The organism is Dyella sp. RRB7 (assembly GCF_022761115.1).
Classification (GTDB): Bacteria; Pseudomonadota; Gammaproteobacteria; order Xanthomonadales; family Rhodanobacteraceae; genus Dyella.
This window is the reverse complement of sequence record NZ_JAKWJS010000006.1, coordinates 57,672-115,342: the sequence shown is the minus strand read 5'-3', so window position 1 is coordinate 115,342 and position 57,671 is coordinate 57,672. Positions and strand designations below refer to the sequence as shown.

Below are 57,671 nucleotides of genomic sequence, written 5' to 3'. Positions count from 1 at the left end.
ACATCAAGGGCACCTGCCCCAACTGCGGCACGCCCGACCAGTACGGCGACAACTGCGAGCACTGCGGCGCCACCTACGCGCCCACCGACCTGGTCAACCCCTATTCGGTGATGTCCGGCGCCACGCCGGTGCTGCGCGATTCGGAACATTACTTCTTCGAACTGGGCAAGTTCGAGCCGCTGCTGCGCGACTGGTTCGCCGGCAAGCTCACCCATGGCCAGCCGGTGGCCAACAGCGGCGTAGTGGCCAAGCTGCGCGAGTGGCTGGACGGCGGCCTGAAGGACTGGGACATCTCGCGCGACGCGCCCTACTTCGGCTTCCCCATTCCCGATGCGCCGGGCAAGTACTTCTACGTATGGCTGGACGCGCCGGTGGGCTACCTGGCCAGCTTCAAGGCGCTGTGCGACCGCGCCGACCTGAAGTTCGAGGATTTCCTGGCGCCGGACAGCCGCGCCGAGATGCACCACTTCATCGGCAAGGACATCATCAATTTCCACGGCCTGTTCTGGCCGGCGATGCTGCACGGCGCGAATTTCCGCACACCCACCGCGCTGCACGTCAACGGCTATCTCACGGTCAACGGCGCGAAGATGTCCAAGTCGCGCGGCACCTTCATCCAGGCACGCACCTACCTGGATGCCGGGCTGCACCCGGAATACCTGCGCTACTACTTCGCCAGCCTGCTGAGCGATACGCCGGTGGACGTGGACCTGGACCTCAAGGCCTTCGAGGAGCGCGTCAACTCGCACCTGGTCGGCAAGTGGGTGAACATCGCCAGCCGCACCGCGGGCTTCGTGCACAAGTATTTCGACGGACGCCTGGCGCCCGCCTTCAGCACCCAGGAACAGGAACTGTGGCGCGAGCTGCTGTCGCTGTATGGCGACGTGCCTGGGCTTTACCACAGTGGCGAGTTCGCGGAAGTCTCCCGTCGCTTCGTGACCATGGCCGACCTGGTCAACGGCCATATCGCCGCCAAGGCGCCATGGGCCATCGCCAAAGACGAAACGCGCCGCGACGAACTGCACCAGGTGTGCTCGTTCGCGCTGGCCGCGTTCCGCCTGCTGGCCGGCCTGCTCAAGCCGGTGCTGCCGGCCACGGTGGAGGCGGCGGAGCGTTTCCTCGCCGCGCCGATCGCCGGCTTCGACGACGCGCGCGCCGAACTGCACAACCACACCATCAATGCGTTCGAGCCGCTGCTCGGCCGCATCGATCCCAAGCACGTCGAGGCCATGGTGGAAGCGTCGAAGGATTCCCTCGCGCCCGCCGAAACCAAGCCCGCCCCCAGGAAATCCAAGGAATCGAGCAAGACCATGAGTGAAGCCAGCACCAGCGCACCGTCAGCTGCCGTCGACGGCGCCGCCATCATCGCCATCGACGATTTCGCCAAGCTCGACCTGCGCATCGGCAAGGTCACCGCCTGCGAATTCGTGGACGGCTCGGACAAGCTGCTGCGCTTCGAACTGGACGCCGGCCCGCTGGGCACGCGCCAGATCTTCTCGGGCATCCGCGCCGCCTATGGCGAACCGGAGAAGCTGGTGGGCCGCAATGTGGTGTTCATCGCCAACCTGGCGCCGCGCAAGATGCGCTTCGGCTTGTCCGAAGGCATGATCCTGTCGGCCGGCGACGGTGGCAGCGATCTGTTCCTGCTGGACGCCGACCAGGGCGCGAAGCCGGGCGCTACCGTTCGCTAAAGATCCCCATGACGCTGGCCGACCGCATCGACGCGCTGCTGCCACAGACGCAATGCGAACAATGCGGTTACCACGGCTGCCGCCCCTATGCGGAAGCCATCGCGCGCGGCGAGGCGAAGATCAACCAGTGCCCGCCGGGCGGTGCCGCCGGCATCGCCCGTCTCGCCGCGCTGCTGGACGTGTCCCCTTTGCCGCTCGATCCGCAACACGGCATCGAGAAGCCACGCATGCTGGCGCGCATCGTGGAAGCCGACTGCATCGGCTGCACCAAGTGCATCCAGACCTGTCCGGTGGATGCCATCGTCGGCGCGGCCAAGTTGATGCACACGGTGATCGCCGACGATTGCACCGGCTGCGAACTGTGCGTGCCGGCCTGCCCGGTCGATTGCATCGTGCTTGAGCCCATGCCGCTGGCGCAGGTGAATGATCCGGCCCATGCCGATGCCGCCCGCGCGCACTTCCAGCGACGCGAGGCGCGACTTGCACACGAGCAGGCGCAGCGCGACGCGGAACTGGCCGCGCGCAAGGCAGAAGTCGCCGCCGCTGCCGAAACCAATCCCGTGCTTGCGGCACTCGCCCGTGCGCGCGCCAGGCAACAAGGAAAATCCACGTGAAGAAGGCCGACGTCGTCGAGCTGTTCACCCGCCTGCGCGAGCTGGATCCGCACCCCACCACCGAGCTCGACTACACCACGCCATTCGAGCTGCTGGTGGCGGTGGTGCTGTCCGCGCAAGCCACCGACGTGGGCGTGAACAAGGCGACAAAAAAGCTTTATCCCGTTGCTAACACGCCGCAGGCGATCCTCGATCTGGGCGAGGACAAGCTCAAGCAGTACATCAGCAGCATCGGCCTGTACAACAGCAAGGCCAAGAATGTGATCGCGCTGTGCCGCATGTTGGTCGAGCAATATCACGGCGAGGTGCCGCGCACGCGCGAGGCGCTGGAGGCGCTGCCCGGCGTCGGGCGCAAGACCGCCAACGTCGTGCTCAATACCGCGTTCGGCCATCCGACCATCGCCGTGGATACGCACATCTTCCGCGTGGCCAACCGCACCGGCCTCGCACCCGGCAAGGATGTGCGCGCGGTGGAGGACAAGCTGGAGAAAGTGGTGCCGGCCGAGTTCAAGCAGGATGCGCATCACTGGCTTATCTTGCATGGCCGCTACGTGTGCAAGGCACGCAAGCCCGATTGTCCGCAGTGCGTCATACGCGACCTGTGTCGTTACAAGGACAAGACGGTCGCCGCATGACCAACGGCACGGTACGGACCATTGGCGCGGCAAAGCCTCATGATTTCCTCAGCGTTTCGCGCGACTTCCTCAAGTCTTGAGTGCGCGTGGAGTCTATCTTCGAGCCTCCCCCGGAAGACCATCCCCGTTAGGAGGCTCTACCATGAAGCGCTTGATCATCCCCGTCGTCATCGCGCTTGGCATCGCCTGTGTGGGTCAGGCCAATGCCGCCGTTGAAACCTATACCGTCGATCTCAACGGCTATGCCGTCATTGGTTTCGTCGGAAACTCTCCCGAAGATTTCGCGCGGGCGCAACGCCAGGCCGATAGCTGGGAAGTGCAGCGCCACCTTATGCTCAAACCGCAGTCGATCAAGGCCGTGGCGATCAATCAGTCGCAGGGTGCCGCGATGAGCCAGGCCGATCTCAGGAATGCCATTCTGACCGCCGCGCTGGCGAAGAGTCCCTGAATAGCCACGCGCAAACCACCTTCACGGGCGCCGCACAACTGGCGCAAAACAGGGAGAAAGACGGCGGACCAACCATCCGCCGTCTTTCTTTATGCGGCACGCCCCATTGACGTTGGCGTGTCTCACGCGCCAACGTGACGGCTGCGGCAGCCGCTCCATCGGCAAAAGTTCCACAAAAGGATGGCCATGGATGATGCGCCGGGCGGTGGACCTTCCTTCATCGCGCAACCCCAGGACCGACACGGGTGGTATGGCATGCATATTCTGCTGGTTGAGGACGATGCCGAGCTGGGCGCCGCCATCAAGCACGCATTGGAGCACCAGTCCTACGCCGTGACCTGGCTGCGCGACGGTCGCGAGGCGACCGAGGCCCTGCGTGGCGATCCGGTCGACCTGGTGCTGCTCGATCTCGGCCTGCCCGGCAAGGACGGCCTGGACGTGCTCGGCGAAGCGCGTCGCGCCGGCGTGAAGACGCCGGTGCTGGTGATGACCGCACGCGATGCGCTGGAAATGCGCATCCGCGGCCTCGACCTGGGCGCGGACGATTACCTGGTCAAGCCGTTCCACCTGGGCGAGCTGTCCGCTCGCATCCGCTCGCTGACGCGGCGCACCCAGGGGCTGGCCGACAATCTCGTCGAAGTGGGCGGGCTGCGCCTCAACCTGGCCACCGCCGAAGTGGAGTTTCGCGGCGAACGGGTCAGCCTTACCCGCCGCGAGTTCGCGCTGCTGCGCGTGCTGATGGAGCGCGCGGGACGCATCGTGCGGCGCGAGACGCTGGAGAATTCGGTCTACGGCCTGGACACCCTCGTCGAACGCAACGCCATCGAAGTGCAGGTGCACTGGCTGCGGCGCAAGCTCAGCCCGGAAGTGATCCACACCGTGCGCGGCATCGGCTACATGATTCCCCGCGAGCCGCAATGAGCACAGGCTCCCACCCCGCCAGCCTGCGCACGCGCCTGACCTGGCTGATCATCGCGGTGATGGTGGCCGTGCTCATTCCGCTCGGCTGGATCAGCTACCGCCGCGAGCTGCGCGAGATGAACGAGTTGCTGGACGGACGCCTGGCCCAGGCCGGCCGCACGCTGGGCACGCTGATCGCGCATGGCCAGTTGCCGCTGCACGATGCCGACCTGCCGGGCATTCCGCAGGCCGCCGACGCCCAGCACAAGGGCGTGGTGGTGTCGGTACATCCGCACAACTACGAGCCCGAAGTGGGTTTCCAGGCCTACGACCCGCAGGGCGAGCTGATCGCCGCCACCTCGAACCTCACCGACCTGCCACCGCCCACCCGCGATGAGCGCGGCTTTCGCGACATACAGCACGACGGTGGCCTGTGGCGCACCTTCACCCTGCAGAACCGCGCCAACCTGGTGATACGCATCGGCGAGCGCTCGGACAATCGCCGCGATATCGCGCGCGGACTGGTCATCGAACACACCTTGCCGCTGCTGATCGGTTTGCCGTTGCTGGCGCTGCTGGTCAGCCTCGCCGTGAAACGCGGCCTGCGCCCGGTAGCCCTGCTCACCGAGATGCTGGATCGGCGCACGCCGGGCAGCCGCAAGCCGATGCCGGCAAACTACGCCCCACAGGAGATCAAGCCGCTGATCGTGGCGCTCAACCAGCAGCTGGAACGGCTGGAGGATGCGCTGGAACGCGAGCACCGTTTCGCCACCGACGTAGCGCACGAGCTGCGCACGCCGCTGGCCGCGACCATGATCCACCTGGAAAGCGCGATGATCACCGACGATCCCGCCGAGGTGGCGTTCACCGTGCGGCACGCCCAGCAAAGCATGGCCCGTCTTGCGCGTCGCATCGAACAGATCCTGGCCATGGCCCGCCTGGAGGCCGGCGCCGCCTCGCAGCAGCGCACGCGGCTGGACGTGGCGCGCATCGCCACGGAAGTGATCGAAGAGCTGGCGCCGCTGATCGCCGAAAAAGACATCGCGGTCAGCCTCAGCCACGACGACGCCCCCATCGCCGTGCTCGGCCACGAGGTCGCGCTCACCGCGATGCTGCGCAACCTGATCGAGAATGCCCTGCGCTACACCGAGGCCAGCGGCCAGGTCGAGGTGGCCATCCGCCGCGAGGGCACGCAGGCGGTGATCGATATCTGCGACAACGGCCCGGGCATTCCCGAAGACCGCCGGCAGGCCGTATTCCAGCGCTTTCATCGCGAAGTGGAAAGCGCCACCCGCGGCTTCGGGCTGGGCCTGAGTATCGTGCAGCGCGCGATCGAACTGCACGACGCCTCGATCGAGCTGCTGGCATCGCCGCTGGGACGGGGATTGCTGGTGCGTATTCGCATGGCAGTCGTGCCTGGTTGAGCCGCTTTGTCCTTCCCCCCGCTCGCAAGAGGAGGTTGGGAAGGGGAGCTATTCCGTCAGCGTGAAGCACCCCTCCCCAACCCTCCCCTGCATGCAGGGGAGGGAGCAGCGCGGGGGGCAAGCTTTCAGTCATCCAAAAGGTTTCCACAAGACTGCCTTGCCATGATGGCCGCATCGGGCCCACGCCCCGCATCGAGCCATGCCATGACCATCTGCCGCTACCTGCCGCACGGTTCCGGACCGCCCCGCTGATTCCAGCCGTTTCCCGTACTTCATCGATGTGACGGCCCGCCGTCACGCCGCGGCGCCCTGCGCGCCGATGCATAGCCGGAACCCCTCTCATGCTTGGCCTTGTCCGCATCGCCCTTTCGCGACCGCTCACCTTCATCGTGCTGGCGCTGCTTATCCTGATCGCCGGACCGCTGGCGGCGTTGCGCACGCCCACCGATATCTTCCCCAATATCGGCATCCCGGTGATCAGCGTGGTGTGGTCGTACAACGGCCTGCCGCCGGACCAGATGTCCGGCCGCGTGGTCTATTACTACGAGCGCCAGCTAAGTACTTCAGTCAACAACATCGAGCACATCGAATCGCAGTCGCTGCCCGGCATGGGCATCGTGAAAATCTTCTTCCAGCCCGGGGTGGACATCCGCACCGCCACCGCACAGGTCACTTCGATCTCGCAGACCGTGCTCAAGCAGATGCCGCCCGGCATCACGCCGCCGCTGATCCTCAACTACAACGCCTCCACCGTGCCGATCCTGCAGATGGCGTTGTCGAGCAAGGAGCTGTCGGAGGCGAAGATTCTCGACCTCGGCCTGAACCTGATGCGTCCCACGCTGACCTCGGTGCCCGGCGTGGCGGTGCCCACGCCCTATGGCGGCGCGCAGCGCCAGGTGACGCTGGATCTCGATCCGCAGTCGCTGGCCGCCAAGGGCCTGTCGGCGCAGGACGTGAGCAACGCGCTGGCGGCGCAGAACCAGATCATTCCGGTGGGCACGGCCAAGATCGGCACCTACGAATACCACGTGCAGCTCAACAACAGCCCCGAGGCCATCGCCGAACTGAACCAGCTGCCGGTGAAGACGGTGCACGGCGCCACCATCACCATCGGCGAGGTGGCCCACGTGCGCGACGGCGCCGCGCCGCAGACCAACGTGGTACGCGTGGATGGCCATCGCGCCGTGCTGATGCCGGCGCTGAAGGTGGGCGATGCATCCACGCTTTCGGTGGTGGCCGGCATCAAGCAACTGCTGCCGCTGCTGAAGGAATCGCTGCCGCCGGCGCTGAAGATCTCCCTGCTCAGCGACCAGTCCCTCTTCGTGAAGGCCGCGATCACCTCGGTGGCGCGCGAAGGCATCATCGCCGCGCTGCTCACCTCGGTGATGATCCTGGTGTTCCTGGGCAGCTGGCGCTCCACCGTGATCATCGCGGTGTCGATACCGCTGGCGATCCTCTCGGCCATCGCGCTGCTGTCGGCCACCGGACAGACCCTCAACGTGATGACGCTGGGCGGCCTGGCACTGGCGGTGGGCATCCTGGTGGACGACGCCACGGTGACCATCGAGAACATCAACTGGCACCTGGAGCAAGGCAAGGACGTGCATACCGCGATCATGGACGGCGCCAGGCAGATCGTGACGCCCGCCTTCGTGTCGCTGCTGTGCATCTGCATCGTGTTCGTGCCGATGTTCATGCTCGACGGCATCGCCGGCTTCCTGTTCCGCCCGATGGCGCTGGCGGTGATCTTTGCCATGGCCTCGTCGTTCATCCTGTCGCGCACGCTGGTGCCGACCATGGCGATGTACCTGCTCAAGCCGCACCAGGTGGAGCCTGGCCCGGGCGATCATCCGGAAGACGAGTACCTCAACCATCACGAGGGCGACCAGCACCTGCCGCGCAGGCGCGGGGCACTGGTCGCGTCGATGGTGGCGTTCCAGCAGGGTTTCGAGCGTCGCTTTGCCCAGCTCCGCGACGTCTACCACGCTACCCTCACGGTGGCACTCGATCAGCGGCGCCGTTTCGTGACCGGCTTCCTGGCCTTCGTGCTGGCCTCGTTCGCGCTGGTGCCGCTGCTGGGGCGCGACTTCTTTCCCGAGGTGGATGCCGGCGCCATCGCCATGCACGTGCGCGCCCCGATGGGTACGCGCGTGGAAGAAACCGCGGCGGAGTTCGACCACATCGAGGCGGCCATCCGCCGGGTGATTCCGCCCGACCAGCTGGACACGGTGATCGACAACATCGGCCTGCCGCTCAGCGGCGTGAACATGGTCTACAACGCCAGCGGCACCATCGGCCCGCAGGATGGCGACATCCAGGTCGTGCTGAAGGAAGGCCACGCGCCCACCGCGGAGTTCGTCAAGCAGCTGCGCGCGCGCCTGCCGCGTGAGTTCCCGGGCACCCAGTTCGCTTTCCTGCCGGCGGATATGAGTTCGCAGATCCTCAACTTCGGCGCGCCAGCACCGCTGGACGTGTCCATCGCCGGTCGCGACCTGGCGGCCAACCAGGCCTATGCGATGGAAATCATGCAGCATCTGCGCGACGTGCCCGGCATCGCCGACGTACGCCTGCAGCAGAGCACCAGCTACCCGCAGCTGGACGTGCAGGTGAACCGCACGCGCGCCGATGAACTGGGCGTCACCGAACGCGATGTCACCAACAGCATGGTGGCTTCGCTGGCGGGCAGTTCGCAGGTGGCGCCGGCGTTCTGGCTCAACCCGAAGAACGGCGTGTCGTATCCCATCGTCGCCGCCACACCGCAGTACAAGATGGACAGCATGGCCGACCTCGCCAGCCTGCCGGTGACGCCGGCCGGCAACGGCGCCAGCCAGATCCTCGGCGGCCTCGCCACCTTCACGCGGGTGCCGAGCGCGGCGGTGGTGACGCACTACAACATCATGCCGTCGTTCGATATCTACGCCGCCGTGCAGGACCGCGACCTGGGCGCCGTCGCCGGCGGCGTGCAGAAGGTGCTCGACCAGTGGGCCTCGGCGCGCCCCAAGGGCACCGTGGTGAGCCTGCATGGCCAGGTCGATACGATGAACGAGGCGTTCGGCGGCCTGATCTTCGGCCTGGTCGGCGCGATCGTGCTGATCTATCTGCTGATCGTGGTGAACTTCCAGTCGTGGCTCGATCCGTTCGTGATCATCACCGCCCTGCCCGCCGCGCTGGCCGGCATCGTGTGGATGCTGTTCATCAGCCATACCACGCTGTCGGTACCCGCGCTCACCGGCGCCATCATGTGCATGGGCGTGGCCACCGCCAACTCGATCCTGGTGGTGAGCTTCTGCCGCGAACGGCTGGCCGAGCACGGCGACGCGGTGAAGGCCGCGCTCGAAGCCGGCTTCACCCGCTTCCGCCCGGTCTGCATGACTGCGCTGGCGATGATCATCGGCATGCTGCCGATGGCGCTGACGCAGGAACAGAACTCACCGCTGGGCCGCGCCGTGATCGGCGGCCTGCTGTTCGCCACGTTCGCCACCCTGCTGTTCGTGCCGGTGGTCTTCAGCATCGTGCATGGCCGCGAACAGGGCCACACCGCTTCCGAGTCCCTGATTGGAGAACCCATCCATGTCGCATGACGCCCCACCTGCCCTGCCGCAGCGACCGCCGAAGCTGGGTCGCGCTGTGCGTCTCGGCCTGGGCCTGGGCCTGGTCGCCACCATCGCCGGCATTTCGGTGCGTGCCTATGACTATCACCGCGTCGTCACATGGACCGACGCGCAGGTCATACCCAGCGTGCAGCTGATCACGCCGGTGATCGGTGCCGGCCAGCAGGCCATGACCCTGCCCGGCCATCTGGATGCATGGATCAGCGCGCCGATCCATGCGCGCGTCGGCGGCTATCTGAAAAGCTGGGAGCGCGATATCGGCAGCCAGGTCGGCGCGGGCGAAACACTGGCGGTGATCGACACGCCCGAACTCGACCAGCAGTTCGAACAGGCCAAGGCGGGGTTGGCCCGCGCCAAGGCCAATGCGCGCCTGGCCGCGCTCACCGACAAGCGCTGGAAGAACCTGCTGGCCTCCAACTCGGTATCCAAGCAGGAAGCCGACGAGAAAGCCGGCGAAGCCGAAGCCGCCCAGGCCAATGTGCTGGCGGCGCAGGCCGACGTCGATCGCATCGCTGCGCTGGAATCGTTCAAGAACCTTACCGCGCCGTTCGCCGGCACCGTCACCGCGCGCAACACCGATATCGGTGACCTGATCAGCGCCAACAGCGAGAGCAGCCCTGCCCTGTTCACCATTTCCGATACTCGCCGCATGCGCCTGTATGTGGAGGTGCCGCAGGGCTATGCCGACGCGATCCGCCCGGGCATGAGCGTGCAGCTGGATGTGCCCGATCGTCCGGGCGAGCAGTTCAGCGGCCGCCTGATCGGCAACTCCGGCGCCGTCAACCCGGCCTCCGGCGCGCTGCTGGCGCAGTTCGAAGTGGACAACCCCAAGGGCGAACTGCTGCCGGGTGCCTATGCCGAGGTGCATCTGCCGATGGACAACCACAGCCACACCATGACGGTGCCGGCCACCGTACTGATCTTCCGCGCGCAGGGGCCACAGGTGGCCGTGCTCGGCGCTGACGGCAAGGTGCAGCTGCGCGACGTGCATATTGCGCTGGACCTTGGCGATCGCCTGCAGATCGACCGGGGCCTGCAGGCTGGTGAGCGCATCGTCAATCATCCGTCCGATTCGCTGATGCAGGGCGACCGTGTACAGGTGGCGAAGAACGCCGACACGGCGACGGGCACCGCCAAGGCGGAGTAGCGATATGACGCGCACCTCTCTCCCGACATACCTGCGCCGACTGTTGTCACTGGCGCTGGTCGCCGTGCTGCCGGCCTGCTCGCTCGCACCGACCTACCAGAAACCCAATGTGGGCCCATTGCCGACGGCCTATGCGGGACAGACGGCGGACGGCCTGTGGTCGCCGGCGCATCCCGCCGACACCGCACCGCGCGGACCGTGGTGGTCGGTGTATGACAACGCCGAGCTGGATCGCCTGGAACAGCAGCTCGATGCCGCCAACCCCAGCCTCTCGGTGGCATTGGCCCGTTATGACGCGGCGCGCGCCCTGGTCGGCGAAGCTCGCTCGGATCTCTATCCGCACCTGGGCGTCGGCGCGAGTGACCTGCGCAATCGCCAGTCCAATAATCGTCCGTTGCGCGGCAGCAACCAGCCCAACGAATACAGCGCCGATACCGTGGGTTTGGGCGCCGAATACGAGCTGGACCTGTGGGGCCGCGTGCGCAATGAGGTCGCCGCGGGCAAGGCCGATGCCGCGGCCAGCGCCGCCGACCTCGCCTCCACCAGGTTGAGCCTGGAGGCGCAGCTGGCCGATCTCTATATCCAGCTGCGCGGCTACGACGTGCAGGAACGCATCCTCAAGGACACGCTCAACGCATACCAGCAAGGCCTGGATCTTACCCAGCGACGCTTCGAGGGCGGCGTGGCCTCCGGCCTGGATGTCAGCCGTGCCAAGACGCAGCTGTCCGATGCGATGGCGCAGGTATCCGAAGTGGAAGCGCAGCGCGCGCTCACCCAGCATGCCATCGCCAGCCTGGTGGGCGTGCCGGCATCGAGTTTCTCGCTGCCGCCGAGCCACGCGCCGATGGAGGTGCCGGCGATGCCGCTGGGCGTGCCTTCGCAACTGCTTGAACGTCGCCCCGACATTGCCGCCGCCGAGCGGCGTGTGTTCGCGGCGAACGCGCAGATCGGCGTGGCACGCGCAGCCTTCTTCCCGCGCTTGAGCCTGTCTGCCGCCCTCGGCTGGCAGGACACCGGCATGGGCGAGCTGCTTACCGCAGGCAATCGTTACTGGGCGCTGGGGCCGGAGCTGGCCATGAGCCTGTTCGATGGCGGCCTGCGTCACGCCAAGGTACGGGAGGCGCAAGCGGAACTCGACGCGGCCGCAGGCCAGTATCGGGGCATCGTGCTGGGTGCCTTCCAGCAGGTGGAAGACAACCTCACCCTGCTGCAACAGCTCGGCAAGGAAGCCCACCAGGAAGACGATGCCGCCCGTTCGGCGCGCGATTCACAAACCATCGCCACCAACCGTTATCGCGAAGGCGCGGTCAATTACCTCGACGTGGTCAGCGCGCAAACCGCCGCCCTGCAGGCCGAACGCAGCGCCGAGCAGGTGCGCACGCGCCGCCTGCAGGCCAGCGTGGACTTGATCCGTGCCGTGGGTGGCGGCTGGGATGCCAGCCAGTTGCCGAGCAGCGATACCGCCATGCTCGAGCGCACCGCCCGGGCCCGCTGACGCAACCCGTTGCGCCCGCCCGGGGCCTTGGAGCCTGCTCGCGAGGAGAGGGAGGGGCGCGAACAGGCTCGGCTTGACGGGTCGGACTACGCCGCCCGTCCTACGCCTTCGACACGCTGGTTGAGCTGCTGCCAGTCCACGACCAGTTCGCAACCGCGCGACGAAGCATTGCGACTCCATTCGCGTAGCAATTCCAGGCAAGCCTGGTCCACGTGATGAAGACGATCCACCACCAGCTGCAGGCGCGTATTCGGCGGCACGCGTTCCAGCGTGCGGGCCACCGAGGGCACGCGCAGGAACGTGGCGGAGCCTTCCAGGCGCAGCGATGCCCTGCCCGGCTCGTCATGATGATCGAGCCCGACCTTCAGTCGCGACGAATGCAGCGCCAGACGGAACAGCGACAGCGCGAAGCCCACCAGCACACCAGCCAGCAGATCCGTAGCCACGATCGCCACGGTGGTCGCCACGTAGATCCACGCCGTGCCCTTGCCGTAGACCGCCAGCGCCTTCACCTGCCGGAAGTTCACCATCTTGATGCCGGTATAAACCAGGATGCCGGCGAGGCATGCCACCGGTGTCATGCGCATCAACCACGGCAGCAGCAGCGCGAACACCAGTATCCACGCACCATGCAGGATGGTCGCCATGCGCGTCGCCGAACCGGCCTGCACATTGGCCGCGCTGCGCACGATCACGCCCGTCATCGGCAACGCACCCAGCAGGCCGCACAGCATGTTGCCCATGCCCTGCGCGGTCAGTTCACGGTCATACCGGGTACGTGCGCCTTCGTGCATGCGATCCACCGCGGCGGCCGAGAGCAGCGTCTCGGCACTGGCGATGAACGCGAAGGTCAACGCAGCGATCAGCAACGAAGGTTCGAGCAGGCCGGACAGGCTGCTCCACGTAGGCATGGACACGGCGGCGAACAGGTTGGACGGCACGTCCACCTTCTTCACGGACAGCTCCATCACCTGCACGATGGCGGTCAGCGCAACCACGGCGAGCAGCGCGCCGGGCACAAAGCGGAGCCTGGCCGGACGCAGCTTTTCCCAACCCAGCATGATCGCCATGGTGCCCACGCCCACGGCCATCGCGGCAAGGCTGCCACCATCGCCCCGCAGCGCATCGATGATCGCGCCCGGCAACGCGGCGAAGTTTTCCAGGCCGCGTGCCTTGGGCACGGCATCGATCAGCACGTGCAGCTGCGAGGCGACGATCAACACGCCAATGCCCGACAACATGCCGGCCACCACCGCCGGCGAGCACATGCGAAACCACACGCCGACCCTGCACAGGCCCGCCGCGATCTGGATCAGGCCGGCGAGCAACACCACCGGCCCCAGCGCCGCCACGCCATGCTGGCTCACCAGCTCGAACACCAGCACCGCCAGGCCGGCGGCGGGGCCGCTGACCTGCAACGGTGAGCCGGCGAACACACCGACGACCATGCCGCCGATGATGCCGGTCATCAGGCCTGCGGCAGGCGGCATGCCCGAGGCGATGGCGATGCCCATGCACAAGGGCAACGCCACCAGGAACACCACGATGGAACCGAGCAGGTCGCGCCCGAACAGTCCTTGTGAAAAATAACGACTCATCGCCACCGCTCCTCAGGCAGCCGACGCCGCGGGCATGGAGAAACGCGCATGCGGCGTGGCGGCCGGTACGCCCTTGCCCGGTTCGACCGGCACGAAGCGGCCCTGCTGCGCGTCGAACGCCTGCAGCTCCGCATGGGCGATGTCATAGACCCAGCCATGGATGCTGAGCTGCCCGCACGACATTGCCGCCGCCACTGCCGGCAGCGTGCGCAGATGTTCGAGCTGGCCCACCACGTTCTCTTCGGTCAGGCGGCGCAGGCTATCGGCCCCATGCAGGCCCGGGCCGTTCTGTTCCACCACGTAACGCGCCACATCGGCGTGCTTCATCCACGCGGCGACCGAGGGCATGTCCTGCACCCGCTCCGGATGCTGCAACGCTTTCATGGCGCCGCAATCGGAGTGTCCGCAGATCACGATATGGCTGACCTTGAGCACCTTCACCGCGTACTCGATCGCCGCCACCACGCCGCTCACGTGCTGTGCGTACGGCGGCACGATGTTGCCGATGTTGCGATAGACGAACAGCTCGCCCGGCTGGGTGGAGAAGATCATCTCGGGCATCACGCGCGAGTCGGCGCAGGTGATGAACATGGTGCTGGGGCTCTGGCCCTCGGCCAGTTTGCGGAACAACGCGCGCTGACTCGGGAAGACCTCTTTGCGAAACTGCTCGAAACCCTGGATTAGACGATTCATGGCGATAACCTCAATTGCATAGGGGGCCGTCGGCGGGTCGAGCCCGCCGATGTCATTCGGAAAGGAACACGGAGACTGGAAACGGGCGGCCGCCCGTCGGCGGACGTGCGTCCGTCGAGATGAAGCGGATCAGGCGTTCAATAGCCCGGCACTCGCTCCGGCGAACATGACCATGCGGTCATGCGGCGGTGCCAATGGGCGGCGGCCGCGTCAGGCCGCTTCAGGAGGGCGCAGCAGCAGCGCGATGTCGCGCTGGCGCACCGCGTAGGGACCCGCCGCGGGTACGGCGGAGGCTGCGGGAACAAGGCTTGCATCGAGCGCGGCGGGCAGATGCAGCAGGTCGTCCATGCCGCCGTTGTCTTCCAGCAACAGCGACGCACTGTCGTCGTCCGCGCCGGCGTCCGGGACGTCATCGTGCATGACGACCATCGCGTGCGTTGCCGATGCCTTGTGCGCCAATTCCGCGCTGTGCGCCGCGCGCGGCCATGCCATGGCCAGCAACAGCAGGCCAAACAGGCACGACAACATCACATGCAGAGGATGGAAACGATGACGCGGAGACATGGCGTCAAAGCTATCGGAACATGGACGTCCATCGCAAGTGTTTGCGATGGACGTGATGCGCTTTCGATGCCGCAGGCAGGCCGGCATTCATCTTCGTCGCGATGAATGCACGGCCCGCAAAAAACGAAACGGCGGGCAAAGCCCGCCGTCTCTCCATCCCTGGGTCGAACTCCCTTCCGATAAACGTGCTGCTTAGAACGGGTAGTAGCGGAAAGACGTGAAGAACATGTTCTCCGTGGCCTTCGGCGAGGAGATGCCGTTGGCAACCGGGCCGCTCACGCCGTTGATGAAGCCCTGGCCCGGGAACGCTTCCTTCTGGGTGTACGAGTACTGCGCACCGAACTGCATCTTGCCGAACTTGCCCTGGTAGAACTTCCACCAGAAGCCAGCCGTGCCCTGCCAGATTTCGCGAGCGTTGCCCACGCAGGTGCCGCCGGCGATGTCGCAACCACTGTTGTTGTAGGCCGGGTTGCCGTAACCGAGCTGCACGAGGCCCTTGTTGTAGGCCTGGAAATCTTTCTTGCTCGCCGCTTCGCGGCCGCCGAACAGATAGACGTCCACGTCGGAGTTGGCGTGCCAGGTCAGACCGGACAGCATCATGTTCTCCTTGATCGGAGCGATGTTGCCGTTCGGGCTGAAGGTCACGTCGGAGAGCTGGGCACTGCCGTAACGGCCGATGCCCTTGCCGTCCATGCCGGAGAACTGCCAGTCGAGGGTCTTGTCGATCAACGGCAGCACAACGCCGAGACCCCAGCCGCCGCCATACGTATCGTGGTTCTGGTAGCTACCGTTGACGGCGTAGCGGTTGTAGAAGGCACGGCCCAGGCCGAACACTTCGTAATGGCCAAAGCCCGGATCAGCGGCGAACTTCACGATCACATCGGGGATGTGGTTGAGCGACAGGGTGTTGGCCGAGTCGAAGCCTGAGCCGGCACCGATGTTGTAAGCCGTCTGCTGCACCGGCGCATTGGCCTGGTTCGGGCTGGCGTAGAACGTGGTTTGCGGGTTCTCCAGCGAGATACCCAGCCAGTAGGTCTTGTCCCAATCCTTGACCAGGCGGATCTGCGCCTGACGTGCCCAGGTGAAGCCCGGGATGTACTGAGCGTCGATCTGCGGCGGGGTCAGCTCGCTGCGCGGCGTGATGCCCTTGCTGTTGAGCGTGAGCAGCGACCAGTTCTGGCCGGCCAGCAGGTGCAGGCCCGAGTTGTCCCAGTCAGAGGTCATGTAGACGTTGCGGATGCGCGGGTTGAACGAGTTGCTCTCGTTCGAGTTGGCGGTCTGCGCGCCACCCAGGAAGTCCAGCTCGACGTAGCCGGCCAGATGCGTATCGGGGTTCACGTCACCCTGCACGAGCGCCGAGAGGCGGCTCTGGCGTGCGGTCATGCGGAACTCGTTCATGTGCGCGGTCTGCACGTTCTTGAACGGAATCGCGCTGTAGTTCGAGGCGATGTCCGCGCCTTCCTGGGCCGAACGGTAGATCGATTCGGCCGCGAGGAAGCCGCCCAGCGTGATGTTCACGCCCTTGTAGGACAACTTGTCGGACGACTTCTTGACCTGTGCGTCGGTGGCAGCCACCTGCTTCTGCACGTTTTCCACGGCCTGGCCGGTGGACACATTGATGTCCGACTGCGCGTCCGTACGCTGCTCCAGCTCGACCACCTTGGCCTGGAGAGCCTGCAACTGGGCCTTCAGCGCCTCGATTTCGGCAGCCTGGGTCGACGACTGGCTGGTCTTCGTGGACGAAGCCGGCGCCGGATCGGCGGAGGCGTAAAGGCTGGTAACGCCCAAACCGGCAGCAATCGCTACCGCGAGCAACTTGGAACGCATGGAAATTCTCCGCATGTAGGTAGGAATCACCTGGACCGCCCCCTTCGATCTCCGGCCGTCCAAGTCGAAGCGCAGGATGCGGCTGCGCTTTTACCGTTATGTGGATGTTATGTGACAGAACGAAGACATCCGCCCGCCCAGGCCGTCCCGCAGTGCGCTGACGACACCGGTCCCGGGCCTGTGACGTCGGCTGATATGCTTGGCCCATGGAAAATCTCTGCAACAGCATGGCTGGCCGCATGGCCGAACGGTTTCGCGGCTTTCTGCCCGTCGTCGTGGACGTGGAAACCGGCGGCTTCGACGCTGAGCGCGACGCGCTGCTGGAAATCGCCGCTGTCATATTGCGCATGACGCCGGAGGGTTACCTGCAACCCATGCCGGCCGTCGCCGCGCACGTGCAGCCCTTCCCTGGCGCCAATATCGACCCGCGCGCGCTGGAGATCACCGGCATCGATCCGGACAATCCGCTGCGCGGCGCGCTGGACGAGCGCCTGGCGCTGGATCACGTGTTCAAGCCCATCCGCGACGCGATGCGCGACATGGATTGCCAGCGCGCCATCCTGGTCGGCCACAACGCCGCGTTCGACCTGGGTTTTCTCAATGCCGCCGTGCGGCGCGTTGGCCACAAGCGCAACCCGTTCCACCCTTTCAGTTGCTTCGATACCGCCACGCTGAGCGGCCTCGCCTTCGGGCAGACCGTATTGAGCAAGGCCGTGCAGGCGGCCGGCATTCCTTTCGATACGCGTGAAGCGCATTCCGCCATCTATGACGCTGAGCGCACCGCCGAACTGTTCTGCACCATCGTCAATCGCTGGCGCCGGCTTGAAACCTTCGAGCGCGAGCAGGTAGGCATGGAATCCATGTAAAGGGAAGCAGGGGCTGGCCCGCGGTTTCGGGCGAACTCCTTTAATCCCTTTTTAATCAGCACGGTATGACAGCAAGTGGCATGCTGTCATATGGGTGAAACATTTAGCTCATTTCATTGCAACACGTCGCGCATGAAATAACGAAGGGCGGGAATCCCCCGATACCTTCACCTAGGAGCCACCGTGTTGACCTCAACCAAATCCTTGTCTCGCATCGGCACGACTGCTGTGTTCGCCGCAGCATCGCTGTTCGGCATGACCGCCCACGCCACGGATATCACCGGCGCTGGCTCGAGCTTCGTCTACCCGGTGCTCTCGAAGTGGTCCGCCGGCTATGCCGAGAAGACCGGCAACAAGCTCAACTACCAGTCCGTCGGCTCAGGTGCCGGCGTGGCCCAGATCAAGGAAGGCACCATCGACTTCGGCGCCACCGATGCACCGGTGAAGGCTGAAGACCTGGCGCAGTTCGGCCTGGGCCAGTTCCCGGTGGTGGTCGGCGGCATCGTGCCGGTGGTCAACATCACGGGCATCGAAGCCGGCCAGATCAAGCTCGATGGCCCCACCCTCGCCGATATCTTCCTCGGCAAGATCACCAGCTGGAACGATCCGAAGATCGCCGCGCTGAATGCCGGCGTGAACCTGCCGGCCGGCAAGATCACCGTGGTGCATCGCTCGGACGGCTCGGGCACCTCGTTCAACTTCACCAACTACCTGTCCAAGGTCAGCAACGAGTGGGCGACCAAGGTCAAGTTCGGCACGGCCGTTGATTGGCCGACCGGCGTGGGTGGCAAGGGCAACGAAGGCGTGTCGCAGTACGTCAAGCAGATCAAGGGTTCGATCGGCTACGTCGAGTACGCCTATGCGGTGAAGAACAAGATCAGCTGGATCAACCTGAAGAACGCCGCCGGCCAGTTCGTGGCCCCGAGCGCCGAAGGCTTCGCCGCTGCCGCCGCCACTGCGGACTGGGCCAGCGCCAAGGACTTCAACCTGATCATGACCAACGCCCCGGGTGCGCAGGCCTGGCCGATCACCGCCACCACCTGGATTGTGATGTACAAGAGCCCGAAGAATGCCGAGCACACCAAGGTGGCGTTCGACTTCTTCAAGTGGGCGCTGGAGAACGGCCAGAAGGACGCCGCCTCGCTCGACTATGTCGCGCTGCCGGACACCCTCGTCAAGAAGATCGAGGCCTACTGGAGTTCCGAGTACAAGCACTGAGGTAACCGTCTCGACGGTCATGCTACGGCAACCGGCGAGGCCTACCCTGAACGCTTGATCGCACGGCATGGGCCGCCCGAGTCATCTCGGGCGGCCTGTTGTTGAAAGGCACCACGCAGTGGTGCATCGTCCACCGACCGGACAGGCCCTCGCGCCGGCCGGACCCGAATCCTGAGGGATCGTCATCACATGCAAGCGAATGTAGGCGTTGCCGCCTCGACCATGGCACAGGAAGCGCGTGCACATCGCGACGCGCGGCATGATCGCCTGTTCAGCTGGCTGCTCAAGGGCTGTGCCCTGCTGGTGTTGGCCTGCCTGCTCGGCGCCGCAGGCGCCACCCTATGGGGCGGCCGTCATGCATTCAGTACATTCGGCTGGCACTTCCTGGTCAGCGACGCCTGGGACCCGAGCACCGATACCTACGGCGCCCTCGTCCCCGTCTACGGCACCATTGCCACCTCGCTGATCGCGCTGTTGATTGCGGTGCCGGTGAGCTTCGGCATCGCGCTGTATCTTTCCGAAGTGGCGCCGCCGTGGCTGCGTACGCCGGTGGCCTCGGCCATCGAGCTGCTCGCCGGCATCCCTTCGATCATCTACGGCATGTGGGGCCTTTTCATCTTCGCGCCCTTCTTCGCCGACCATATCAAGCCATGGCTGACCAACTACCTGGGCGGCAAGCCCGACGATGGCAAGCTGTCGTGGGTAGCGCAGCACGTGCCCTTTGTCGGCAAGCTGTTCGGCAGTGACTACCCGTTCGGCGCCAGCGTACTCACCGCCGGCATCGTGCTCGCGGTGATGATCATCCCGTTCATCTCCTCGGTGATGCGCGAAGTGTTCCAGACGGTGCCTTCGCGCCTGAAGGAATCGGCCTATGCGCTGGGCTCCAGCACCTGGGAAGTGTCCTGGGACATCGTGTTGCCCTATACCCGCTCGGCGGTGATCGGCGGCATTTTCCTGGGGTTGGGCCGCGCGCTGGGCGAGACCATGGCGGTGACCTTCGTGCTGGGCAACGCGATGCAGTTGTCCCCCTCTCTTCTCGACCCGGGCGCATCGATCGCCTCCACCATCGCCAACCAGTTCAGTGAAGCGGCCGGTCTGCAGAAATCCACCCTGATGGCGCTGGCGTTCCTGTTGTTCGTGGTCACCTTCATCGTGCTGCTGATCGCGCGCCTGATGTTGCGCCAGCTGGCTCACAAGGAGGGTCGCTGATGAGCAGCAGTTCGTTCCTCTACACGCGCCGGCGCATCACCAATCTGGTGGCGCTGTCGCTGAGCATGGTGGCCACCCTGATCGGCCTGATCTTCCTGGCCTGGATCCTGTGGGAAACCCTGCGCCAGGGCATCGGCGCACTGAACCTCAACCTGTTCACCAAGATCACCGCCTACGGTGAGGAAGGTGGCCTGCTCAACGCGATGGTCGGCAGCCTGATCATCGACTTCATCGGCATCGCCGTCGCTACGCCGATCGGCGTGATGGCCGGCACCTGGCTGGCCGAGTACGCCAACCGTACCAGCCTGGGCCAGTCGATCCGCTTCCTCAACGACATCCTGCTGTCGGCGCCGTCGATCGTGCTGGGCCTGTTCGTCTACACCATCGTGGTGTTGCCGACCACGACACTCACCAGTGGCAATACCACGTTCTCCGGCCTGGCCGGTGGCATCGCGCTGGCCTTGATCGCGCTGCCGGTGATCGTGCGCACCACCGACGAGATGCTGCGCCTGGTGCCCTCCACCCTGCGCGAGGCGGCGCTGTCGCTGGGCATCCCGCAGTGGAAGCTCACCCTGCAGATCCTGGTGCGCGCCGCGCGCTCCGGCATCATCACCGGCGTACTGCTGGCGCTGGCGCGCATCAGCGGCGAGACGGCCCCGCTGCTGTTCACCGCGTTCGGCAACAACTACATGACCTTCAACCCGATGGACAAGATGTCCAGCCTGCCCCAGGTGATCTACCAGTACGCCAACGACCCGGGCGAGGCCATGCACGCCATCGCCTGGGCCGGCGCGTTCGTGGTCACCATGTTCGTGCTGCTGCTGAGCCTTGCTTCCCGTCTGGTCCTTTCACGCAACAAGGTGTCCCATGACTGAGCCCGCTGCCGCCGGCATCCATCCACAATCCTCGGCAGCGTCCGCCCCGCTGGCGCCGACCAAGCTGCAAGTGCGCGACCTGCATTTCTACTACAACGGGTTCCATGCGCTGAAAGGCATCAACATGGACATCCCGGAGAAGAAGGTGACGGCCATCATCGGCCCGTCGGGCTGCGGCAAGTCCACCCTGCTGCGCATCTTCAACCGCATCTACGCGATCTATCCCAAGCTCGAGGCCAAGGGCGAGATCATCCTGGACGGCGAGAACATCCTCGACTCCAGCTACTCGATGAACCGCCTGCGCAGCAAGGTCGGCATGGTGTTCCAGAAGCCGGTGCCGTTCCCGATGACCATCTTCGAGAACGTGGCCTACGGTATCCGCCACCACGAGAAGCTGTCGCGCGCCGACCTGGACATCCGCGTGGAGCAGGCGCTGCGCAGCGCCGCCCTGTGGGACGAGGTGAAGGACAAGCTCAAGCAGAGCGCGCTGGGTCTCTCCGGTGGCCAGCAGCAGCGCCTGTGCATTGCCCGCGGCATTGCGCTGAAGCCCGAAGTGCTGCTGCTCGACGAGCCCACCTCCGCGCTGGACCCGATCGCCACCGGCCGTATCGAACAGCTGGTGGAAGAGCTCAAGAACGAGTACACCATCGTCATCGTCACCCACAACATGCAGCAGGCGGCGCGCTGTTCCGACCTCACTGCCTTCATGTACCTGGGCGAACTGATCGAGTTCGACCGCACCGAGCAGATCTTCACCAAGCCCACCAAGAAGCAGACCGAGGATTACATCACCGGTCGCTTTGGCTAAGCGATAGGTCCCCTCTCCCTGGGGAGAGGGCTAGGGTGAGAAGCCACGCTGCCTTACCCTTCCCTACTGGACGCACACGAGAACCCACATGAGCGGCAGCAGCAAAGAACACATCATCAAGAGCTACGACGACGAGCTGACCCGTCTCACCGGCGAAATCGTGCGTATGGGCGAGTTGGCGGTGAGTCAGCTGGAAGCCGCCATCGACGTGATCGACCGTCGCGACGAGCGCGCCGCCCAGCACGTGGTCAACAACGACGACGCCATCGACCTGCTGGAGCAGGAGATCAGCCACGACGTGGTGCGCCTGCTGGCACTGCGCGCGCCGATCGCCGGCGACCTGCGCAACGTGTTCGCCGCGCTGCGCATCGCCGCCGATATCGAACGTATCGGCGACTATGCCGCCAACGTGGCCAAGCGCTCCATCCCGCTGTCGATGGTGGCGCCGATCGCACCGACCAGCGGCCTGGGTTACCTGGCCGAGCTGGCCGCCGCGGAAGTGCGCGAAGTGCTGATCGCCTATCGCGATCGCGACGCCGAGCGCGCCTACCAGGTATGGAAGGACGACGCCGAGCTGGACGAAGCCTATACCGGCTACTTCCGCCAGCTGCTTACCTACATGATGGAAGACCCGCGCAACATCACGCCGTGCACGCACCTGCTGTTCATGGCCAAGAACATCGAGCGCATCGGCGACCACGCCACCAATATCGCCGAGAGCATCTGGTACCAGGTCAACGGCGAACCGCTGACCGCGCAGCGCGCCAAGCGTGACTTCACCTCCAACCCCGAGCTGACCAAGCTGGGGCACAAGCAGGACTGAATCCCGGCCGCCGGCCCCTTCTCGCAACGGGAGAAGGGGCCCGACATGTGGCGCCTGGACAAGACACCAACGGGATCAGTGCGCTCCGCCGGTCAGCTTCAGCCCCACAATGCCGAACAGCACCAGCGCCACGCACGCCAGCCGCGCGGGCGACGCCGAATCGCCAAACAGCACGATGCCAAGAATCACCGCGCCCACCGCACCGATGCCGGTCCAGATGGCGTAAGCGGTGCCGATCGGCAGGCTTTTCACCGCCATGGCCAGCAACACGATGCTGGCGAGCATCGCCGAGCCGGTGATCACACTGGGCCACAAGCGGCTAAAGCCTTCGGTGTATTTCAAGCCAATCGCCCAGACCACTTCGAACAGGCCGGCAAGGCCAAGATAAATCCAGGGCATGACGCGACTCCTCTGGATGAAGAGCAGAGCCGTCCCCGCAATGAACACTTGCTGGCGGGGTCGTCCCCGCAGACCGGCCCCCTTGCAGGGCCGGTCGCATCATTTTACACAGCCGGGCTGAATGCCCTGGTCATGGCGCGAACTTGCGCCCTGCCTCGCGCAGTTCGCGGCGCGCCCTGGCCGAATGCACGATGCCAAAGACACCGATGACGATCCACGCCACCTGCATCAGGAAGGCCGGCCAGTTCATCTCCGTCACGCCAAACACCAGCGACAGCAGCACACCCAACGCGCCCAGCACGTTCATCAGCTGATACACGAGGCCGTTGCCATGCAGCTTGCGGGCCTGCAGCAGCAGGAACGCCAGCAGCACCAGCAGCACACCGATATAACCCGCCCAGTCGTGCCATAAGAACGTCATCGCTTCTCACTCCTTTGGCGCAATGCCTCGAACAGGACGATGCCGGTGGCCACGGAGACATTGAGGCTCTCCATCACGCCCGGCATGGGGATCTTCGCCACGAAATCGCAGGTTTCGCGCGTGAGGCGACGCATGCCCTCGCCTTCGCTGCCCAGCACCAAGGCCACCGGGCCACGCATGTCGATGCCATAGATCGAGGTGTCGGTGTCGCCGGCCAGGCCGGTGATCCACACGCCGGCATCCTTGAGCGTGCGCAGCACGCGCGCCAGGTTGGTGGCCGCGATCAGCGGCACGCGGTCGGCACCGCCGGCCGAGGCACGACGCACCACCGGGGTCAGGCCCACCGCGCGGTCCTTCGGCACGATCACCGCCGTGGCACGCGCCGCTGCCGCGCTGCGCAGGCAGGCGCCGAGATTGTGCGGATCGGTGATGCCATCCAGCACCAGCACCAGCGCGTCCTGCCCTGCCGCTTCCAGCAAGGCCGGCAGATCGTTCTCGCCGCCCATCGGCGGCGCCTCGTAACGCGCCACCACGCCCTGATGCCGGGCCTCGCCCGCGAGCTTTTCCAATTGCTCGCGCGGACGGTGGTGCACGGGGATGTTCAGCGCCTTGGCGCGCGTGGCCAGTTCCTGCACGCGCGCATTGCGCTGCCCCTGCTCCACCAGCAGTTCGCGCACGCGTTCGGCGTCGTTGCTCAGGGCACCTTCGACGGGATTGATCCCGACGATCCAGCTCTCACTCATGGCTTGCCTTTCTTCTTGCCGGCCCCGCGGGCCTTGGAGGTTGCTCTGGACGCAGCGTCTTTCACCGCCTTGAACTTGCCCTTGGCCGCCGTCTTGACCTTGGAGAACATGCTCTTGCCACTCGCCGGCTCCTTGCCGGCGACGGGCGCATCCTTCCCTACCGCCACCGCCGTCGTGCGCGGTGCGGCAACCCCGACATTATCGCGCGGGCCACCCCGTGTCGTCGCCTTGCCGCCCTTGGGCAAGGAATAACGATCGCCGGCCGCCGCATAGTCGTAGCGGCGTTCGCCGCGCGCGGGCGGCGGTGTCGCCGCGCTGCGCGGAGCCACCAGGCGGAAATCGATCTTGCGATCCTCCAGGCTGGCGCGCAGCACCTGGATGCGCACGTGATCGCCCAAGCGGAACTGCACGCCGGTGCGCTCGCCCTTCAACAGATGACGCACCGGATCGAAGTGGTAGTAGTCGTTGGACAGCTGGCTGATATGCACCAGCCCCGACACCTTCGATTCGTCCAGCTCCACGAACAGCCCGAACGAGGTGACGCCGGTGACGGTGCCTTCGAACTCGCTGCCTACGTGCTTGGACATCCAGGCGCACTTGAAGCGCTCGTCCACATCGCGCTCGGCTTCCTCGGCGCGGCGCTCGCGCTGCGAGCAATGCACCGCCATGGCGGCCATCTCGCTGGGCGTATAGCTGTAATCGCCGGGCTTGCCGCCGGTGAGGGCATAGCGAATCGCGCGATGCACCAGCAGGTCGGGATAGCGGCGGATCGGCGAGGTGAAATGCGTGTACGCCTCCAACGCCAGGCCAAAGTGCCCCCGATTGTCCGGCTGGTAGGCGGCCATGCTCTGCGCGCGCAACAACACCGATTGGATCAGTTCGCGCTCGGGGCGATCCTGCACCCGCCGCAATACATCGGCGAAATCGCCCGGGGTCACTTCCTCCAGCGACGGCATGCGCAGCTTGAACTCGCGCAGGAACTGCTGCAGGTCCTCGTACTTCTCCGCCGGCGGCGGCTCGTGGGCGCGGAACAGCGCGGGAATCTTCTTCTTTTCGAGATACAGCGCCGCCTGCACGTTAGCGGCGATCATGCATTCCTCGATCAGCTTGTGCGCATCGTTGCGCTCGGTGGCGCCCATGGCCTCCACTTCGCCGCGCTGGTCGAGGCGGAACTTCACTTCCGGCGTTTCGAAATCGATCGCGCCACGGCGCTTGCGCTGCGCCGCCATCAACTTGTAGAGCCCGTGCAGGTGCTCCAGCTGCGGCATCACGTCGGCCAGTTCGTGGCGCGCGTCGGCGTCGTTGAGGCCGATGGCCTGCCACACGCGGTCATAGGTCAGGCGCGCATGCGAACGCATCACCGCGTCGTAGAACTTGGAGCGCACCACCACGCCCTCGGCATCGACCTGCATGTCGCAGACCATGCACAGGCGCTCCACCTTGGGATTGAGCGAGCAGATGCCGTTGGACAGCGTCTCCGGCAGCATCGGCACCACGAAGCCGGGGAAATAGGTCGACGTGCTGCGCTCGTACGCCTCGCGATCGAGCGCACTGCCCACCTTCACGTAATGGGACACATCGGCGATGGCCACCACCAGCCGATAGCCGCCGCCACGACGCGGTTCGGCGTAGACGGCGTCATCGAAGTCGCGTGCATCGGCGCCGTCGATGGTCACCAGTGGCAAGGCGCGCAGGTCGGTGCGGCCCTCGCGTTCGGCGGCGGTGACTTGCGGTTCCACCTGGGCGGCATCGCGCAGCACGGCGTCCGGCCAATCGTGCGGCAGGTCGTGGCTGGCGATGGCCATCTCCACCAGCAGCGACGGCTGCAGTCTTTCGCCCAGCACCGCGCGGATGGCGCCCAGCGGACCGCGCTGCGCCGTCGGCGGGTCGGTGATCTCGGCCACCACGATCTGGCCCGAGCGCGCGCCCATGTCCTGACCGGGCACGATGATTACGTCCTGATGCAGGCGGCGATCGTCCGGCGCCACCAGGGTCACGCCGTTCTCCACCACCACGCGGCCCACCAGGCGCGGCGAGCGACGTTGCAACACTTCGACGATGGCGCCCTGCTTGCGGCCGCGACGGTCGATACCGACCACGCTGGCCAGCACGCGATCACCATGCAGCACCGTGCGCATCTGCTGCGGCGAAAGGTACAGGTCATCGCCGCCGCCATCCGGCCGCAGGAAGCCATAGCCTTCGGCATTGGCCAGCACCACGCCGGGGATCAGGTCGAGTTTCTGGGCGGGGGCGTAGCCGCCTCTCCGGCCGAGCAGCAACTGGCCGTCGCGCACCATTGCACCGAGGCGCTTGCGCAGCGCGTTGAGATCGTATTCGTCGGTGAGCGACAACGCCTCGGCGATGCGCGCCTCGGTCAGCAGCTCGCCGCGCGATTCCAGCAGTTCGAGAATCGCCTCGCGGCTGGGAATGGGGCGCTCATAGCGCTGGGCCTCGCGCTCGGCATGCCGGTCGGCCACCTGGCCCGCCGGCTGGCGCGAGGACGGGTCGATCGCCGAACGCCTGGCGCGAGGGGCCGCCTTCTTCGGCGCCGAGGGAGCCTTGGGGGTTCCCTGCTTGCCACCGCGCGGTTCTTTTTTTCTGGTCACTTCCTTGCCTTTTGTCAGATGTCGAACCGCGAATGCCGCGGCCCGATGAAAAATCAGTGAAAGAATAGTTGACAACCCACCGACACATGCCTAATCTACGCGGCTCACGCAGCCCACAAAGCAGCGGGACACCTGCCCAGGTGGCGGAATTGGTAGACGCACTAGTTTCAGGTACTAGCGGGTAAAACCGTGGAGGTTCGAGTCCTCTCCTGGGCACCAATTGTAGACGAAGCCCGCAGCGATGCGGGCTTCGTCGTTTCTGGAGATTCTCGCCGCTCCCGCCTTGTCACAGGCCAAGCGCAACGGCCTTGACCTGTGCCCACGCCTCATTGCCCGGCGCCCATCCCTGTGCATGCCACGAGCGGCGCGTGATGCGCGCCAGCAAGGTGCTGCCGCCCGCATCCAATTGCACCAGGCACTGCGACGGATGATCCGCATCGGCCATCGCCACGATGCGGCAACGGATCTGGTTCAACGCGCTGGTTCCCGCCAACGGCGCCTGGGTCAGCACGACATCACGCGCGCCGATGCGACAGCGCAGGCGCTGGCCGACGACTTCGTGGCGATGCGGAAGCCATAGCGTGCCACCGGGAAAATCCAGCTCGATCAGCTGGTCGTGCGCGTCGTAGCCAACCACCGCGCCCTCGATCACCGAACCCATCGCCTCGGCCAGCGCCGGCGGCAAATCGAGGCGGGTCAGCGTCGCCTGCAGCGCGCCCTGCGCCACTACGTGCCCCTGGTCCAGCAACACGATGTGATCGGCCAGGCGCGCCACTTCGTCGATGTTGTGGCTCACATAGATCATCGGCAGGTCGAGCTCGGCATGCAGGCTTTCCAGGCAGCCGAGCAGGTCCGATCGTGCGTTGGCGTCGAGCGCGGAGAGGGGTTCGTCGAACAGCAGCAAGGCCGGGTCGGACAACAAGGCGCGCACCATCGACACGCGCTGGCGCTCGCCGCCGGAAAGCCCGCCGACACCGCGGTCGAGCAGGCCGCGCAGGCCGAAGCGCTCGATCAGGCCTTGGCGATCGAGATGCGCCGGCCGCCCCGCACGGCGAAAACCATAATCAAGATTGCCGGCCACCGAGCGATGCACGAACAGGCTCGGCTCCTGGAACACATAGCCCAGCCGGCGTCGATGCGGCTGCACGAACACGCGCCGCGCACTGTCCTGCCAGACCTCATGGCCAAACGTCACCCTGCCCTCGCTGGCGCGCTCCAGGCCGGCGATGGCCCGCAGGCAACTGGTCTTGCCCGCACCCGACGGACCGAACAGTGCGGTGATGCCGGTGGGCGGCAATGCGATATCCACGTCGAGCACCATGTCGCCACGACGCCACGCCAGCTTCGCGTGCAATCCATGCCGCGCCTCAGTCACGCGCGTGCCTGCCCGGTCGCAGCAACGACATGCACAGCAACGCCACGAACGACACCAGCAACAGGCATAGCGACAGCACGTGGGCCTGGTGATACTCGCCGGCCTGCACGTGGTCGTAGATGCGCATGGACAGCACGCGCGTCTGCCCCGGAATATTGCCGCCGATCATCAGCACCACGCCGAACTCGCCCACGGTGTGTGCAAAGCCCAGCACGGTGGCAGTGAGCACGCCCGGCAGCGCCATCGGCAGCGCCACCGAGAAGAAGCGATCCAGTGGCCCCGCGCCGAGGCACGACGCCACCTCCAGCGGCCGCACGCCGACCGACTCGAACGCGTTCTGCAGCGGTTGCACCACGAACGGCAGCGAATACAGCATGGATGCCACCACCAGTCCCTGGAACGTGAACGGCAACGCCGACAGGCCCGCCGCCGCGACCGCACGCCCCACCCAGCCGTTGGGACCCAGCAGCAGCAGCAGGTAGAAGCCGAGCACGGTCGGCGGCAGCACCAACGGCAACGCGACCACCGCGGCCAACGGCCGCCGCCAGCGCGAATGCGTATGCGCCAGCCACCATGCCAGCGGCGCCCCCAGCAACAGCAGCAGCACGGTGACCGTGGTGGCCAGGCGCAAGGTCAGCCCGAGCGCCAGCAGGTCCTGGTCGGACAACAAGGCCATGGGCTTCGCTCAGTGCCCCCCCACGTCGGGCAGCTTGAAGCCGTACTGCGCCAGGATGGCGCGGGCCTGCCCGCCCTGCACGTACTGGGTGAAGTCCTTGGCCAGCGCGTTGCCGGCGCCGCGCTGGGTCAGCACGAAGCTCTGCCGCAACGGCTGGTACAGCGACGGTGGCACCAGCACATAGCTGCCCTTCACCGGCGAATCCAGCGCCAGCGACTCGGCGATGATGCCGACCTGCGCGTTGCCGCTCTGCGCAAACTGCGCGGCCTGGGCAATGTTCTCGCCAAAGACCAGCCGCGACTGCAGCGAATCCCACAGCCCGGCGGCGCGCAGGGCTTGTTCCGCGCGCTTGCCGTAGGGCGCGTGCTGCGGGTTGGCAATGGCGATGCGGCCAAAACGCGGCTGCGCCAGGTCCGCCACCTGCACTTGCGTCATGTCGATGCTGGCGCTCCACAACACGATATGCCCGTCGGCATACGGCACCGGTTCACCGCCGGCCTTGCCATGCGCCACCAGTTGTTGCGGATAGTCGCTATCGGCCGAGAAGAACACGTCGAACGGTGCGCCCTGCTCGATCTGGGTGAGCAGGTTGCCCGAAGATCCGTAGACCACGTCGACCTTGCGACCCGGACGGTCGTGCTGGTAGGCCTCGACGATCTTGTCCATCGCGTGATGCAAGTCGGCGGCCGCGGCCACCGTGATGTGCTCATCCGCCGCCAATAGAGAACACGGCAGCAGCGCCATGCCGAGTGCGAACAACACATGCCAAAAGGGACGCTTCATACGGCTTATCCTCGCGTAGTGTTTGCCGTGCCGGCGGCACGAGCGTAGCCCAACCTGCCCCGGAATCTTTTCAGGCGCTCAGGATGACCGACGCTGCCGCACACTGTCGCGCACGTCCACGTCGAACAGCAACTCCAGGGCCTCGCCGTCATGCGGCCCCGCCAGGATGAAGCCAAGGCCTTCGCGCGTGGGCAGGCGTTGGGCATGCTCGCGGACCGCCACTGCGGGAATCTCGATCTGCCAGTCATCCGGCTGGCCACCGAAATGGGCGGCATCCCCCATCCGCAGCGTGCAGCGGATGGCGAAGGCGCGAGCGAAGACGGTACGGGCGGTGATGGCATCGCCGGCCAGCAATCGGGCCAGTTCTTCCTCGCCGATGCGCACGCGCAGGTTCTGGCCCTCGATCTGCAGTTTCATGGCGACATGTCCTGATGATCCGCACCGCAATGGGCGGCCATAGTGAATGGTTGATCCGGTTGCAGGCTGGCGATCTCGACCAGGGTGCCCGCAGCGCCATCGCCGGCGTCCTCCGGCAACACGACCCAGGCATCGGCCTGGGCGAACGGCTGGATGCGAAAGGGCTGCTGCTGCCGGAGCAGGCTGGCATGCAGCCGTCCATCCGGTGCCTGCTGCAGGCGGGCGCGCAGGAAGTGGCGCAGGCCGGGCTTGGGCTGCTGCGGGGTATCGAGTAACGCGTAACGCGTGAGCTCGCCACCCTGTCCTGCCAAGGCCCGCAGCAACGGTGTGATGAAGAAACGAAAACCCGCGGCAACCGCCATCGGCGTGCCAGGCAAGGCCATCACCAGCGGACCATCGCGCAGTGATGCCGCAAGCAACGGCTTGCCCGGGCGGATCGCCACCTTGTGGAACAGCAGCTCGGCGCCAAGTTCGCCCAGCGTGTCGGGGACGAAGTCGTAACGCCCCATCGAGACGGCACCGGTGCTGATGATCAGGTCGACGCCGGCATCACGCGCGCGCGCCACGGCCCGCGCATACGTATGGGCGGTGTCGTCCACCGTGTCGCAGGACACCACCCGCGTGCCCGCAGCGCTCAACGCCGCCAGCAGATAGGGGCCATTGGAGTTATGGATGCATTCGGCGGCCAGCGGACGCGTCGGATCGGCCTGCAGCTCCTTGCCGGTACAGATGATCGCCACGCGCGGCTGGCGCACAACGCTTACCCGGGTCACGCCCAACGCAGCCAGCAGCATGACCTGGGCAGGCTCGATGCGGGTGCCGGCGTGGACCACCGTCGCCCCCATGGCCACGTCACTACCGGCATAGCGCACATTGGCCCCGACCGCGAGCGGGTCGAGCAGGCGAATGCGCTTGGGGGTGCCGTCCTCGGCCGTCGCCAGCAGTTGCGTGCGTTCCACTGCCACCACGGCATCCAGGCCGTCCGGCAATCGTGCGCCAGTCATGATCTCCCATGCCCTGCCCGATGAGGCGCGTGCCGCATCGCCGGCGGCCTGGGAACCCGACACGTCGTGCTCGGACCCGGCCAGCAGTGGCTCGTGGGCGCACAGGGCGTAGCCGTCCATGGCGGCATGATCGAACGACGGCAACGCCATCGGGCTGGCGACGTCCTGCGCCAGCACCCGGCCCAGGCTCTCCCCGAGCGAACACGGCTCATGCGCCAGCCGCTGGGCATGCGCCAGTAGTGCCTGCAGAGCCTGGTGATAACTGATCATGAAGCGACGCCGCGTGTCTTGCCTGCATGGGTTGCAAGGCTGATGAGCATGCTCAATGCATGCGGCCCGCTACGCAAGAGGCGGGTAGGCTCGCATGGAAAATTCGCTGCGCCGCGGCAGCACCGGGCCATCATCACGCGCCCGTCATCACTGAGGGTTACCCCGCGTTCGTTTGAGGCAAGTGACGGGCTTGGAGCTGCCGGCGTGGTCGACCGGGCGCCGGTTGGCATCCCCTTCCCGATCGGTGTATGGATAGCCCCCAGCCCGTAGTGAAGGCGTGGACGGTGGAAACATGAAACGTGCAGTCAAGGACAACCCGCCGCCGAACCTCGCCGAGGAGGTTTGCGCCGATGCGCCCGGTTATGTGACGCGCCCGATCGAGCGCTGGCGTCATGGCCAAGTCACGCAGGAGGACGACTGCATCGCCGAGGAAGTACCGGTGGCCATGCGCTACAACGGCACCAGCTTCGCCGTGATGATGGCCTCGCCGCATGACCTGGAAGACTTCGCGCTGGGCTTTTCGCTCAGCGAAGGCCTGATCGACACCCCCTCCCAATTGCTTGAACTGGACATCCACCCGCTGCTCGAAGGCATCGATCTGGCGATGCGCGTCACCGAAAATGCGCATGGCGCACAGCTTGAACGGGAACGCGAACGCCTGCTCCCCGGGCGCAGCGGCTGCGGCATCTGCGGTACGCGCGAGCTGGAGAACGCGATCCGGCAGCACCATCCGGTCGGCGCCGGGCACACCATCACGCGCGAGGCGCTGGAGCAGGCACTCCGGCAATTGCAGGCACGGCAGCCGATGAACAGCGCCACCGGCGCCGTACACGCCGCCGCCTGGGCCGACCGCAACGGGCAGATCCAACTGGTGCGCGAGGATGTCGGCCGCCACAACGCGCTGGACAAGCTGATCGGCGCCATGCGTCGCGCCGGCATCGATGCCAACGATGGCATGGCCCTGGTCACCAGCCGCGCCAGCTACGAAATGGTCACCAAGGCCACCAGCGCGGGCATTACCCTGCTGGCCGCCATCTCGGCACCGACGGCATTGGCGATCGAGCTGGCGCGCAGCGCCGGCCTCACCCTGGTGGGCTTTACCCGCCCCGGCAGCCACAACGTCTATACCCATCCCGATCGACTGCGTGCACCTGCCTAGCCCAACCTGGTGAGCATTCTCACCGGATAACGGGCGGCCCCTTGAGCTCCACCAGGTTGCCCTGCGGGTCATACAGGTAGATCGACGGCCCCTCGCCCTGCGCCCCATAGCGCGAGCCGATCTCGCCCATGCGCACGTGATGGGTTTTCAGATGGGCGACGATGGAGGCCTCGTCGTAGTGTTCCACGCGCAGGCACAGATGATCCATGTTGTGCCCTTCCGCGCCCGGTCCGGCGCCGCCCAGGCGGCCCAGCTTGCCGTCCAGCGCCACCAGATCGATCAGCGAATCGCCCGCGCGCAGCTGCACCAGGCCGATCTCGTCCTGGCGCCGCTCCTCGCGGCAGCCCAGCACCTCGCAATAGAACCGCTGCATGGCGGCCATGTCGCGCACGCGCAGCACCACGTGGTCGATCTGGGCAAGCTGGAACGGCGGCTTCATGGCGGTACTCGTCAAGCAGGCCTTTCATCTTATGCCTGCTGAGACGCCGCCGGCACCGCGGCTGAAGAGCCCTTGGGCTAGGGAGGCAAAGCGGCCCCCGGGGCCTTATAATTGTCGTTTAGCGTGTGGTGGGAGAAGCGGCGAGAGCCGCTGCCGAAGGCGCAAAAGCCCGTAATCGCTCAGGCCCCATACCATCACCCGCACCAACACTCTGGAGAGACCGGTTCGATCCGGCGCCGAAGGGGCACGAAGCGCAAGCTTCCAAACTCTCAGGCAAAAGGACAGAGGGGCGCTACACGTGCGGCTTGCACGTCCGGCCCTTGTCGGCCATTTACGGACGCCCCTGTCATGAGTCAGAACGCCACCCCCTCCTTGCGTGACCTCGAACACCACGACGCTTTCATCGAGCGCCACATTGGCCCCAACGACGCCGAGATCGCGCAGATGCTGCGCGTGGTCGGCTATGACTCGCTGGAAGCGATGACCGACGCCATCGTGCCGGGCAAGATCAAGTCGCCGGCGCCGCTGGCGCTGCCCTCGCCCATCACCGAGGTGGAAGCGCTGGCCAAGATCCGCGCCATCGCCGACAAGAACCAGGTATTCAAGAGCTTCATCGGCCAGGGCTACTACGGCACGCTGACGCCGAACGTCATCCTGCGCAACATCCTGGAGAACCCGGCGTGGTACACGGCCTATACGCCGTACCAGGCGGAGATCTCGCAGGGCCGCATGGAAGCGCTGATCAACTTCCAGACCATGTGCGCCGACCTCACCGGCATGGAGATCGCCAACGCGTCCCTGCTGGACGAAGGCACCGCCGCCGCCGAGGCGATGACGCTGGCCAAGCGCTCGGCCAAGTCCAAGTCCAACACGTTCTTCGTTTCCAACGCCGTGCACCCGCAGACGCTGGAAGTGCTCAAGACCCGCGCCGAAACGCTGGGCATCGACCTGCACATCGGCGACGACAGCGAAGCGGGCAGCGTCGACAGCTACGGCGTGCTGCTGCAGTACCCCAACACCTTCGGCCGGATCAACGACTACCAGGCACTGGCTGACGCCGTGCATGCACGCCATGGCGTGGTCTGCGTGGCCACCGACCTGCTCGCGCTCACGCTGATCGCCGCGCCGGGCGAATGGGGCGCCGATATCGTGGTCGGCAACACCCAGCGCTTCGGCGTGCCGTTCGGTTTCGGTGGCCCGCACGCCGCGTTCATGGCCTGCCGTGACGCCTACAAGCGCTCCATGCCGGGCCGCCTGATCGGCGTATCCATCGACGCCGAAGGCAAGCCCGCCTACCGCCTCACGCTGCAGACGCGCGAACAGCACATCCGCCGCGAGAAGGCCACTTCCAACATCTGCACCGCGCAGGTGCTGCTGGCGGTGATGGCCAGCATGTACGCCGTGTACCACGGCCCGGAAGGCCTTACCCGCATCGCACGCCGCGTGCATCGCCTTGCTTCGATCCTGGCCGGCGCGCTGCGCTCGGCGGGCGTGGCCGTCGGCCATGACTTCTTCGACACGCTGCACGTCGCCGGCGTGGACGCTGCCGCCGTGCACGCCAAGGCGCGCGTTGCCGGCATCAACCTGCGCCAGATCGACGCCAGCAGCGTGGGCATCAGCCTGGACGAAACCACCACGCGCGCCGACGTGATTGCGCTGGCTACGGTGTTCGGGGCCACCGTCACCGACATCGATGCACTCGATGCAGGCACGCACGATGCCCTGCCCGCCGGCCTGCGGCGCAAGAGCAAGTTCCTCACCCACCCGGCCTTCAACACGCACCACAGCGAGCACGAGTTGCTGCGCTACATGCGCTCGCTGGCCGACAAGGACCTGGCGATGGATCGCACCATGATCCCGCTGGGCAGCTGCACCATGAAGCTCAACGCCACCGCCGAGATGATCCCGGTGACGTGGCCGGAATTCGCCAACATCCATCCGCTGGCGCCGGCCGACCAGGCCGCCGGCTACAAGCAGCTGATCGACGAGCTGGAAGCGATGCTGGTGGAGTGCACCGGTTACGACGCCGTGAGCCTGCAGCCGAACTCCGGTGCGCAGGGCGAATACGCCGGCCTGCTGGCCATCCGCGCCTATCACCGCTCGCGCGGCGAAGGCCATCGCGATATCTGCCTGATCCCCGAGTCCGCCCATGGCACCAACCCGGCCTCCGCGCAGATGGCCGGCATGCAGGTGGTGGTGACCAAGTGCGACGCCAACGGCAACGTGGACGTGGAAGACATCCAGCGCGCCGCCGAGAAGTTCAGCGACCGCCTCGCCGCGCTGATGATCACCTACCCGTCCACGCATGGCGTGTTCGAGGAAGACATCGTCAAGATCTGCGAGATCGTGCACGAGCACGGCGGCCAGGTGTACACCGACGGCGCCAACATGAACGCGCTGGTCGGCGTGGCCAAGCCCGGCAAGTGGGGCTCGGACGTATCGCACCTGAACCTGCACAAGACCTTCTGCATTCCGCACGGCGGCGGTGGCCCTGGCGTGGGCCCGTGCGCGGTGAAGTCGCATCTCGCCCCATTCCTCCCGCGCACGTTCGGCGGCGCGGGTGAAGTGGGCATGGTGTCCGCGGCGAGCTTCGGCTCGGCTTCGATCCTGCCGATCAGCTGGATGTACATCACCATGATGGGGGCCAGTGGCCTGCGCCGCGCCACCCAGGTGGCGCTGCTCAACGCCAACTACATCGCCAAGCGCCTGGCGCCGCACTACGAGACGCTCTACACCGGCCGCAATGGCCTGGTGGCGCACGAGTGCATCCTCGACCTGCGCCCGCTCAAGGACGCCACCGGCATCGGCGCGGAAGACGTGGCCAAGCGCCTGATCGACTTCGGCTTCCACGCCCCCACGCTGAGCTTCCCGGTGGCCGGCACGCTGATGGTCGAGCCGACCGAGAGCGAGAGCCAGTACGAGCTGGATCGCTTCATCGACGCGATGATCCAGATCCGCGATGAAATCCGCGCCGTGGACGAAGGCAAGCTCGATCGCGAGGACAACCCGCTCAAGCATGCGCCGCACACCGCCGTGATGGTGTCGGCTTCCGAATGGACCCACGCTTATACGCGTGAGCTGGCCGCCTTCCCGCTGCCCAGCCTCAAGCTGCAGAAGTACTGGTCGCCGGTGGCCCGCGTGGACAACGTCTACGGCGACAAGAACGTGTTCTGCAGCTGCGTACCGGTGGAAGCGTTCAAGGGCGAGATCGAAGCCTTCAGCGAACCGAACGTGGCGTAACACGCGCTCCGTGGCTTGAACGAAGAAAGGGCTCCGCATGCGGAGCCCTTTTTATTGAGCGACAAACCACGAACACGCACGTTCCGTCGCCTATTCCCGCACGGCGGCGCTACCAGTTGGCATCGTCCTTGACCGCGTCCGCATCCGCAGTCTTGGTGGTGTGCTTGCCCGCGGGTTGCCGTGATGCATGCTGCATCGACGCCGCCGGCGCGGCAGCCACCGGATCGCGCAACTCGATGCTGCCTGGCGTGAATGGCTGATCCGGCTGGAAATCCTTGTCCACGATGTGCCCGTAGGAAAGGTTCGGCGTGACCCGCTCGATCGTAACGATGCAACAAGGCTGCTCGGTGACACCCAGCGAAGCGCCGGACTGGGGATCAATCAACTCCTTGCCGAGCCGGACGGCCTGGTAGTTCTGCCCGGCAAGCACGGCATCGCCGCCCTGGTTGATCACCACTTGACGGCCATCGAGCTGCACTACCGACAGCGGATAAGTGCCACGCAAGATCGCGGCGATGATGTTGCGATCCAGTGAATCCATCATCTCGGCAGCCAGGCGCTGGCCATCGACCGACACGCCAAGCGTCGTTGGCGCGGTGGCAGGCAACGAATAATCGAACGACTGCGACATCACCACCTGGCCGGTCACCGCGTTGACCACGCGGAACGACAGCGCACCACCACCGGAAAAGCTCGCCAGCGTTCGATCGCTGGTGCGCAATGCACGTTCGTGGCGCAGGTATTCGAAACGGTCGATGGTGGGGATCACGATCAGGTCGGTCGCCAGCTGCTGGCCCAGCCTCGCCGTATCGGCGGGCTTGGCCGCCCCGGCTTGGATGCGCTCGATTTCGTCGCCCATGTCCGCATCTGCATCGCGATCGAGCACGGTAAAGCGGTGCGTCTGGGTCAATGCATCGGTCAACTTGGCACGGACCTGCTGGGCAACAACCTCGGCCGGAATCGTGGTGTCTCCCACGCGGTAACCTGCCTGCTTCATCCTCGGCATGGCCACCACCACGCGGGTCAGCTTGGCCGATGCGGCCTCGCGATAGGTCGCAACGTCAGCGGCTATGCGCACTTCCCAGTGACTGGCGTACTCGGTGTGGCGGCTTTGGTAATCGACCTGCTCGGCACCCCGCTTCTGGTCCCACTCGCCTTTCACTCCCGCGGCGGCGCCCGCACGGGTATCGGCGTTGACTGCCTCGGCGCTGGCCGCGGCATCGAGCTTGCCCTTGTTCCAACTTTCGCCGCGGCTCGCCTTCAGGCTCTGCTCGCTCGTGCTCGATGGCTGATCGACCTGCTTTTGCGACAGCACGCGAAAGTTCGTCACGGCGCCTGCCGTATGACTACTCAGCCAGGCGGCGTAAGCGCTGGAGCTGAAATCCACCTGCTCGTCGCTCGAAGCAAAACTCGCGCTACCCGCCCACTGCCCCGTACCGCCGGCGACCGCCTTGCCGTTGACCTGCTCGATGGCGAGGCGGATGGCGTTGTCGATGGCCGCCTGCAGCGAGGCGCCCTCGCCCGTGGCTTCCACGTGTCGGCTGTCCACGCCACCGAAATCCGGCTTCTGCCGGGGAGCCGTAGCCGGGGGCGAAGCCGTTGCGGCGGCCGCGGGCTTGTCCTGTCCCGTCGCTGGCTCATCGCGATGGCACGCCGCCAACAGCACTGCGGCGACCAGAAGGCCGCCGCAGCACGAGAGCGATACCGATGTTCGGAATGCGCCCCGGATGGCCATCAGAGGTCACCCAGCGCCTGGGTTGCGTCGCTGGGCACCTTCACGCCATTGCTCTTGCTGATCGACACCGTCTTCTTGAACGTGTCGAACAGGCTCTTGGAGTAGGACGGCGTTTCCTTGGCGACATACATGCCGGCCTTGAGCTTGGTCATTGCCGCACCCGCGCCGGCTAGACCGCCGTTGGCCGAACTCTTCACGGCCGCGGTGAACTTCTGCGCCTCGCCCACCATCACGCGGGTGCCAGCGACACCCTTGGCGAAATGCGGCAGGCTTTCTTCGTAGTATTGCTTGCCCTGGGCCGACAGCTCGCTTTTCTGCGCCTGCTGCGCGCTGATCTCGCGATTCGCGTTGCTGGAAATCTCCACCGTCTTCTTGAGCGCATCCTGGTCGACCGCGCCGCTCTGCAAGGCCTTCTGCTGCGCCTCCAGCAAGGCCACCTGGTCGTTCAGGTCATAGGCTTTCGCCAGCAATACCTGGGCGGCCAGCACTTCGCTCTGCGAGCTGACGAACGACTTGACCAGCGAATCCTGCGCGGCCACGGCATCGCCACCGTCATCGCTGCTGCTGGACGAACTTCCGCCGAGACCGCCGGGCAACTTGAACTGGGCATGCGCGGACGCGGCGCAGAAGACGAGCGCCAGGGTCGCCGCCATGGCGGTGTGCTTGGAAATCTTCATAAGGTTTTCTCCGAAACCATGGATATGACGCACTGATCCGTCATGGATCAGTGGATGCCCTTGTTGTTGAGTTCGTCGACCATCTGCTGGGCGGCATTCTGGGCGGCGAGCTTCAGCGCATTGGTGCGCGCCACGGACGCATCGGGACCGAGGCCGGCGTACTGCACGGGGCCCACCGAAGACACCGTGCGGGCAAACTTGCTCGATACGTTGTAGACCTTGCCGGTCACCGTGACATAGACGCGGGTGTTACCGCTGACCGGGTCCTTGTCCTGCATGCCCACGTCCAATGTGCCGATTGCCAGCAGCCCGATGCCCGCCTGCTGCACGCCTTGCGTGGTGTTGCGCATCAGCTGTGAAGGCAGGTCGTCGCCGTGGCTGTACGCCGCGCGGATCTGGTCGATATTCAGCAGCCCATTGCTGGAGCTTTCGACCTGATCGGCTTCGATCACGTCATAGCCCGCATCGGCAAACAGCCCCGTCATTGCCGTGTTGATCTCGCTGGCCCGGCTGACCGTCCAGTCGACCTTGTCGGCCTTGCGCGTGGTGCTGCCGCCGCTGGTGACCGCCATGCTGGCATGCGTGTCCATGCTGTCCGAGGTATCCACGCTATGGGCACGCACCGTCTCGCCCTCGTGCGTCTTGCGCGAGGCCGAGGCATCGACGTCCTCGCGCTTGTAGACCTTGTCATCGAAGCTCTGCACGCTGGACTGGCTGCGGGCGACGAACAGGAAGGTCAACATCGGATGCTGGGTGGATGCCACCGCCGCTGCCGTGGCCGAACCACCGCCGAGATCATTGAGCAGGCGCGTGCCGTTGATGTCGGCCCGGATCACCACGTTATAGGTTTTGGCCGCCTTGTCCTCGTTCTCGGAGAGAACCGTGGCGCCAAGCACGTAGTCGTCAATATGCGCCGCAATGCGATCGCGCTGCTGGTCGAAGGCACGCGAGCGCGCCGCGTTCGTATCGGCAATATAGCGCTCCACCGCATTGAGCTTGGCCTTGCGCAAGGCCTCCTGCCGATCATCGGCGCCCAGCCGCCAGCTGTAGTTGACGCTGCCCATGCCTTTTCCCGATGCCGTCTCGGCATGAACCGCACCACCACACAGGCACGCTACCGCCAGCAGCACCCCCAAAAGAAACCTTATCGACATGATTTGACTAGCTCCGCCACATGAGAAAGCTGATCCTTGGCCTCGCGCCCCTCAGGCAGGGCGGAACGCGTCCAGGCGTTGTCAGGCGCCGACAGCGCCTGGGTAAAGTTGTTGAACAGCAGCAACAGCGTTTCGTATGACGCCGCCCAGTCGTCCACCGACGATTGGGTGACCGGCACTTCCTTCGTCGCGCCCTGCTTGATGCGCTGGGAGAAATACACCTTGCCCGAGACCGGCTCGCGCACCGCGATATCCGCGAAGGCGCCATACAGGAACAGGGTCGATGCATTCGCATGGCTCTGCTCGACCTTCTTGAAGCCGGCCACGTCGATCGTCACCTCATAGTCGGCGTCCGGTATCTTCAGATCGAAGGCCTCGCCTTCGACGAAACGGGCGGCCATGCTGGCGCCCAGCGCCTGGTCGCTTTGATACGGCAGCAGCGATAGCCGCTGGTTGGCCGCCAGGTACTTGCCGAACTCCTGCGCGATCTGTGCCTGTAGTGTTTTCACCGGCACATCCGGCGCGGCCTGCGCCAGATACTCCAGCGCCTTGGGCTGCAGTGTCACCGCGCTGACGCGCAAGTGGCGCGTCGCCGCCGACGGCACCTGCACCTGGCCAAGCAGCTGCGCGAACTCACCCACCAGGCTATGTGCATTCGCACCGTCGACGATCATTGCCGCGAATGCCGCCTGGATCTCCTGCTCCGAAGGCGGCTCATCGCGCACATCGATGAAGTCCAGGGTCAGCGGGAAGCCGCCCAGCACCTGCTTTTCCTTGAAGTCGAAGAACAACGCCTGCGCGGCAATTTCCAGCCGCAGCTTGTAGACGCCGCCGATGTGTTCCACCGACGTGCTCTCGCGGTCGATCGCCAGGGCCAACGCAGTGGATCGCGCGGCGTCCTTGATGGAACCCAGTTGGTCGAACACGACGTTCAGCGCCAGGTCCTTGCCCTGCAAGCGCTGGCGAATCTGCCGATTGACGAGTGCGTAGCCATCGCCATTCAACACGTGCGAAAGATGAGGGAATGCTTGTCTGGTATCGGCGGCCCTTCCCGTAAAAGCCACGCCGGCGAAATACACCGGATCGCCGGTGACCGCCATCGCCCGAGGAGGCATCCAGGCGATCATGACGACCGCAATGACGAAAGCAAGCCGATACCTGCTGGCACCGGCACTCCGCCAGCGCAACGACCAAAACCGCACGATGCCTAACTCCCTTTATGTGTCGCAATCCATCGCGTCGCTCGACCTTGAGCATCAGCCAGCTCGCATGAGTAGCTTGGCGTTACCTAGGATACGCAAGCGGCCAGGAAAGACGCAATGACTTATCCGCACGCAATCTAGTCATGAAAACTACCTGACGAAATCGGACAGGCCTGAATTTTTGCGCGCCAGTACGAGCCGAACCCGCAGCAACCTCATGCCAGCGCTTTGAAGCGCAAATCACCCCACGCCCTAACGGATAACGTTGTCATTCATGTCTCCAGCCAACTTCCAATCGCCACGCCACGTGCCTTGAGACGAACGGCCACGCTCGTTTGGCCTGCCGATGACATCGCTCATCCCTACGCTGCATTGCGCCATAAATCTGCTGCGACGCGGCATAAATACCCTTGAAGCGGCGCGATGCCGTATCGCGATGCCGCGCCTTGGTCATTCCACGCGCGCCGTCACAGTTTGTTCGCCACATTGGAGACAACGTTGTCATTACGGGACTTACGACGACATCGCTCCGGCCAGGACGCAAGCCTTGGCAGGCAAGGAACGCCTCGGAACGACGAGCCCGCGACGCCCAACCGGAACCCGGGCAGGTCGCCAAGAAATATCCACCCTAGCGATGCAGTACCACCAGGAGAAACCCCTATGCGAATGAAGCAATCGGTTATGTGGTTACGTGCAGCACTCCACGCCATCGGCTGCACGGCCGGCGGCGCCATGGCGATGAGCCTGATGACGATGGTCCCGACTCAGACGGTGCAAGCGCAAAGCGTGCAGACCTGCGCGGCGGCGTGGAATGCCAGCACCGCCTACTCGGGCGGCGCCACCGTCAGCGAGAACGGCGTGAACTACCAGGCCAACTGGTGGACGCAAGGCAATGACCCCGCCAGCAACAACGGCGCCACCGGTACCGGCGAACCCTGGACATCGCTGGGCGCGTGCGGCACAAGCGGCGGCACTGGCAGTGGCGGCAGCAGCGGCAGTGGTGGTGGCGGCACGACCTCGTCCGGCACCTGCGCCGCGGCATGGGTATCCACCCAGGTCTATACCGGCGGACAGATCGCCAGCGAAAACGGCATCAACTACCTGGCCAACTGGTGGACACAAGGCAACGATCCGGCCACCAACAGTGGACCCACCGGCTCGGCCGAACCGTGGACGTCGCAAGGCAGTTGTACCGGCAGCGGTGGCGGCAGTTCTGGTGGCGGTAGCTCCGGCGGTGGCAGCAGCGGCGGCGGAAGCTCCGGTGGTGGCAGTTCGGGCGGCGGCAGCCCAGCCACGCCGCCTGGCACGGGCGCGAACCTGCTGTTCAGTCCGTACAAGGACGTGACGGTCAATCTCAACTGGAACACCAACGTGATGCAGAGCGCTGTCACCGGCTCGGCGATTCCGGTCGTCGGCAGCGGCGGGCTGGTGTCCACCAGCGTGCCCGACCTCAGCGCCATCACCCTCGCCTTCGCCACCGGCGAATGCGGCAGCGAGAACTGGGGCGGCGTACCGGGCGCCACCTTCGCCAGCGCGAACATTGCCGCCCTCTCCAGCGCCGGCCTGCCCTACGTGGTTTCCACCGGTGGCGAAGCTGGCGTCTTCACCTGCGGCAGTACGGCCGGCTTTGCATCATTCCTTTCGCGCTACATGTCGCCGCAGATGGTCGGCGTGGATTTCGATATCGAAGGCGGCCAGAGCCAGGCGCAGATCAACGCCCTTGTCGCCGCAGCCGTCTACGGCCAGAGCCTGTATCCCAACCTGCGCTTCTCGTTCACGCTGGCCACGCTGGGTGCATCGGACGGCAGCTACGGTGGCGTCAACAGCCTGGGTGATGAAGTGATCAAGGCGATCCAGGCCTCCACTCTCACCAACTACACCATCAACCTGATGGTGATGGACTTCGGCGGCCCCAGCAGCAGCGTGTGCGTGGTGTCCAACGGCGCCTGCGACATGGGCCAGTCCGCCATCCAGGCGGTGACCAATCTGGAGCACACCTACGGCATCCCGGCCAGCAAGATCGAGCTGACTCCGATGATCGGCGTCAACGATGTGTCGAGCGAGAACTTCAGCATCGCCAACGCCGACGCCATCACCAGCTACGCCGTGGCCAACGGCCTCGCCGGCCTGCACTTCTGGTCGCTCGACCGCGACACCCCGTGCAACCAGAGCACGGCGTCACCGACGTGCAACTCGGTCAGCACCAGCACGCCGCTGCAGTACACCAAGGAGTTCCTGAAGGACCTGGGCAGGTAAGCCCCAGGCCACGGGCCGGCGGCGATGCCGCTGGCCCGTGGCTGCGGACGGTCAACCGCCGTTCTTCGCCAGCCATGCATCCACCGCCGGCAGGCGCTGGGTGCGCACCATGATGCGGTACTTGATGTTGGCCACCGCCGTCTCGGCATCGCGACGCGAGCCGGGATCCAGGTAGGTGGTGGCGTAGGCGTTGATCTTGTCGATCATGGCGGGGTTGAACGAGCTGGCGCCCAGTGTCGGGTAGTAACGGCTGCGCGAGCTGCCATCGACCACCTTGTCGACCTGTTCGCGATGCGCCATGGCGAAGTCGAACGCCAGCTCGGGATGCAGGCGCGACACGATGCGGATCATGCCGGCGCTATTGGTGGCGCCGGGCTCGTCCGTCAACGCGAGATCGAGCGCACGCTGCGCCAGCGCAGGGTCTTCGACCGAGGCCAGTTGCGCGTACAGGCGATCCTTCACCAGCGGCGTCTTCTCGGCTTTGGCCTCCGTGCGCAACTGATCCCAGGTGGCGGCATCGGCGTGGTTGGCGACCACCGCCAGGATGGTCTTGCGCAATTCGGCGGGCACCGCCTTGGGATCGCTGGCCTGCGCCGCATAGCGGCGACGTGCTTCGGCGATGACGGAAGCATCGTCCAGGCTGGACAGCACGCCGATCAGGTGGCTGCGCAGGATGGTGGTGGGCACGCTCTCGTTCGGCTTGGCCTCCCAGCCCACGCGCGCAAACACCGGCGACAGCCGCCTGATGGCGAAAGCACGGAACGTTGCCTGCCGCGCCGCATCGCCACGGTAGTAATCGTTGAGCGAAGCCAGGCTGCCGGCCACTTCATCCCAGATCTGCGGGTCGGCATCCACCGGCGTGGCCTGCGCCAGATCGAGGAAATCCGACACCGGCTGCAGGCCACCCATGCCCAGCGCCCAGGTATTGCTCATCACGCCCAGCTGGTCGATCGGCGCGAGCCTGGTGAAGTCACCCTTGAGCGCCGCGAACTGCGTCGGTGCATACAGCGTGCGGTAGTAACCGCTCTGCCCTGCGTTGACCAGCACCGGGCCGCAACCCGGCACTGCCAGCGTGGCCTCGCCGTCGACGATGGTGGTCACCGGCGCGCCGCCCGCGCTCTGCGCGATCACCGGCACATGCCAGTGCAGCGGCTGCTTGTCCGGGCGATCCTTGGTGAACTCGCCCTGCGAGAGCTTGAGCGTCGTGGTGTTGTTGCTGCATGCAGCCGCTTCCACGCGGATCAGCGGAATGCCCGGCTGCAGCGTGAAGTCATGCGCGATGGTGGTGACCTGCTTGCCGGGGGCGACGGCATCCATGGCATGCCACAAATCATCGGACACCGTGTTGCCATAGGCGTGCGCCTTGATGTAATTGCGCACGCCGGCGCGCCAGGTGTCCGCACCCACATAGCCTTCCAGCATGCGGATCACCGACTCACCCTTGGCATAGGTAATCGAATCGAAGGCCTGGCTGGCCTGGTCCACGGTCTCCACGTGCTGCACCACCGGGTGCGTGGTGACCACCGCGTCGCGCGACATGGCCGCTTCGCGCGTGCCCACGGCATCGAGCCGGGTGTTCCACTCCGGATGCAGCTTGTCGGTGGTGCGCGCCGCCATCCACGAGGCAAAGCCTTCGTTGAGCCACAGGTCATCCCACCAGCGCATGGTCACCAGGTCGCCAAACCACTGGTGCGCCATTTCATGCGCGGCGGTGTTGAACACTTCCTGCTTGTCGGACTGCGTGGAGATGGAAGGGTCCAGCAGCAACGCGTACTCGAACGTGTAGATGGCGCCCCAGTTCTCCATCGCCGCGAAGAACTGGCTGCTGCCCGGCGAGGCCACGTTGTCCAGCTTCGGCAGCGGATATGGCACGCCGAAGTAATCGTTGTATTCCTTCAGCACCGCCTTGCCCGACTCGAGCGTGAAAGCGCCTTGCGCGGACAGGCCCTTCTGGGTGATCACGCCAATCTCGGTGCCATCGGCGGTGGTAGTGACGCGATCGAATTCGCCGGTGCCGAAGAACAACAGATAGGTGGACATCTTCGGCGAAGTCTGGAACGTCACGCGCGAAAGACCGTTGCCTGCATCGCTCTTCGATGCCACCGGCATATTGCTCACCGCCATCTGCGTGGCGGGCACGGTCACTTCCAGGTCGAAGGTGGCCTTGTAGTTGGGCTCGTCCCAGGACGGAATGAAGCGGCGGGCGTCGGAATTCTCGAACTGCGTGTACAGCGCGCGCTGCTTGCCAGCCTTGCTGTCGTAGTCGATGGCGAACAGGCCGTTGGCCTGCGTGCCGATCTTGCCGGTGTAGCTCATCGCCAGCTGGTACTTGCCCTTGGGGATGGGCTGGCTGAAGGTGAAGGTAGCGGTCTGCTGCTTGTCGTCCACCGTCACCTTGGGCGCGGCAAACGCGAGCTTGCCCGCCACCGGCGTCAGCTGCACCGACGAGAACGCCATGTCGATGGCATTGAGCGTGATGCTGGCGGTGGGTTGCAACACCTCGATGTCCACCGTCACCTTGCCATCGAAGCTCAACGTGGCGGCATGCGGCACGACCGATACGTCGTAGTGCGTGGGGCGTACAGAGCGCGGCAGCTGGGTAGTGACCTGTGATGTAGCGGGTGCACCCGCGGCGCCGACCGCGCCAGCGCAGGAAACACCAGCCAAAGCCAGCGCCATGGCGGAAACCAGACGAGTACGCATGTTGCATTCCTTTTTTGGCAGGGCCGGTGGCGGCGCTGATTGAGGCAAACACGCTGATGGTGAGTCATGGGGGATGTCGGCCGACATGGCCGGAAGTCATGGTGGCCCTGGGGGAAGATGCTGGGTCCCCGCTTTCGCGGGAATGACGCAATGGGAGGCTCGGCGCAAAACCCCACAAAAAAAGCCCCGCATCGCGGGGCTCTCTTGGGTCAGGATGGACGGTCGCCGTATCAGGCGAACGGATCATCCAGCACGATGGTGTCATCGCGGTCCGCACCGGTGGCCACCAGGGCCAGGCGGCAGCCGGACAGCTCTTCCACTGCGCGCAGGTAGGCGCGGGCGGCGGCGGGCAGCTTGTTCCAGTCGCGGATGCCCGCAGTGGACTCTTCCCAGCCCGGGAACTCCAGGTACACCGGCTTGCACTCGGCCCAGCCGTCGGCATCCAGCGGCGCCAGTTCACGACGCTTGCCACGGTATTCGTAGGCGATGCAGACCTTGATGGTCGGCAGGCCGTCCAGCACGTCGAGCTTGGTGATGGCCAGGCCGTTGATGCCGTTGATCTGCACGGCGCGCTTGAGCGCCACCAGGTCGATCCAGCCGCAGCGGCGCGGACGGCCGGTGCTGGCGCCGAACTCGTTGCCGACCTTGCGCAGGCGCTCGCCCATCTCGTCGTTGAGCTCGGTCGGGAACGGACCGCCGCCCACGCGCGTGGCGTAGGCCTTGCAGATACCCAGCACGTAGTCGATGTCGCCCGCGCCCACGCCGGTGCCGGCCAGCGCGCCGCCGATGGTGGTGTTGGACGAAGTGACGTACGGATAGGTGCCGTGATCGATGTCGAGCAGCGCGCCCTGCGCGCCTTCATAAAGGATGTGACCGCCGTCCTTGCGCACGTCGTGCAGGATGGTGGCGACGTCGTCGACCATCGGACGGATGAACTCGCCATAGGCCAGCGCGTCGTCCAGCACCTGCTGGAAGTCGACCGGCTCGGCCTTCAGCCACTGGGTGAGGATGAAGTTGTGGTACTCGACGGCGGCCTTGATCTTCTCGGGCAGCTCGTGCGGGTACATCAGGTCGGCCACGCGCACGCTGCGGCGAGCCACCTTGTCTTCGTATGCAGGGCCGATGCCGCGGCCGGTGGTGCCGATGGCCGACTTGCCGGCGGCGATCTCGCGCGCCTTATCCACCGCGATGTGGTACGGCATGATCAGCGGCGTGGCCGGGCTGATCTTCAGGCGCGAGCGCACTTCCACGCCCTGTGCTTCCAGCTCTTCGATTTCCTGCTTGAGCGCCTGCGGCGACAGCACCACGCCATTGCCGATCAGGCACAGCGCGTCGTCGCGCAGGATGCCCGAGGGAATCAGGTGCAGCACGGTCTTCTTGCCGCCGATGACCAGCGTGTGGCCGGCGTTGTGGCCGCCCTGGAAGCGCGCCACGGCTTTGACGCGTTCGGTCAGCAGGTCGACGATCTTGCCCTTGCCTTCGTCGCCCCACTGGGCACCTAGGATGACTACTGACTTGCCCATGATGTTGCTCTCGCTAATTTTGAAGAATGGATTGCCCCGAAGGGCGCAAACAGGTCGAAGCCCTCGCGCGTCATTCCCGCTTACCCCGAAAGAGGGGGCAAGCGCGGGAATCCAGCGCCTCCGAAGTCACTGGGTCCCTGCTTTCGCAGGGACGACGGTGAGGCTCCGTTGAAAATCCCGATGGATTTGGCGGCCCATCCACCGCATCAACTCAATGCATCAACTGCAGCGTTACCAGTCCGATCCCGATGGCCGCCGCGCCAAACAGCCGCAACGTGCGCGGGCGGAGCTTCACTGCCTCGCGCATGGTGGCTTGCCATCCACGCGGCGCGGCGAACAACACCAGCCCTTCGATCACCAGCATCAGGCACAGCGCGGCGGCCAGATCATGCGACATCGACCTTCACCGCTCAGTGCCGGGACGAACTGGCGCCATCGTTGAAATATTTCAGGAACTCCGAATCGGGTCGCAGCACCAGCACGCCCTTGCCGTCCTGGAACGACTTACGGTACGCCGCCAGGCTTCGATAAAACGCGAAGAACTCCGGATCCTGGCCATACGCCTGCGCGTAGATGGCAGCCGCCTGGGCATCGCCTTCGCCACGCACCTTGGCCGCATCGCGATCCGCTTCGGCCTTGATCACCTGCGCCTGGCGATCGGCATCGGCCTTGATCGTCTCGGCCGCCTGCTGGCCGGTGAAGCGCAGCTCGTTGGCCAGCTGCGCGCGCTCGGCGCGCATGCGCTTGTAGACCGACTCGCTCACTTCATCGGGCAGGTCGATGCGCTTGATGCGCACGTCCACCACGGTGATGCCCAGGTTCTTGCTGGCGGCCAGGTCGGTCTGCTTGCGCACGCGCTCGGTGATGTCCTTGCGTCCGGCGGAAACCAGCTCCTGCAGGGTGCGCCCGTTGAACTCGAAGCGCAGCGCGTCCTTCACCAGCGGGGTAAGGCGCGCGGCGGCCTGCAGTTCGTCGCCTGCGGTGGCGCGGTAGTAGGCAGCGTTGTCGGCAATGCGCCACTTCACGTAGAAGTCGACGTTGACGCTCTTCTTCTCGGAGGTGAAGTAACGCTCCGGCGGCGCTTCCAGCGTGAGGATGCGGTTGTCGAAGGTCATGACCTGCTGCACGAACGGCAGCTTGGCGTGCAGGCCGGGCTGGTCGCCGGTGCGCACGATGCGGCCGAACTGCAACACCAGCGCAGTCTCGCCTTCGTGCACCACGAACAGGCTGTTGAAGCCGATCAGCACGAGCAGCACGACGATGATGCCGGAGACGAACTTCATGGCTGCTTCTCCTTGCCGGCCAGGGCATCGTTGGCGGCGGACTGCATCACCGCGCCCACGCCCGGCACGTCCTTGCCGGTCGCACGATCCAGCGGCAGGTAGATCATGTTGCGGCCGCCGGAACCGTCCAGCACCTTCGGGTTGTTGGACATCACGTCCTCGACCGTTTCCAGCCACAGGCGACGGCGGGTCACGTCCGGCGCGGCCTTGTATTCCTTGAGGATCAGGTTGAAGCGGGCCGCGTCACCGGTGGCGATGGCCACGCGCTGGGCGGCGTAGCCCTGGGCCTCGGCGGAGATGCGCGATGCATCGCCCCGGGCCACCGGCACCACCTGGCTGGCATAGGCGCGGGCGTTGTTCTCGGTGCCCTGCTTGTCTTCGCGGGCAGCGTTGACGTCGTCGAAGGCGTCCTTCACTTCCTGCGGCGGGGCCACGTTCTGGAAGCTGACGTCGGTGACCAGCAGGCCGGCGTCGTACTCATTGAGGGTGGCCTGCAGGATCTCGCGCGTCTGCTGCTGCAGCGTGTCGCGGGTCTGCGCCGCGGCGGCCGTCAGCGCCGGCGTCACCGGCGCGGCCACGGACGAGGCCGTGGCGAGGGCGGCCGTGCTCGCGGATGCCGGCGTGGCCGCCTGATCGGCGCCCTGGCTGGTAAGGATGTTGTCCATCACATTGGCGCCGACCACGGTGCGCACCGCGGCCTCGGCCGCCTGGCGCAGCGTGTCTTCCGGCGGGCCGGCCAGCGAGAACAGGTACTTGCGGGCGTCGGACACCTGGTACTGCACGTTGAAGTCGACCGAGATGATGTTCTCGTCGCTGGTCAGCATGCGCACCTTGTCCGACACCGAACGGATCTCGGTGGTGCCCACCTTGGTGACCGTCTCGACAGGGGCCGGAAGCTTCAGATGGAAGCCCGGCTGCAGCGTGCGCGAATACTGGCCGAAGCGCAGCACCACGCCGGCCTGGCGGGCGTCGACGATGGTGTAGCTGCTTATCAGCAGCCAGGCCAGCAACAGCGCCAGCACGATGGTGAAGATGCCGCCCGCCCCGCCGCCGAGCTTGCCCAGGCGGTTGCGGATTTGCTTGAGCATGTCCTCCAGGCCCGGCTTGTTGCCGGTCTGGCGGTTCCTGCCCCAGGGATCACGTTGCCCGTTACCGGGTTCGTTCCAGGCCATGGTCAGTCTCCTTGAGGCCGCTGGGAGGCCGGCAACATTGGCCGGAAAACGCGTTGTACAGGTTTGGACATGGTGGCGAGCGCGTGTCGTGGCAAGTGTGCCGCCGAGGCACGGAAAGGCCGCACAAACACCGCGCATTCTATCAGAGCTGGGCAGGGATTCCGCGCGGCATGATTCGGTTTCCCGCCCCTGCTTGCAGAGGAGGGCCAGGAAGGGGCCTACTCCACTTCCGCCGTCCCCAGCAAATCGCGCAGCAGCGCCGCCTCGGCCGCGCTGCCGCCGCTCAGGGGGGCGATGACGCTGCGCGGGGCGTCGATGGCCAGGTGCCAGCCTTCCTCGTCCACCTGTTCCCCCGCAATGGCGCCGGCCGCCTTGAGGCGGGCGTGCAGGCGGCCTGCGGACAGCGGCAGGCGCAGCTCCGACTGCACCCGTTCGCCGCCCAGCAGCTCGCCCAGCGCCTGCCTCAGCAGGTCCAGGCCCTGGCCGGTGGCGGCGGACAGCCATACGGTCTGCGGACGCCCGTCGGCATCGCGGTCGATGCGCGGCTCGACGCCGGCCAGGTCGATCTTGTTCATCACCCGCAGCTGCGGCAGGTCGCCGGCGTCGATTTCCTCCAGCACGGTATCGACCACCCGCGCCAGGCGCTCACGCTCCTCGTCGGCGGCGTCGCTCACGTGCAGCAGCAGGTCGGCGTCGCGCGCCTCGGCCAGGGTGCCGCGGAAAGCGGCCACCAGGTCATGCGGCAGCTCGCGGATAAAACCCACGGTATCGGCCAGCACCGCCGGGCCGCAGGACAGGCCGTCGAGCTTGCGCACGGTCGGGTCCAGCGTGGCGAACAGCAGGTTGGCGGCGAACACCTCGCCTTCGGTCAACACATTGAACAGGGTCGACTTGCCGGCATTGGTATAACCCACCAACGCCACGCGCGGCACCGTGTTGCGCAGGCGCGCACGGCGCTGCTGGCCACGCTGGGTCTGCACCTTTTCTAGCCGCTTGGTGAGCATCTTCACGCGCTCGGCCAGCAGGCGGCGGTCGGTTTCCAGCTGCGTTTCGCCGGGGCCGCGATTGCCGATGGCGCCGCCGCGCTGGGCGTCCAGATGGGTCCAGCCTCGCACCAGCCGGGTGGCCAGGTGCTTGAGCTGGGCAAGCTCCACCTCGAGCTTGCCTTCGTGCGAACGGGCGCGCTGGGCAAAGATGTCCAGGATCAGGCCGGCCCGATCCACTACGCGAAGGTTGAGCAGCTTTTCGAGGTTGCGCTCCTGCACCGGCGACAGCAGGTGATCGACCAGCACCACGTCCGCCTCCAGCGCACGCGCGGCCTCGCCGACCTCGTCGGCCTTGCCGGTGCCGATGTAATAGCGGGGGTTGGGTACGTCGACGCGGGCGGTAATGCTGCCCAGGATCTCGGCGCCGGCTGACTTCACCAGCTCGGCGAATTCCTCGGCGCGCCGCTCCGCGTCGCCCTCGCCACGTGAATGCGGGAGGACGAGCAGGGCGCGGTCGCCTTTCTTTTGACGATCAAACACGAGGGCGGGAGGACCTTTATGAATGAGCCGCGCCGCGAGCAGGCTGCCCGCGGCGCAAGGCTGGAATGGGGAAGTGTATGTCGATACGCGACCGGGCGTTAATGCCACGCCAGGTCAGGCCTTCCCCATAGACATGGGTCGTCACGCCCGCAGAATCAACCTTCGGTGTCGGACGCAGCGACCGATGCGTCGGGGTGACCGTCGTGGCCATTGCCCATGCGCACGTTGCGGCTGGGCACTACGGTGGAGATGGCATGCTTGTAGACCATCTGGCTGACCTGGTTGCGCAGCAGCACCACGAACTGATCGAAGGACTCGATCGTGCCCTGAAGCTTGATGCCGTTGACCAGGTAAATGGCGACCGGGACACGTTCCCGACGCAGTGCGTTCAAAAATGGATCTTGCAATGACTGCCCTTTGGACATTTGTTGTTCTCCCCTCGCGAACGGACGGGCCGGAGAAAAGACGCGCACGGCGCCCCGGCCCAAGGCGAATGAATATTAACCACTTTTAAATCGTTGATGAAAGAGAAAATGCACGCTTCCGCCAGGTGTGAAAAAGACGTTTAGACGACCCGCTCCCGCGCCTCTTCGCCCCCTTCCAGAAACAGTTGCAAGGCATCCTCGGCAAGCCCCTGCCAACCCGCTCGGTCAGGGTCGAGCACACGCGCATCGAGCTCACCGCGCAGCCAGGTGATCTGCCGCTTGGCCAGCTGGCGTGTGGCGAAGATGCCGCGATCGCGAAACTCGGCGGCACTCGTCTGGCCATCCAGATGCTCCCACGCCTGCCGATAGCCGACCGCCCGGATCGCCGGAAGATCCGCGTGCAGGTCGCCCCGCGCACGCAACGCACGTACCTCGTCCAGGAATCCGGCCGCGAGCATGGCATCGAAACGTTGCGCGATGCGCTGGTGCAGCGGCGTCCGGTCCGACGGCAGCAGCGCCAGCTTGAGCACGCGCCACGGAAAACGCTGTCCACTGCCACCCTGCTGCTGTTCGGACAGCGGGCGCCCGGTCAGCCCGATCACTTCAAGCGCACGCTGGATGCGCTGCGCATCGTTGGGACCGATGCGACCGGCCGCTGCCGCGTCCAGCTGCCGCAGGCGTGCATGCAGGGCCGGCCAGCCGACCGTCGCGGCTTCCGCGGCAAGACGCTCGCGGATGACGGGATCGGCCTCGGGCAACTGCGACAACCCCTGCTGCAGCGCGCGGAAGTACAGGCCGGTACCGCCGACCAGCAACGGCACCCTGCCCTGCGACGTGATGTCGTGCATGGCGGCCATGGCATCGTGGCGAAAATCAGCCGCCGAATACGGCGCCGCCGGATCGCGGATGTCGATCAACCGATGCGGATAGCGCGCGAGCATGGCCGCGTCGGGCTTGGCCGTGCCGATATCCATGCCGCGATAGACCAGTGCCGAATCGACACTGACCAGATCCACCGCAAAGCGATCGCTGAGCGCGCAGGCAAGCGCCGTCTTGCCCGACGCCGTCGGGCCCATCAGGAATACGGCAAGCGGGCGCTGGTCGATCGGCATCCGCGAATTCTAGTGGTGAAGCCGGCATCGTGCCTGCCTCCGCGCCATCCATTGCCGCAAGCGCGTCGCCTCAATCCAGGAACACCACCTCGCCGCCCACCAGGTGGTACATCGCACCCACGATCTTGATCTTGCCGTCCTTCTCCAAGCCGGCCAGCACTTCGCTGCGCCTGCGGATCTCATCCATGGTCAGGCGCACGTTGGTGGTGGCGACGGCGTCGACGAACGCATTGTTCTTGCTGGTGCGCTCACCGCTGTACTGGGTGGCCGCGACCGCAGGCTTGATCTTGTCGAGCAATCCGGTGAGGTTGCCGAGCTTGGCATTGTCGATGGCGCCCTTGATGGCGCCGCAGGCGGTATGCCCCATCACCAGCACCACCTTGGAGCCGGCCAGCGCACAGGCGAACTCCAGGCTGCCGAGTACGTCGTCGCTGGCGATATTGCCAGCCACGCGTGCGTTGAAGGTGTCGCCAATGCCGGTATCGAGAATGATCTCGGCCGGTGCGCGCGAGTCGATGCAACTGAGGATCACCGCGGCCGGATACTGGCCGCTGGCGCTGGCCCGCTTCTGCGCGAGGTAATCGTGCGTGTCCGTTTTGCCGGCGCGGAAACGCTCGTTACCCGCCTTGGCCACGTCGATGATCTGGTCCGGGGTCATCTTGTCGCGCTGCGCCTTGGTAAGCGCCGCGGCCTCGACCAGGCCGGGCAACGCCCAGGGCAGCGCACCCACGGCCGTCACGGCCGCCAGGCCCAACGCGGACTTGAGGATCGTACGGCGGCCACCGTCCGCGACAACCGGCGTGCCGCAGCTATCTTCATGGCTATGCATGGACATCCGCTCCCATGGGTGAACTCAAAAGCGATGGGGCATTACTGCATGCCTACGACGATGAAACCCATGTGAAAACCACAGGCTTCGCGACCGCGCGGTGGACAGGCGGCATGGCGTGATTCAGCGCGATTCGTGGGCCGGCACGCCCAGCTCCTTCAGCAGCTGTGGCGCCGGATAGACCTTGTCCATCAACCAGCGCATGTAGCGCATGTCCACGTGGATGGCGCGCTTGTAGCGCGGGTCGAACATCCAGCTGGCGCTTACCGCTTCCCAGTTGCTATCGAAGTTGAGCCCGACCAGTTCGCCCTTCGCATTGAGCACCGGCGAACCGGAGTTGCCACCGGTGGTGTCCAGGTTGCTGAGGAAATCCACCGGCATCGCGCCGGTCCTCGCATCGGCATAGCCCTGGTAGTCGCCTTTCGCGATGGCGTCGAGCAGCGGCCTGGGTGCATCGAATGGCTGCACGCCGGTGTTCTTCTCGACGATGCCGGCGGTGGTGGTGAGTGGCTCGTAGGTCACCGCATCACGCGGCGCCAGCGGGGTCACCTTGCCGTAGCTGACGCGAAGGGTGGCGTTGGCATCCGGATAGACCGCGCGCCCCTGCTGCTCGCGATAGGCCATAAGCGCCGCCATATAGGCGGGGCGCAGGCGCAGCAGATCGCCTTCGCGCGCCTTGCGCTCATCCTCGATACGCAGCAGCGCGGGCTGCAGCTGGGCGGCCAGGGCCAGCAGCGCATCGTCCGACCTGGCCACGGCGGCGGGCTCGGCCTGCAACCACTGCAAGCGCTGTGCCTCGTCGCCCAGCCGGGTCGTGGCATAGACACGATCGAGCCTGGTCTTCAGCTCGGCCGGTGTGCGACCAAAGGCGGCGTCGAACTCTGGCAGGCGCTGGGCATCGGGCAATTTCTGGTAACGCGTCAACAGCGCGCCCAAGAGCTGCTTTTCCACCGCCGGGTCGAAGCGGCGTTGCACCTGCCGCAACGTGCCGGCGGCGAAATCCTCGTCGCGCTGCTGGTAGCCGGCTTCGCGTTGCGCATCCGGCTTGCCGCGCTCGTGCGCGAGACGCTGCAGGATCAGCGCCGAACGCAGCAGCTGCGTCTGCGATTGCACCAGGCCCAATAGCAGATCGCGTTCACGCGTGGCGTTGCCGGCGGCAATGAGCTGATTCACCTGATCGATCTGCGGGCGCAAGGTGGCCGCCGTCGGCTGCGTCGCCAGCCACGCCAGCATGGCGTCCTCGTCCTTGCGCCGGATGGCGGCCGCGTCGCTGCGACGCAAACCGTCCAGCTCGCCAATGAAGCGCTTGATGCCGTTCTTCAGCGATTGCAGTTGCGAGGCGTAGCGGATGGCTGCCTGGCGGTCCTCGCGGCCGGCATCCTCAATCACCTCCTGCAGCTGCTGCATCACCTGCACCGAGGTGGGCAGCCGCCACAGCACCTGATCGGCGAACTCGGCCGCGGTGCGATGGCGATAGGTGATGCCCGGATAACCCGCCAGCATCACGAAATCGCCCGCATGCACGCCCTGCCTGGCAACCTGCAGATGAGCAGGCGGGTGATACGGCACGTTGTCCTTGGCGTAATCCGCGGGCTTGCCATCCGGCCCCACGTAGGCGCGCAGCACGGTGAAATCGCCGGCGTGGCGGGGCCATACGAAGTTGTCCACGTCGTCGCCGTAATTGCCGATGGCGCGCGGCGGCGCATACACCAGGCGCACGTCACGCAGTTCCAGTTGCTTCACCAGGTAGAAGTCGCTGCCATAGAACATGTTCACCACGCTGCAGCGCATGCCCGGCTCGCGTTCGCACTCGGCCACCAGCGCCTTGCTGCTGGCGTCCACGGCATCGAAATAGGCGCGCCCGGTCTTGCCCCTGGCCGCCGCCAGCACCTGCTCGGTCACCTTGTCGAAACCGGTGGTGACGCGCAGGCGGAAATCCGGATTGGCCGGCAGCTCTTCCGCCCGGTCATGCGACACGAAACCGTCCTGGATCAGGTCGCGCTGCGCATTGCTGTTGTACTGGATGACGCCGAAAGCCACGTGGTGATTGGTAAGCACCAGGCCATCGCCGCTGACGAACGCGCCGGTCGCGCCGCCCACCTTCACCACCGCACTGAGCGGCGCCTTGGTGAGATCGGCCAGGTCGGCCGGGTTGCCCTGGTAGCCGGCGGCGCGCAGCTGTTTGCCGATGGACGGCAGTTGCGAGGGCATCCACATCCCTTCATCGGCTTGAGCGGTAGTAGCCATGGCCAGTCCCATCGCTGCGGCGAGCAGCGCGTTGTTCGGTCGCATCGTTCGTTCCCTGCGGGCGATCGCATAAACTTGCGACCATAATCCGTGGCAGGCCCGTCGGCAACGCTGCAGTGCACGAAGCCGGTGCGGCGCCCCGCCTTCTATAATGACCGTTTCCCCGCCCTTCCCCACGGAAACCCCATGCCTCAGACGATGAAAGCCCTGGTCAAGCGCAAGCCCGAGCAGGGCATCTGGATGGAAGAAGTGCCCGTCCCCGAGGTCGGCGCCAACGAAGTGCTGATCAAGATGGAAAAGACCGCGATCTGCGGCACCGACCTGCACATCTACAAGTGGGACGACTGGTCGCAGCGCACCATCAAGCCCGGCCTGACCATCGGCCATGAATTCGTCGGCCGCATCGTGGAGATCGGCCCGGGCGTGACCGGCTACAAGATCGGCGACCGCGTCTCGGCCGAGGGCCACATCGTGTGCGGCCACTGCCGCAACTGCCGCGCCGGCCGCCAGCACCTGTGCCCGAACACCATCGGCATCGGCGTGAACCGCAATGGCGCATTCGCCGAGTACATGACCATGCCGGCCTCGAACCTGTGGCCGATCCCGGACCAGATTCCGTCCGAGCTGGCCGCCTTCTTCGACCCCTACGGCAACGCCGCGCACTGCGCGCTGGAGTTCGACCTGATCGGCGAAGACGTGCTGATCACCGGCGCCGGCCCCATCGGCATCATCGCCGCCGGCATCGCCAAGCACGTGGGCGCGCGCAACGTGGTGGTCACCGACATCAACGACTACCGCCTCAAGCTGGCCGCCGACATGGGCGCCACCCGCGTGGTGAACGTGGCCAACCAGTCGCTGAAGGACGTGATGAAGGACCTGCACATGGAGGGCTTCGACGTGGGCCTGGAAATGAGCGGCAACCCGCGCGCCTTCAACGACATGCTCGAATGCATGTACCACGGCGGCAAGGTCGCCATGCTCGGCATCATGCCCCGCGGCGCCGGCATCGACTGGGACAAGGTGATCTTCAAGGGCCTCACCCTGCAGGGCATCTACGGCCGCCGCATGTACGAGACCTGGTACAAGATGACCCAGATGGTGCTCACCGGTTTCCCGCTGCAGAAGGTGCTCACCCACCAGATCCACATCGACGACTTCCAGAAGGGCTTCGACCTGATGGACGCCGGCAAGTGCGGCAAGGTGGTCTGCTCCTGGTCCTGAGCCTGCACGAAACCATCACATAATCGAGCTTTGCGCCGGCTTCGTCGGCGTATCGGGCCGTTCTGTGGACAAGGCCGCCCTAGTACACTGCGACCAGGGCGGCCGACAGAATCGCCGGGATTGTGAAGGTGCCGGGCCGTGAGGGCCTCGCACGGTCGGCACGCGATGTCACTGGAGCGTCGTCGGCATGGCTGATCTCTTCGGCAATCCCCATTTGGCCGCGGGACGCGACCGCGCCCTCACCCTTTATCGCTCCCATCGCGTCCGCAAGACGCTGCTGATCCTGGCCATCGTGCTGGTGATCTTCGGGCTGCTCGGCTTCTTCGCCGCGCCATCCATCATCCGCAGCCAGATCGAAAGCCGCGCCAGCGCGGCGCTGCAACGCCCGGTGACGCTGGGCGCGGTGCATCTCAACCCGTATACGCTGAGGCTGGAACTGGATCGGCTGCACATCGCCGACCGTGACGGCAAATCGGCCTTCGTGGATGTCGACCAGGCGGTGGTCAACGCCTCGTGGGGCTCGGTGTTCCGCCTGGCGCCGGTGCTGGACGAGCTCAGCCTGCAACATCCGCAGGTCCGCATCGTGCGCACAGCGGACCAGCGCTTCAACTTCAGCGACATCATCGAC

At 65.8% G+C, this 57,671-nt stretch carries 48 protein-coding genes, 1 tRNA gene and 1 riboswitch (2 of these 50 cut by a window edge); of the genes, 21 read left to right on the top strand and 28 right to left on the bottom strand.

The window, feature by feature from the left end; all coding sequences use genetic code 11:
* The 9 genes from metG to MJ606_RS14225 form a co-directional block, all read left to right on the top strand.
* Positions 1-1,691: the 3' portion of a methionine--tRNA ligase gene (metG, locus tag MJ606_RS14265; RefSeq protein WP_243050203.1), read on the top strand. The gene continues 412 nt to the left of window position 1, outside the view; only the last 1,691 of its 2,103 coding nucleotides appear in the window; the start codon falls outside the window, past its left edge; the stop codon is at positions 1,689-1,691.
* A gap of 8 nt (positions 1,692-1,699) precedes the next feature.
* Positions 1,700-2,305, top strand: a complete 606-nt coding sequence (locus MJ606_RS14260) for an RnfABCDGE type electron transport complex subunit B (protein WP_243050202.1) — start codon at positions 1,700-1,702, stop codon at positions 2,303-2,305.
* Positions 2,302-2,940 carry an endonuclease III gene (gene nth, locus MJ606_RS14255; protein WP_243050201.1) on the top strand — a complete coding sequence of 213 codons (639 nt, stop codon included), beginning with the start codon at positions 2,302-2,304 and terminating at the stop codon, positions 2,938-2,940. Before MJ606_RS14260 ends, nth begins: the two co-directional genes overlap by 4 nt.
* A 142-nt stretch (positions 2,941-3,082) precedes the next feature.
* Positions 3,083-3,388, top strand: coding sequence for a hypothetical protein (locus MJ606_RS14250; RefSeq protein WP_243050200.1), 306 nt, complete (start codon positions 3,083-3,085; stop codon positions 3,386-3,388).
* A gap of 255 nt (positions 3,389-3,643) precedes the next feature.
* Positions 3,644-4,309, top strand: coding sequence for a response regulator (locus tag MJ606_RS14245; RefSeq protein ID WP_243050199.1), 666 nt, complete (start codon positions 3,644-3,646; stop codon positions 4,307-4,309).
* The gene (locus MJ606_RS14240) at positions 4,306-5,712 is read left to right on the top strand and encodes an ATP-binding protein (RefSeq protein WP_243050198.1); all 1,407 of its coding nucleotides are present in this window, start codon (positions 4,306-4,308) and stop codon (positions 5,710-5,712) included. The genes MJ606_RS14245 and MJ606_RS14240 overlap by 4 nt, the downstream gene beginning before the upstream one ends.
* A gap of 341 nt (positions 5,713-6,053) precedes the next feature.
* Complete coding sequence (locus MJ606_RS14235) at positions 6,054-9,293, top strand: efflux RND transporter permease subunit (RefSeq protein ID WP_243050197.1); 3,240 nt, start codon at positions 6,054-6,056, stop codon at positions 9,291-9,293.
* The gene (locus MJ606_RS14230; RefSeq protein ID WP_243050196.1) at positions 9,283-10,470 is read left to right on the top strand and encodes an efflux RND transporter periplasmic adaptor subunit; all 1,188 of its coding nucleotides are present in this window, start codon (positions 9,283-9,285) and stop codon (positions 10,468-10,470) included. Before MJ606_RS14235 ends, MJ606_RS14230 begins: the two co-directional genes overlap by 11 nt.
* Before the next feature lie 4 nt (positions 10,471-10,474).
* Entirely contained in the window at positions 10,475-11,965 is a 1,491-nt protein-coding gene (locus MJ606_RS14225; RefSeq protein WP_243050195.1) for an efflux transporter outer membrane subunit, read from the top strand.
* 86 nt (positions 11,966-12,051) lie between these two features.
* Here MJ606_RS14225 and MJ606_RS14220 read toward each other — a convergent pair whose 3' ends face one another.
* The 4 genes from MJ606_RS14220 to MJ606_RS14205 form a co-directional block, all read right to left on the bottom strand.
* On the bottom strand, positions 12,052-13,563 hold the full coding sequence (locus tag MJ606_RS14220) for a SulP family inorganic anion transporter (RefSeq protein WP_243050194.1): 1,512 nt from the start codon (positions 13,561-13,563) through the stop codon (positions 12,052-12,054).
* Between the two features lie 12 nt (positions 13,564-13,575).
* Positions 13,576-14,256, bottom strand: coding sequence for a carbonic anhydrase (locus MJ606_RS14215; RefSeq protein WP_243050193.1), 681 nt, complete (start codon positions 14,254-14,256; stop codon positions 13,576-13,578).
* A 210-nt stretch (positions 14,257-14,466) separates the two neighbouring features.
* Positions 14,467-14,820 (bottom strand): hypothetical protein, encoded by a 354-nt coding sequence (locus tag MJ606_RS14210; protein WP_243050192.1) that lies wholly within the window; start codon positions 14,818-14,820, stop codon positions 14,467-14,469.
* Positions 14,821-15,012: 192 nt separating this feature from the next.
* Complete coding sequence (locus MJ606_RS14205) at positions 15,013-16,647, bottom strand: hypothetical protein (RefSeq protein ID WP_243050191.1); 1,635 nt, start codon at positions 16,645-16,647, stop codon at positions 15,013-15,015.
* 206 nt (positions 16,648-16,853) lie between these two features.
* Between MJ606_RS14205 and rnt the strand changes: the two genes are divergently transcribed.
* From rnt to phoU, 6 genes are all read left to right on the top strand, one after another.
* Positions 16,854-17,513, top strand: a complete 660-nt coding sequence (gene rnt / locus MJ606_RS14200; RefSeq protein ID WP_243050190.1) for a ribonuclease T — start codon at positions 16,854-16,856, stop codon at positions 17,511-17,513.
* 183 nt (positions 17,514-17,696) lie between these two features.
* A complete protein-coding gene (pstS, locus tag MJ606_RS14195) occupies positions 17,697-18,731 on the top strand; it encodes a phosphate ABC transporter substrate-binding protein PstS (RefSeq protein ID WP_243050189.1) in 1,035 nt (344 codons plus the stop codon).
* A gap of 189 nt (positions 18,732-18,920) precedes the next feature.
* Positions 18,921-19,940, top strand: a complete 1,020-nt coding sequence (gene pstC / locus MJ606_RS14190) for a phosphate ABC transporter permease subunit PstC (RefSeq protein ID WP_243050188.1) — start codon at positions 18,921-18,923, stop codon at positions 19,938-19,940.
* A complete protein-coding gene (gene pstA / locus MJ606_RS14185) occupies positions 19,940-20,815 on the top strand; it encodes a phosphate ABC transporter permease PstA (protein WP_243050187.1) in 876 nt (291 codons plus the stop codon). Before pstC ends, pstA begins: the two co-directional genes overlap by 1 nt.
* Entirely contained in the window at positions 20,808-21,623 is an 816-nt protein-coding gene (gene pstB, locus MJ606_RS14180; protein WP_243050186.1) for a phosphate ABC transporter ATP-binding protein PstB, read from the top strand. The genes pstA and pstB overlap by 8 nt, the downstream gene beginning before the upstream one ends.
* Positions 21,624-21,711: 88 nt before the next feature.
* Positions 21,712-22,446, top strand: coding sequence for a phosphate signaling complex protein PhoU (phoU, locus tag MJ606_RS14175; RefSeq protein WP_243050185.1), 735 nt, complete (start codon positions 21,712-21,714; stop codon positions 22,444-22,446).
* 75 nt (positions 22,447-22,521) lie between these two features.
* Here phoU and sugE read toward each other — a convergent pair whose 3' ends face one another.
* The 4 genes from sugE to rnr all read right to left on the bottom strand — a co-directional run bounded on the left by sugE (position 22,522) and on the right by rnr (position 26,486).
* The gene (gene sugE / locus MJ606_RS14170; RefSeq protein ID WP_243050184.1) at positions 22,522-22,845 is read right to left on the bottom strand and encodes a quaternary ammonium compound efflux SMR transporter SugE; all 324 of its coding nucleotides are present in this window, start codon (positions 22,843-22,845) and stop codon (positions 22,522-22,524) included.
* A 130-nt stretch (positions 22,846-22,975) separates the two neighbouring features.
* The gene (locus MJ606_RS14165) at positions 22,976-23,266 is read right to left on the bottom strand and encodes a hypothetical protein (protein WP_243050183.1); all 291 of its coding nucleotides are present in this window, start codon (positions 23,264-23,266) and stop codon (positions 22,976-22,978) included.
* Positions 23,263-24,009 carry a 23S rRNA (guanosine(2251)-2'-O)-methyltransferase RlmB gene (gene rlmB, locus MJ606_RS14160; protein WP_243050182.1) on the bottom strand — a complete coding sequence of 249 codons (747 nt, stop codon included), beginning with the start codon at positions 24,007-24,009 and terminating at the stop codon, positions 23,263-23,265. The genes MJ606_RS14165 and rlmB overlap by 4 nt, the downstream gene beginning before the upstream one ends.
* A complete protein-coding gene (gene rnr / locus MJ606_RS14155) occupies positions 24,006-26,486 on the bottom strand; it encodes a ribonuclease R (RefSeq protein ID WP_343214825.1) in 2,481 nt (826 codons plus the stop codon). The genes rlmB and rnr overlap by 4 nt, the downstream gene beginning before the upstream one ends.
* Positions 26,487-26,749: 263 nt before the next feature.
* Between rnr and MJ606_RS14150 the strand changes: the two genes are divergently transcribed.
* A tRNA-Leu gene (locus MJ606_RS14150) sits at positions 26,750-26,834 on the top strand.
* Positions 26,835-26,901: 67 nt separating this feature from the next.
* On the opposite strand, the gene modC is transcribed toward MJ606_RS14150, so the two are convergent.
* The 5 genes from modC to glp form a co-directional block, all read right to left on the bottom strand.
* Complete coding sequence (modC, locus tag MJ606_RS14145; protein ID WP_243050181.1) at positions 26,902-27,990, bottom strand: molybdenum ABC transporter ATP-binding protein; 1,089 nt, start codon at positions 27,988-27,990, stop codon at positions 26,902-26,904.
* On the bottom strand, positions 27,983-28,666 hold the full coding sequence (modB, locus tag MJ606_RS14140) for a molybdate ABC transporter permease subunit (RefSeq protein ID WP_243050180.1): 684 nt from the start codon (positions 28,664-28,666) through the stop codon (positions 27,983-27,985). The genes modC and modB overlap by 8 nt, the downstream gene beginning before the upstream one ends.
* Before the next feature lie 9 nt (positions 28,667-28,675).
* Positions 28,676-29,449, bottom strand: coding sequence for a molybdate ABC transporter substrate-binding protein (gene modA / locus MJ606_RS14135; protein WP_243050179.1), 774 nt, complete (start codon positions 29,447-29,449; stop codon positions 28,676-28,678).
* Positions 29,450-29,527: 78 nt separating this feature from the next.
* On the bottom strand, positions 29,528-29,866 hold the full coding sequence (locus tag MJ606_RS14130) for a hypothetical protein (protein WP_243050178.1): 339 nt from the start codon (positions 29,864-29,866) through the stop codon (positions 29,528-29,530).
* Complete coding sequence (glp, locus tag MJ606_RS14125) at positions 29,863-31,140, bottom strand: gephyrin-like molybdotransferase Glp (RefSeq protein WP_243050177.1); 1,278 nt, start codon at positions 31,138-31,140, stop codon at positions 29,863-29,865. Before glp ends, MJ606_RS14130 begins: the two co-directional genes overlap by 4 nt.
* A 292-nt stretch (positions 31,141-31,432) precedes the next feature.
* On the opposite strand from glp, the gene fdhD reads away from it, so the two are divergent.
* The gene (fdhD, locus tag MJ606_RS14120; RefSeq protein ID WP_243050176.1) at positions 31,433-32,299 is read left to right on the top strand and encodes a formate dehydrogenase accessory sulfurtransferase FdhD; all 867 of its coding nucleotides are present in this window, start codon (positions 31,433-31,435) and stop codon (positions 32,297-32,299) included.
* Positions 32,300-32,318: 19 nt separating this feature from the next.
* On the opposite strand, the gene MJ606_RS14115 is transcribed toward fdhD, so the two are convergent.
* Complete coding sequence (locus tag MJ606_RS14115; protein WP_243050175.1) at positions 32,319-32,738, bottom strand: VOC family protein; 420 nt, start codon at positions 32,736-32,738, stop codon at positions 32,319-32,321.
* Positions 32,739-32,939: 201 nt separating this feature from the next.
* A riboswitch (glycine riboswitch) is annotated at positions 32,940-33,033 on the top strand.
* A gap of 53 nt (positions 33,034-33,086) precedes the next feature.
* On the opposite strand from MJ606_RS14115, the gene gcvP reads away from it, so the two are divergent.
* Positions 33,087-35,978: an aminomethyl-transferring glycine dehydrogenase gene (gcvP, locus tag MJ606_RS14110; RefSeq protein WP_243050174.1), complete on the top strand. Its 2,892-nt coding sequence runs from the start codon at positions 33,087-33,089 to the stop codon at positions 35,976-35,978.
* A 109-nt stretch (positions 35,979-36,087) separates the two neighbouring features.
* Here gcvP and MJ606_RS14105 read toward each other — a convergent pair whose 3' ends face one another.
* The 4 genes from MJ606_RS14105 to MJ606_RS14090 form a co-directional block, all read right to left on the bottom strand.
* A complete protein-coding gene (locus MJ606_RS14105) occupies positions 36,088-37,527 on the bottom strand; it encodes a CsgG/HfaB family protein (RefSeq protein ID WP_243050173.1) in 1,440 nt (479 codons plus the stop codon).
* A 185-nt stretch (positions 37,528-37,712) separates the two neighbouring features.
* The gene (locus MJ606_RS14100; protein ID WP_243050172.1) at positions 37,713-38,390 is read right to left on the bottom strand and encodes a hypothetical protein; all 678 of its coding nucleotides are present in this window, start codon (positions 38,388-38,390) and stop codon (positions 37,713-37,715) included.
* A 47-nt stretch (positions 38,391-38,437) separates the two neighbouring features.
* Entirely contained in the window at positions 38,438-39,454 is a 1,017-nt protein-coding gene (locus tag MJ606_RS14095) for a hypothetical protein (protein ID WP_243050171.1), read from the bottom strand.
* Positions 39,455-39,534: 80 nt separating this feature from the next.
* Positions 39,535-40,659 (bottom strand): hypothetical protein, encoded by a 1,125-nt coding sequence (locus MJ606_RS14090; RefSeq protein WP_243050170.1) that lies wholly within the window; start codon positions 40,657-40,659, stop codon positions 39,535-39,537.
* Between the two features lie 768 nt (positions 40,660-41,427).
* Between MJ606_RS14090 and MJ606_RS14085 the strand changes: the two genes are divergently transcribed.
* Positions 41,428-43,002: a carbohydrate-binding protein gene (locus MJ606_RS14085; RefSeq protein WP_243050169.1), complete on the top strand. Its 1,575-nt coding sequence runs from the start codon at positions 41,428-41,430 to the stop codon at positions 43,000-43,002.
* 51 nt (positions 43,003-43,053) lie between these two features.
* Here MJ606_RS14085 and MJ606_RS14080 read toward each other — a convergent pair whose 3' ends face one another.
* The 10 genes from MJ606_RS14080 to MJ606_RS14035 all read right to left on the bottom strand — a co-directional run bounded on the left by MJ606_RS14080 (position 43,054) and on the right by MJ606_RS14035 (position 55,867).
* Positions 43,054-45,705 (bottom strand): M1 family metallopeptidase, encoded by a 2,652-nt coding sequence (locus MJ606_RS14080; protein ID WP_243050168.1) that lies wholly within the window; start codon positions 45,703-45,705, stop codon positions 43,054-43,056.
* A gap of 230 nt (positions 45,706-45,935) precedes the next feature.
* On the bottom strand, positions 45,936-47,228 hold the full coding sequence (locus MJ606_RS14075) for an adenylosuccinate synthase (RefSeq protein WP_243050167.1): 1,293 nt from the start codon (positions 47,226-47,228) through the stop codon (positions 45,936-45,938).
* 211 nt (positions 47,229-47,439) lie between these two features.
* Positions 47,440-47,625 carry a DUF2065 domain-containing protein gene (locus tag MJ606_RS14070; protein ID WP_243050166.1) on the bottom strand — a complete coding sequence of 62 codons (186 nt, stop codon included), beginning with the start codon at positions 47,623-47,625 and terminating at the stop codon, positions 47,440-47,442.
* A 13-nt stretch (positions 47,626-47,638) separates the two neighbouring features.
* On the bottom strand, positions 47,639-48,511 hold the full coding sequence (hflC, locus tag MJ606_RS14065) for a protease modulator HflC (RefSeq protein WP_243050165.1): 873 nt from the start codon (positions 48,509-48,511) through the stop codon (positions 47,639-47,641).
* A complete protein-coding gene (hflK, locus tag MJ606_RS14060) occupies positions 48,508-49,683 on the bottom strand; it encodes an FtsH protease activity modulator HflK (protein ID WP_243050164.1) in 1,176 nt (391 codons plus the stop codon). Before hflK ends, hflC begins: the two co-directional genes overlap by 4 nt.
* Before the next feature lie 218 nt (positions 49,684-49,901).
* Positions 49,902-51,209: a ribosome rescue GTPase HflX gene (hflX, locus tag MJ606_RS14055; protein WP_243050163.1), complete on the bottom strand. Its 1,308-nt coding sequence runs from the start codon at positions 51,207-51,209 to the stop codon at positions 49,902-49,904.
* 155 nt (positions 51,210-51,364) lie between these two features.
* The gene (hfq, locus tag MJ606_RS14050; RefSeq protein WP_243050162.1) at positions 51,365-51,634 is read right to left on the bottom strand and encodes an RNA chaperone Hfq; all 270 of its coding nucleotides are present in this window, start codon (positions 51,632-51,634) and stop codon (positions 51,365-51,367) included.
* Between the two features lie 140 nt (positions 51,635-51,774).
* Positions 51,775-52,746, bottom strand: a complete 972-nt coding sequence (gene miaA / locus MJ606_RS14045; RefSeq protein ID WP_243050161.1) for a tRNA (adenosine(37)-N6)-dimethylallyltransferase MiaA — start codon at positions 52,744-52,746, stop codon at positions 51,775-51,777.
* A gap of 70 nt (positions 52,747-52,816) precedes the next feature.
* Entirely contained in the window at positions 52,817-53,575 is a 759-nt protein-coding gene (locus tag MJ606_RS14040; protein WP_243050160.1) for a carbonic anhydrase family protein, read from the bottom strand.
* A gap of 123 nt (positions 53,576-53,698) precedes the next feature.
* Positions 53,699-55,867 carry a S46 family peptidase gene (locus MJ606_RS14035; RefSeq protein ID WP_243050159.1) on the bottom strand — a complete coding sequence of 723 codons (2,169 nt, stop codon included), beginning with the start codon at positions 55,865-55,867 and terminating at the stop codon, positions 53,699-53,701.
* A 141-nt stretch (positions 55,868-56,008) separates the two neighbouring features.
* Between MJ606_RS14035 and tdh the strand changes: the two genes are divergently transcribed.
* Positions 56,009-57,043: an L-threonine 3-dehydrogenase gene (tdh, locus tag MJ606_RS14030; RefSeq protein WP_243050158.1), complete on the top strand. Its 1,035-nt coding sequence runs from the start codon at positions 56,009-56,011 to the stop codon at positions 57,041-57,043.
* A gap of 187 nt (positions 57,044-57,230) precedes the next feature.
* On the top strand, positions 57,231-57,671 hold the beginning of the coding sequence (locus MJ606_RS14025; RefSeq protein ID WP_243050157.1) for a DUF748 domain-containing protein. Its footprint extends 3,216 nt past the window's final position; 441 of the gene's 3,657 nt are visible here — the first part of the coding sequence; its start codon is at positions 57,231-57,233; the stop codon falls past the right edge of the window.

Bases quoted from the DNA above. Each gene is read 5' to 3' on its own strand.
- MJ606_RS14165 (WP_243050183.1), bottom strand. From the start codon at position 23,266: ATGACGTTCTTATGGCACGACTGGGCGGGTTATATCGGTGTGCTGCTG.
- glp (WP_243050177.1), bottom strand. From the start codon at position 31,140: ATGATCAGTTATCACCAGGCTCTGCAGGCACTACTGGCGCATGCCCAG.
- MJ606_RS14235 (WP_243050197.1), top strand. From the start codon at position 6,054: ATGCTTGGCCTTGTCCGCATCGCCCTTTCGCGACCGCTCACCTTCATC.
- MJ606_RS14215 (WP_243050193.1), bottom strand. From the start codon at position 14,256: ATGAATCGTCTAATCCAGGGTTTCGAGCAGTTTCGCAAAGAGGTCTTC.
- sugE (WP_243050184.1), bottom strand. From the start codon at position 22,845: ATGCCCTGGATTTATCTTGGCCTTGCCGGCCTGTTCGAAGTGGTCTGG.
- MJ606_RS14240 (WP_243050198.1), top strand. From the start codon at position 4,306: ATGAGCACAGGCTCCCACCCCGCCAGCCTGCGCACGCGCCTGACCTGG.
- fdhD (WP_243050176.1), top strand. From the start codon at position 31,433: ATGAAACGTGCAGTCAAGGACAACCCGCCGCCGAACCTCGCCGAGGAG.
- miaA (WP_243050161.1), bottom strand. From the start codon at position 52,746: ATGCCGATCGACCAGCGCCCGCTTGCCGTATTCCTGATGGGCCCGACG.
- MJ606_RS14075 (WP_243050167.1), bottom strand. From the start codon at position 47,228: ATGGGCAAGTCAGTAGTCATCCTAGGTGCCCAGTGGGGCGACGAAGGC.
- MJ606_RS14260 (WP_243050202.1), top strand. From the start codon at position 1,700: ATGACGCTGGCCGACCGCATCGACGCGCTGCTGCCACAGACGCAATGC.
- MJ606_RS14130 (WP_243050178.1), bottom strand. From the start codon at position 29,866: ATGAAACTGCAGATCGAGGGCCAGAACCTGCGCGTGCGCATCGGCGAG.
- pstC (WP_243050188.1), top strand. From the start codon at position 18,921: ATGCAAGCGAATGTAGGCGTTGCCGCCTCGACCATGGCACAGGAAGCG.
- gcvP (WP_243050174.1), top strand. From the start codon at position 33,087: ATGAGTCAGAACGCCACCCCCTCCTTGCGTGACCTCGAACACCACGAC.
- MJ606_RS14210 (WP_243050192.1), bottom strand. From the start codon at position 14,820: ATGTCTCCGCGTCATCGTTTCCATCCTCTGCATGTGATGTTGTCGTGC.
- tdh (WP_243050158.1), top strand. From the start codon at position 56,009: ATGCCTCAGACGATGAAAGCCCTGGTCAAGCGCAAGCCCGAGCAGGGC.
- MJ606_RS14205 (WP_243050191.1), bottom strand. From the start codon at position 16,647: ATGCGTTCCAAGTTGCTCGCGGTAGCGATTGCTGCCGGTTTGGGCGTT.
- MJ606_RS14035 (WP_243050159.1), bottom strand. From the start codon at position 55,867: ATGCGACCGAACAACGCGCTGCTCGCCGCAGCGATGGGACTGGCCATG.
- MJ606_RS14070 (WP_243050166.1), bottom strand. From the start codon at position 47,625: ATGTCGCATGATCTGGCCGCCGCGCTGTGCCTGATGCTGGTGATCGAA.
- MJ606_RS14085 (WP_243050169.1), top strand. From the start codon at position 41,428: ATGTGGTTACGTGCAGCACTCCACGCCATCGGCTGCACGGCCGGCGGC.
- MJ606_RS14100 (WP_243050172.1), bottom strand. From the start codon at position 38,390: ATGAAGATTTCCAAGCACACCGCCATGGCGGCGACCCTGGCGCTCGTC.
- MJ606_RS14230 (WP_243050196.1), top strand. From the start codon at position 9,283: ATGTCGCATGACGCCCCACCTGCCCTGCCGCAGCGACCGCCGAAGCTG.
- hflK (WP_243050164.1), bottom strand. From the start codon at position 49,683: ATGGCCTGGAACGAACCCGGTAACGGGCAACGTGATCCCTGGGGCAGG.
- hflC (WP_243050165.1), bottom strand. From the start codon at position 48,511: ATGAAGTTCGTCTCCGGCATCATCGTCGTGCTGCTCGTGCTGATCGGC.
- MJ606_RS14220 (WP_243050194.1), bottom strand. From the start codon at position 13,563: ATGAGTCGTTATTTTTCACAAGGACTGTTCGGGCGCGACCTGCTCGGT.
- modA (WP_243050179.1), bottom strand. From the start codon at position 29,449: ATGAAGCGTCCCTTTTGGCATGTGTTGTTCGCACTCGGCATGGCGCTG.
- hfq (WP_243050162.1), bottom strand. From the start codon at position 51,634: ATGTCCAAAGGGCAGTCATTGCAAGATCCATTTTTGAACGCACTGCGT.
- pstB (WP_243050186.1), top strand. From the start codon at position 20,808: ATGACTGAGCCCGCTGCCGCCGGCATCCATCCACAATCCTCGGCAGCG.
- MJ606_RS14095 (WP_243050171.1), bottom strand. From the start codon at position 39,454: ATGGGCAGCGTCAACTACAGCTGGCGGCTGGGCGCCGATGATCGGCAG.
- MJ606_RS14115 (WP_243050175.1), bottom strand. From the start codon at position 32,738: ATGAAGCCGCCGTTCCAGCTTGCCCAGATCGACCACGTGGTGCTGCGC.
- rlmB (WP_243050182.1), bottom strand. From the start codon at position 24,009: ATGAGTGAGAGCTGGATCGTCGGGATCAATCCCGTCGAAGGTGCCCTG.
- MJ606_RS14225 (WP_243050195.1), top strand. From the start codon at position 10,475: ATGACGCGCACCTCTCTCCCGACATACCTGCGCCGACTGTTGTCACTG.
- pstA (WP_243050187.1), top strand. From the start codon at position 19,940: ATGAGCAGCAGTTCGTTCCTCTACACGCGCCGGCGCATCACCAATCTG.
- rnt (WP_243050190.1), top strand. From the start codon at position 16,854: ATGGAAAATCTCTGCAACAGCATGGCTGGCCGCATGGCCGAACGGTTT.
- MJ606_RS14080 (WP_243050168.1), bottom strand. From the start codon at position 45,705: ATGCGTACTCGTCTGGTTTCCGCCATGGCGCTGGCTTTGGCTGGTGTT.
- MJ606_RS14250 (WP_243050200.1), top strand. From the start codon at position 3,083: ATGAAGCGCTTGATCATCCCCGTCGTCATCGCGCTTGGCATCGCCTGT.
- MJ606_RS14090 (WP_243050170.1), bottom strand. From the start codon at position 40,659: ATGCCTCCTCGGGCGATGGCGGTCACCGGCGATCCGGTGTATTTCGCC.
- phoU (WP_243050185.1), top strand. From the start codon at position 21,712: ATGAGCGGCAGCAGCAAAGAACACATCATCAAGAGCTACGACGACGAG.
- modB (WP_243050180.1), bottom strand. From the start codon at position 28,666: ATGGCCTTGTTGTCCGACCAGGACCTGCTGGCGCTCGGGCTGACCTTG.
- MJ606_RS14040 (WP_243050160.1), bottom strand. From the start codon at position 53,575: ATGCATAGCCATGAAGATAGCTGCGGCACGCCGGTTGTCGCGGACGGT.
- MJ606_RS14245 (WP_243050199.1), top strand. From the start codon at position 3,644: ATGCATATTCTGCTGGTTGAGGACGATGCCGAGCTGGGCGCCGCCATC.